Below are 54,394 nucleotides of genomic sequence, written 5' to 3'. Positions count from 1 at the left end.
AGTACTTGCCGAACGTGGACTACAACGAACAGACACCGTTCGATCCGACGGAAGTGTTCAGTTACGTGGTCGAAGACTTCGGCCCAACCCGCATCCCAGGTTCGGAAATCCCTGATCCTGACGCGGTCGGTTCGATTGATTACACGAACACCAACAACCGGTCCGCACCGAAGCAGATGACGTTGACGACCCGTGCGGTCAACGACGCCCCTCGATTTGATTTCAACGAAGGGGTGTTTGTTCTCGAGCGAGATGACCTTGGCCAGCGGAATATTACCGACTGGGCGAGCAATATCTTGCCGAGTGAGTCGACCGCGTTGGACGAATTGGCTACCCAAGGTGTGCGTTTTGAACTACAGGCCGCATTGTCATCGATCCCGGTCGGATTGTTCGCGGTTCCGCCAACTGTTACGGAAGATGGAACGATGCATTTGACGACATCCGTCGATGCAGTTGGTACCGCGGAATTGGTCTTCAACGTCGTTGACTACTCGCTTGCCAACGACCCCGGTTTCGTTTCGAAGTTTGTTCAGGTAACGACAACGGTTCATGTGCAACCGGTCAATGACGCACCTCGCTTGGATACGTCGGTTGTGCCGACTCCGGTGGACACGAACGCGAGTGTGGACGACCGCTATCAAATTGAGTCGGACGGTACCTTGGTGATCACCATGACCGAAGACAACCAAATCAACGGTGGTGGAACGTATCGGATCTACCTCGAAAGAGAAGACGCATCGGAACGTCCTGGTCTGTTGGATTTGTTTACGGCAGGCCCGCTCGACGAAATCAATGGTGGCCAGACCGTCGTGGGGCTTCCAACGACAACGTTGGATGCACAAACGTTGGCACTGACCGGGTTCCCGTCAACGACAACACAAGGTGGCACGCTCGTGCGTGGTACTGAGCCTGGAGTCGATGGTCGAGAATACCTGGACTACACGCCGCGGATGGATCAGAACTTGGACACGGTTGGGTCCGACGGATTCTTGTACACGGTGCAAGATGACGGGCAGACCTACAATCTCGGGCTGACTAGTTTTGAGTTGGGGATCCTTCGCAGTGATCCGATGACGTCGACTGGGCGTGTGAGGATTCTCCTCAATCCGGTCAATGATGCTCCGTTGTTTGAGGTGGATCCTGCTCGTGTGAGTGGCGGTGACGTTGTTGTGACGGTGACCGAGGGGGCTCCTGCTGGGGTGACGTTTAACCTGATCGCCGATCGGGCGGCTGGGCCTGTTGGGGCGACGGATGAGAACGATCCGGTAAACGGTCAGAGTTTGAGTTATGTGATCACTCCGGATCCTGCGGTCGCGTATCCCGGTGCCTTCACGACACCACCGGCGGTCGATTCGCTCGGACGTTTGACGTTCGCGGCCGGTACGGACATCTCCGGAGACTTCGTCTTCAATATCATGGCCGTCGACAGCGGTGCGAATGATCCGACCGGACGGGGAGATATCAATACCTCAGCATTGGTTCCGTTTACGATCTCGATCACGCCGGTGAACGATCCGCCTGAAGTGAAACAGGGTGAAGACGGTGTCGTTTCGGCGACGATCGCCGAGGAAGGTTCGACCACCATCACCGAAGCGGAGTTGTTAGCGGAATTCCAAGGTGGACCAACGGCACCGGCGGGTAGTGGTGCGATCGACGAGTCGACCCAAGGACTCATCATCTTCTCGGGATTACCTACCGATGGTGGACCTGCGGTGACGACGACCGGTGGCGGAACGATCACGCGAATCGGTTCGACGTTTACCTACACACCGGCGATGAACTTCGCCGGCCAGGATGCAGTGATCTATCAAATCAGCGATACCGCAACGCCGGATTCGCCGAACATCTTCGGGACTTGGTTGATCAACGTGACCCCGGTCAACGACGCACCGGACCTCGGTTCGTTGGATCTGATGCTCGGGTTGCCCGAAGACGTCGGCTCGGTGCGGGTCGATGATTGGTTCGCGGATGTCACAGTCGGACCGGCCGGGGATTCACTCGGTGGAGGTCGTGCGAGCGATGAGATCGATGGTCTCGGTGCGATCCCTGCTCAGTCGTTTGCCTCGATCACGATTCGACCTGTCGCGACCGATGATCGCTACGAAGATCTGTTCGAATTTACAGCCGGTGATCTCGATTCCGTCGTGCGACGGGATGGCGACGATCTCGTGTTTGATGTCACACCTGGTGCATCGGGAGCGGCAACCTTCGAGGTGATCGTGACCGATGATGGTGACGATAACGCACCGAATGTTGCGACCGCGTCGGCTGTTCTGACGATTACGATTGATTCCTCGAATGATCCGCCGTCGTTCGATGTCGTCGGAGACAATCCGATCAGCGTCACCGAGGGAGACCCGCTGTATGTCGAAAATTGGGCGGACAATGTTTCGGCGGGGGATACCGGACAATCGGCTCGCTTTATCGTGAACGTCCCGGCCGGTGATGAGGACCTGTTCGAGGTTTTGCCATCGATCGATGCGACCGGTGAGTTGACGTTCCAGTTCAAGGAAGAGGCCAACGGAAGCACCGTGATCGGTGTCTCGCTGACCGACGATGCGGACCCAGACGATGGGCAGTTGTTGACGAGCGATGGCTTACCGGCGCTGACCACCGCGGAAGTTCAGCTGACGATCAGCATCACTCCGGTGAACGACGCTCCGGTCGCCAATGACAATGACTTCATCACGACGGAAGACAACGTTCTGACGTTCACGATCAATGACCTGCTCGGCAACGATACGGACATTGATGTCGGTGATGAGTTGACATTGGTGCAGACGGGGACACTTTCGACAACACTCGGTGCGTTGATCACGATCAATCCGACAACGGAGACAATCACCTACAATCCGCTCGAGACGTCCGCGATTCAAGAGCTGCGTCCGGGCACGACGATTGTGGACTCGTTCCAGTATCAGGTCAGTGACATCGCGGGCGAACTGAGCAATTTCGCAACGGTTCGTTTGACGATTTCCGGAACCAACGATGCTCCAACGGTTATCGATGACGTGATCGGTTTCGATTACGAGGAAAACGCTTCGGGAGCACCTGTCGCGAAATCGTTGACGCTGGCCGGAAACTCGATCTTTGAAAACGACTTCGACATTGATACCGGTGATACGATCGATCCGTTGACGTTCACGGTAACGATTCAGCCGCTCTACGGTGAACTCCGTCAGGATGCGGTCACCGGTGAGGTTACCTATCTGCCGGGTGACGAATTCCTAACCGTGGGCGGAGGCAAGGACAGTTTTGAGTACACGCTCAGTGACATCGGTGGACCAATTTCAGGTCAACCGAGCCCTCCAGCGACCGTGCAGATTGTCACCGTGCCGACGCCGACGATGGATCCGATTCGAACGGGAACGTTCAACAATGGAACCACGCAAGGGACGGCTGTTGTCGATCTCGATGATCTGTTTGCTTCCGCCGATCCGCTCGATCTGACGAAGACGGTGATCAAGGTCAACGGTCAAAACGGTTTTGCCGAAATCAATGCGAGCGGGCAGTTGGTTTACACGCCGGACCCTGGGCATACCGGGGAAGACACCGTCACGATCGAGGTGGAAGATATCAACGGTGTGAAGAGCGGCGATGTCATCATCGAGTTCAACACGACAGTGAACGAGCGTACGAACCCGGCTGCACCGACGGACGTCAATCGCAACGGTTTCGTTACTGCTCTCGATGCCTTGATGATCATCAACCTGCTCAACGAAGGGCTCGGTGGGTCCGCCGGTGGTATTCCGATCGGTGCGATCCCTGCCGATGACGATAGTTACTATGACGTCAATGACGACGGCTTCGTAACGGAGGTCGATGCGTTGCAGGTTATCAACATGTTGAACGCGCAGGATACAGCTCAACTGTCGAGCGAGCCGATCGCCTCGGTGTCTTCATCAGATCACGCCTCGGTCGATGGCGATACGAGCGCATCGGTTTCGACGGTTTCCTCGGGAACCGCGAAAGTGGTCGGAGGTGCCGAAATCGAGGGCGAATTGGACGTGCTCGAATTGATTGCGATCGACAACGCGGCGGAGTCTGCTGGTTCGGACAATGATGATGATTCGCTCGCGGCTAACCTAGACGCGGCGATCAGTGATCTGTTCTGATCTGATCAACGGCGAAGAATGACCACGCGGCGGACAATGCACCCCAACGTCTGCCAGCAATCACCTATCAAAACACCCCCTCGGCTCATTCGAATCGAGGGGGTGTTTTTGATTTTGACAACGATGTTTTAACAGCGATGTTTTGACAATGATGTCATGCCGAGCGACAACCGGGCGCGAGGCAACTGGTCATTCGCAGACTCGCACTCGTGGTGCATCACGATCAAGAATGAGAGTTCAAGGCCGTAGCGAAAGTCGCCAGGACTTTCGGTGATACACGAGCCCATCCGAAACTCTTGGCGAGTTTCGCTACCCTAAGTCTAGGCTTTGACGCACCACTAGACGGCTTGGCAAACGGCGACCTCATGAACCGGGAGGTTCATCGGCACCGTTGCCGGAAAGTCCGTCCGCATGGTTTCGGCGAGACGTTTCCGTGCGGTGTGCAATCGTCGTTTGATCGTTCCGACGGGCGCGTCGAACCGGTCGCTCATTTCGATCAACGATTGGCCTTGCAGGTAGAACGCCCGCAGGGTTTGTTGATCCATGTCACCGAGCCGAGTCAGGCCGACCCGAACCGCTGCGTCTCGCTCTTGAGCTTCGGCGGCGGTTTGAGGCGATGCATCATCGGTGCAGGTTGCTTCCAGGGTTTCTGGATCGCAGGCCACCGAAAGACGACCGCGGGTGACGCGGTTGATCGCCATGCGGTGAACGATTTGCCGCAACCATCCGCCGAATGCTTCCGGGACTCGCAGTTGGTCGACTTTTTGCATCGCTTGGATGAAAACGTCTTGCGCGAGTTCTTCGGCTTCGTGGGCGTTGCGGACTCGCTGCATTGCCAAGGCGACAATCGCGGGCCGGTATCGTTCGAACAATTCTCCGAACGCGTCCCGGTCACCCGATTGGGCTTGGACGACGAGTTGTGCCACCGTCAACGGTGCTTGGTCGACGGCAGAGTTGATCGGCAAGATCGGAGTTTGTGTTTCAGTGTTGTACGTAATCGTCATGATGAGTTTCTCCCCCTGAGGCGAAGGGGCGTTCCAATTTTCAAACTGCCAGTGAAGTGATTCAAAGATTCGATGTAGGAAGTGCGATTGAGTCAGGCGATCTTCACTCGAACGGATGGGCTGATTCGGCCGTTTGGACCGATCTGCGATTGGGAGCCTCTTCTCTGCCTTCATGGTGAAACGACTGTCGGAACAGTCACATGGCCTGAAGGAACAGGTGTTGGGGCGCCGAATCGGATAGGGCCTATCCGTGGGTGCGAAGTTCGTTCGAAATTGACTGAAACGAGTCAGCGGTCAGGACCGACGGGAGAGGTCGCCTAGGGGCAACATCCATCGAGGCCAAGATTTATCGAGGCCAGCCCGATGAAATCGATCGAGTCAAAAAACGCGGTTTCCGTCGTTTGGGCGTTAGCCCGCTGCGTGGAATCCCGTGCCTGTCGAATTCGCCGGCATGCGTGTTCGGAGTACCGAACGGCCTTTGAATTCCATCGATTGGGGGTAACCCCAACATCGCGACTGTGACGGACACGTTAGGTCCGTCCCGCGTGAGAACGCTGAATGTTTCTCACGTCCTATGACGGCAGGGATGCTGCCGACACTGGCATGAAGAGGCTTCCAAAACATCTCGGGGCGTTCAGCATGATGAGCCGCATAGGCCCGCCAACTGGTATCCGCGAGTCTCTCGGTGAGGGTCGTAATGCGCGACACCATTCCGACGAAACCATTGCACAAGATGCCGCTGACGCGGGTCGCACGAATGACGTTCAGTTTGGAAATCAGAGTTCGCATCGGATCCTCCCGGCACCTATTGAGATGGTGCGGTTTTGGAGCACATATTGGAAATGAATCTCACGAGCCTCGGTATCAATGTCCGAGTCTCCCCCGAGGAGGTCGCTGCCCCGAATGGCAATACCCCAAAAGGGCCATCGGTGAGACGATGGTTTAGAAGACTATTTCAGCAGAAGGTTCGCGCGGCTAGCAGGAAAATTTGTAAAATTCTCAAATATGTTTTCGAGCGAGCGGATGACGTTTCGCGAAAACGAAGCAATTCACGGGGGGTTCGTCAATGTTTTCTGCTTCGATGAGGAGCCAAAACGTCGCATCGGCGGCTCGGGGGAAATTTTGGCATGGTGCGACTTTTCGAATACCGACGCCGCTGAATGTCGCCAATTCCTCGCGTAATGCCGACGAATTGACGCCCGTCGCTAGCGGGTTTCGTGCAACCAGCGGGTTTCGTGTACGGTGCCGACGGACGCAGGGGAGAGACTGCGTTTGAATCACCAAAGCTCCACTGTCGCACGTCTCGCTCATCGGTCGCGGCAATCGGTTCTGCAGGCGTGGGAGTCAGTTGCCCCGTTGGTGTTCCCACCGGTCTGCGTCCTCTGTGGAGCCGCGACCGATATGGTCGAGACAGGGGCAGAGCGTGGAACCGGGGCGGGGCGAGCTGTGCCGCCGAGGCAGTACCGAACGTTCTGCCGGGTTTGCGAAGCGTCATTGATTCAGTCGGCACCGATGATGCAGACGGCGTGCGGGAAATGCGGATGGCCCCGAGCGGCTCGAACGCCCCGCGTGCCCTCGGCCGACCGCATCGATCGCGACCTCGGTTTGCCAACCGAACTCGAGGATTCACCGGATCTCGAGGCGGCACCGGATGATGCTCCCTGCGCGCGATGCAAGAACGCCAAGCGGGCTCATCGGTTTCAACGAATCACCCCGCTGTATCGTTATCACGACGTGGCGCGGGATGCGGTGGTGGCAGCGAAATACCCTCACAACTCCGTCGTGGCTCGTGATTTGGCGAGTCGTTTGGCCGCGCGTTGTTTGTCGCGGTGGCCGGAATTGGAGGAGAAGCCGGAATCGCCGGGGAAGAATCCGGAACAAACCGAGAACCCCGCGCCGACCTCGGCTGGATCCATGGTGCGCTCGCTCGCCCGAGAGGCCGGGCGGATTGTCCTCAGTGGAAACCGTCTGCCGCCGCGAGGCGTTCCCGTGGTGACCAGTGTTCCGAGTCCGTGGCTGCGTCAGGTGCGTCGAGGCGGCAGCGGTACTCGGATTCTCGCGGAGTACACCGCGAGTTTCTGGGGGCTGCCGTATGCGGCGTTGTTGAGGGCGTGCCGATCCATTTCCAAACAAGCGTTGCTCGATGACGAGGAAAGGCGTGCGAATGTGCGCGGTGCGTTTCGAGTTCGGGCGAGGGCGAGGAAGCTGATTGCCGGCCGTGAGATCGTCCTCGTCGATGACGTGATGACCACGGGAGCGACCGCGGATGAGATCGCGGGGGTGCTGTTGGAGGCCGGTGCGGGCAAAGTTTCGCTCGCCGTCGTCGCGATGGCGTTGCGAGACGATTGACCGAGATGATTGGCGTTGCGTGGTAGAGAAAAAAGCGGATATTCGGTTCAACCCGACCGACTTTGTCGCCGTTATCGCTTTTACATCCGCGTTCACGTGCTACAGTTTTCCAAATGGGCAGATTGTGGGGTGAGCCGGATTTTGTAGTCTGGGGCTTTTCTTCACCCCGGTTTGACCGCAAACGCGTTTTAGTACCGCGTTCTTTTCGATAGCGAAACGTTTCGATACTGGACCAATCCGATCCGGCTGACTTCATGACAAACCCTCAGGACCCGCCTGCTCACGGCGAATCGCATTCGACCGCTGCTTCGGAAGAGGCTGTTTTGGTTGCTGCGCCGACCACAGCGATGGGTGGTGCCCGTCGTGCGGTGTTGCGAGGTCTGGGGGTCGTCCTGCCGCCGCTGTTAACCATCGTGGTGTTGATTTGGGCGTGGAACGCGATCGAGAACTATGTCCTCGCCCCGGTCGAAACGGGCATCCGTAAAACGCTGGTCTTGAGTCTCGCCGATATTCGCGAGAGCGTCCCCAAAGGGGCTTTGCGAGACCCTCAGTCAGCGATCGCCGAAGGCGGCAAGGGACGCGGATTCACCTATCAAGGACTGTACTACGTACCGGACCCAACCGGGCGTCGCTATCTGCCCGGTTACGTGGTTCAGGAAGTCGACAACGAGATCGATGAGTTCGGGTTGACCGCGGTCGCGCCGAATTCAGCCGCCGCCTACTGGGATCGTTACGTTCAACTGCGGTACATGCCACGATCGGTGGTTGTCCCTGTTTTCTTGATCGTGTTCCTGTCGCTGTTGTATTTCCTCGGGCGTCTTTTTGCCGGCGGTATCGGGCGATGGTTCTTGAGCACGTTCGACGCAACGATCTTGCGGATTCCGATCGTCAACAAGGTCTACGGTAGCGTCAAACAGATCACCGACTTTGCGTTTGATGATCGTCAGATCGAATTCAACCGAGTCGTGGCGATTCAGTATCCACGCGAAGGGATTTGGTCGTTGGGATTCGTCACGGGCAACAGCATGCGTGAGATATCCGAGGCGGCCGGCGAACCAATGTTGAGCGTCTTGATGCCGACCAGTCCGATGCCGATGACCGGGTTCACCGTTACGGTGCGACGCAGCGAAGCGATCGATTTGGATTTGACGATTGATGAAGCGATCCAGTTCGTTGTCAGTTGCGGTGTGGTCGTTCCGCCTCAACAACGTTTCGATTTGCCAGCGAAAGAAAACTCCGGCAAAGCGGTCATGAATGGGGCCAGTGTGAATACATCGGTTCCTGCGGGCCAGGCTCAGTAGTCGAGTCTCTGTCGACACTGGTTGCTCATCGTTTTTGAAACCGCCTTAGATTGCGGTGACTCGTTGGACGCGGTGGTTGTTGCTGTCGAGGACGTGGGCCCGACCGGAGGAGTCGATCACGACGCCCCAAGGTTGATACAACTGTCCGGGATCGTGTCCGGGCGAACCCCATACGCCGACGAGTTCACCTTCGGCGGTAAATCGTTGGATGCGTTGATTGCCGTATTCGCATATCAAAACCGTTCCGTCGCGGTCGATCGCGAGGTCGTACGGGTAATGCAGTTTGCCGGGGGATTTTCCTTCGTCGCCCCAGATCCCGATCATCTGTGGCGTTTCGTCGTTGAGGTCATACCGGACGATGCGATGATTGCATGCGTCGGCGATCCAAAGTGTCTCGCCGTCGATGACCAAACTTTGCGGCCGTAGGAAACGTCCTGGTTCTTCGCCGGTTCCGCCCCACGATGCAATGAATTCGCCGTCGGCGGAGAACTTTTGAATCCGGTCCGAGGCACCGTACTCGCCAATGTAGACGTTGCCCTGTTGGTCACTGACCGCATCGGTCACGAACGCGAACTCACCGTCGGCCGATCCACTGACGCCACCGATTTGTTGATCGTCCTGCAGTTCACCATCGGGGCTGAAAACTAACATGCGATAGTAGTGTGTGTCGGCGACGAGCAAGCGCGGTTCGGGGGGCCCGTTGGCTTCGCCGGAACCGCCTCGTTTGTCGAACGATAACCCGGTGGGGCGTCCGTTGGCGGTGTCGGGAACTTTCCAGGTTCGCAGGTGATTGCCGTCGACGTCGAACACTTGGATGCGACCGGTCGTGTCGACGATGTACAGGTTGTCATCGGGGTCGATGGTGATCGCGCGAGGTTTTAGAAAGCGACCGTCGCTGAGTCCCCGGCGGCCCCAGACGAGATCCACTGGGCTCGGCCCGCCCGTCGAAACGCAGCCGGTTGCGGGAAGGATCAGCGGAACGGAGAGAGCGGCAGCCCACGTCGCCAAACATTTTCGACGGTTGGGGCGTTCTTCGCGTACTGGATAGGCATTCGTCATCGACATAGGATAACCGACCGGCCCAGCAAACCCGAGCCTATGTGAATTCGAGCCGAACGGCGGAACAGAGCTTCTCTGCGGATCCGAACGTATCTGTAGTTTTGGGCGAACGGATCGAGTCGAATTGCAAATAGAATCCTTGGTGCTTCTCTTCCCCAAAATTCACCGCGAATGATTTACGACCTGCAGCAAACCGACGACCCGCGAGATATCGTCCACCGCAGCGTCCAAACACTCGTCGAAGGGGACATCATCGGGCTGCCCAGCGAGACGGTCTACGGAGTCGTCGCCAGTGCGCTCTGCCCGGAGGCCGTTGAACGGATCGCGGCGATGGTCAACGCGACCCGACGCGATGATTCCGATGAGGAAACCGGTTCGTCCGCGACGACGGCGGATCGACTCTCCCCCGGGATTGTGCCGGGACAACTCGCACTTTGTCTTCGCAGCAGCGATGCGGCGGGGGATTACCTCGTCCCGCGGACGAAACTGACCCGGCGGCTGAGCGAACGCTGTTTTCCGGGCCCGCTGACGCTGATTTCCGAGTGCGATCCGTCGGTTTCGGCGGCGGGCATGTTGCCCGAATCGGTATTGTCCGTCCTGCAGCGTTTTGCGGCACCGGCTGATTCCGATTCCGGGGAGTCCACGGGATCGTCGTTACCAATCGCGTTTCGGGTTTCCAACCACCGATTGCTCAGCCATATCCACCGGTATTTGTCGGCGCCGCTCGTCTGGGCTGAGTTTTCGCAGGAGGGCGGTCAAGCGATCTCGACGGCGGAGAGACTCGATGCTCATTTGTGCAGTGTTATGGGAGGCAATCCGCTGCCCGTCCTGCTCGATGACGGCGTGAGTCGTTATGGTGGTGTGGGTACGATTGTTCAAGTTACAGGAAATTCTTGGCATCTCCTCCGCGAAGGGGTGATCCAGCGAGCCGCTATGAATCAGTTTGCGAAACCAGTGATTGTCATCGTGTGCACCGGCAATACCTGCCGGAGCCCGATGGCGGAAACCCTGTTGAGAGACCTCCTGCACCGCCGATTCGGCCGTGAGGACGTCGCTCGGGTGCTTTCCGCTGGTGTGGCCGCTCAACGAGGCAGCGGGGCGAGCCCGCAGTCGGTGGAGGTCATGGGCCGCCGCGGATTGGATCTCACGGGCCACTGCAGCCAGCCGCTCGATGACCCCCTGATGTCGATGGCGGACCTGGTTTTGACGCTCACTCGGAGGCACCGGGATGCGATTCTGGCTGCGTGGCCGGATCGCAAGGACCGTGTCTTCACGCTCCGTCGTGACGGGGGGGACGTAAGTGACCCTGTCGGCATGCCGGTGGACGTTTACGAGCAGTGTGCGGATCAAATTCGGGACGAGCTGGAGAAGTGGCTCGACGCATTAGATGACGATTTTTTCCCAAAAACATCTGACACAGAATCTCTCGAGGGCCATAATGGGCCCGGTAGCAAGGACGAATCGAGCAATTCCTGAGGAGGGTTATTTTGAGAGTTGGGATAGCGAGTGATCATCGCGGGGTACATATCAAGGCGAGATTGCTGCAAACATTGACATCTGCGGGGTTCGACGTCTGCGATGAAGGCACCGATACCGCGGATCCGGTCGACTACCCGGATTTCGCGATGAAGGTTGCTGGACGCATCTCCGAAGGCGATCTGGACCGCGGGATTTTGATCTGCGGCACCGGGATCGGTATGTCAATTGTTGCCAACAAATTTCCAGGTGTCCGGGCCGCGCTGTGTTATGACGAGGTGATGGTCGAAATTTCACGGCGGCACAATGATGTCAATGTTCTCTGCCTTCCCGGCGACTTGATCGGCGAGCGTCCGATCGATGATCTCGTCCTGATGTGGTTGCGAACCGAATTCGAAGCCGGGCGGCACGGTACCCGCGTCGACAAAATCTGTGCGATCGAGTCCACGGTCAGCACCGCCGACGAACAGTCGGCGGATTGCCCGCCGGCGTCGGACGCATCGGTTTCGTCTCGCGCGTCTTGATCTGAGGCATCGACCGACTTTGGCTGCTAATCGCATTGAACCGCAACCGTTCCCTCGCTGCTGGGACGACCTGATCGGTCACCATCGCCTGCGGGAATCGATCGCCATCGCAATCCGAAAACGGAGGCTCGGCGGCAGTTTGCTGTTTGTCGGACCGCCCGGAGTCGGCAAGACTTCCGCGGCGCTGCTGCTCGCCCAAACGATTCTCTGTCGTCGCAATTCTTCGGCGGACATGAACCCCTGCGGTCAGTGTCCCGATTGTGCACAGGTCCGCGCGGCGACGCATCCTGATCTGATTCAAGTTGCCAAACCGGCCGATCGCAGCCTGATCCCGCTCGAGGCGTTGATCGGCCCGGTGGAGGCGCGGCTGCAAGAAGGGTTCTGCCACGACGTTCATATGCGTCCGATGCAAGGCGAGCGGAAGGTTGCCATTTTGCACGACGCCGATTTCCTCAACGAAGAAGGCGCGAACTGTCTTCTGAAGACGCTCGAAGAACCGCCCTCTGATGCGATCATTATCTTGATCGGAACGAGTGAGCAACGGCAGTTACCGACGATCCGTTCCCGTTGTCAAACGATGCGGTTTAGCAGTCCGGTCGGGGCCGAAGGACGCGAGTTGTTGCGTCGCCATTTGGAGGCGATCGCCGGCGAAGGGGAACCGCCACCGACGCTCAGTGATGAGCAACTCGACGAAGCGATCGAATTGGCGGCGGGCGACATGCAGGTGGCCGCGCGGTTGGCGAGCGGGCAGAGCGGTGAGATTCGTGGAAAGCTGCTCTCGCAGCTCGACACACCGGTTCCCGATCCGGTGATTGTTGCCCGGTGCATCAACGAGCACCTCAACGAGGTCAGCAAGAAAGATGCACCGCTGCGCCGCGCCGCGTTGCGGGATGTGTGTGCGATCGCGGTGCAGCATTATCGCAGCCGGCTTCGGGCTTCGGCTCGCCACGGTCAATTCGATCACGACTGTGCCCGGCGACTCGATCGGACGATCCGTGTGTTTCGCGAAATCGACCGAAGTGCCAATCTGAACACATTGATCGATTGTTATGCGGCCGATCTGACGCTGGCAACAACCGGTGATCGTGGCGCCATCGGATAGGCAGTTCCCGTTGATTGACTTCACGGGCGGAAACGCACGATGGAGCGATCCGAGGACTCATCTGCCGATCGGCGTTGGCCGCGACAGTTTTACGCGATCTCGTTTTCCATTTCTTCCGCGGCTCGTGTGAGCCAATCTTCCATCGCCGCGTGCAGGTTCTCCGAATGCCGGCGGAGGTCCGTGCGAATATCCTCAGGAACGAAAACACGTACGCGTTTGACATGGTTGTCGAATTGCCGATTCGCGAGCACAGAGGCGACCGGCGAAACGTCGCCTAGCGTCATCACGGCAGCGTTTGCCTTTGCCACGCTGCGTCCGACCACGTCGATGTTGATGTCGACTTCGAGTTTTACCGGCGGAGCATCGATCAGAACCATCGCCGGGTCGACGTCGCGATTGATCGCACGACTGATCCGCTGCGCCAGACGCCGAGAACAGGCAACGAGCCACCAATACGGTCGTCGCGCGAGCAGCGAATGCACTTCACCGCCGGATTCGACGTTGAATTCCGCGGCCCGTTTCCAAAGTCCTCTCGTCGGACCGAACAGCCCTTCGGCGAGGGCGGCACGGGCCTGTTGCGTCGGCGACGATTCGCTCTGTTTGCAAGGTTGCGCCGCCGCGGTCCGTAGACGGTGAATCCATTCGGGTTCTGACAAATGGGACCACGAAGCAATGTTTTGGAGTGAGTCGTCCGATGAAGAGTTCGTTTGCTGAGTTGCGGCGTTCTGTGATTCGTCTTCGTGCACTGGCGGGGACTTGTGCACCGGCGAGGATTCGTGCAGCAGTGAGAAAAGGACACGCTGCAGCATCGCGGTCGCCGCGCGAACGGTGTGATGCCAATACACTTCGCTGAACATCACGTACCGGCCGAAGACCATCATCTCGGCTGCCGTTCGACCCTTTTCGGTGATCGCGAGTTTGGGTTCGGTGGGATGGATGCACAACGATGCTATGATCCGCTCGGCGTCGAAGTTTCTGCCATAGGGAACGCCGGCGTGCAAACTGTCGCGTTGCAGGTAGTCCAGTTTGTCGATGTCGATCGGCCCGCTCAGGCAACTCGCGTAGAACGAAACGTCTGCAGCCGAGAGTTGGCATCCTGGTCGTTCGGGGAGCGACTTCGGTCGTAAAATCGCCATCACGTCATCGGCACAGCACGCCCAATCTTGTTCGAGACAGGAGGCGATTTCTGTTTGTCGCAGGATTTCGTCGACGCGATCTTCGTGTTTGATCGCTAGAATGTTTGACCCATCGGCACGACGCGACGACAGGTTTCCCATGTCTTCGATTGGGTGGCAGAAGGGCCAGTGTCCTGCATCGTGAACGAGCGCCGCGACGATAAACGCCTCCTGGGCAACGGATGCCTGAGAGACGATCTCGTTCGTCGGTGAATCGAACGACGCTAGGTGATCTAACAACCGAAGCGCGTTCGAGTAGACCCCGAGTGAATGTTCGAGACGTGTGTGTGTCGCGCCGGGATAAACCAACGAGACGAGACCGAGTTGGCTGATCGACGACAGATGGCGGATCGGCGCCGTGTCGACAATTCGCCGCACTCGCTGCGTCATCGGAACGTCGAGCGACTGCGGGATGCGAACACGGGATACTCCGCGTCGCAGTGCCGTAATTTCCGGTAGCATGTCCTTCACCGGTGAACGCTCGGCATGCCCGTCGAGGCTGTCGTGGGCGTTTGCGCGGAGAGACTCGCTAGCTCGGCAAACCGATCTGGTGGTTCTTCACCGGCCAAGGTCACCCCAGCAACCAAAGCTAAAATGATCACGACGGTGAAGTAGAAACCTGAATGGGTGAGGCCGTTGGGGAACTCCAATTCAAAACACGCCACCGAGGCAAACGCGCCGAGTAACACCATCACGCAAAACATGATCCCCGCGACCGTCCACGACATCTCTTTGGCGGAATCGAGCTCGAGCACATAGGCGGGAACAAACGCGTAGATGATCCACGTCGCGGCGAACAATGCCGAACAAATCAGGACGCGGTTGCGAAGTTCGACGCCCGTGTAAGGTGCCAATTCACGGTCCTGTACAAAGCTGTATCCGATCCGGGTCAGCGGCGGGGCCAGCAGGATCACACCGAGAATCTGTGCCCACAAAGGTGTCCCGCCGGTAAAGCGAAAGCCGAGTGCGATGGCGAACAAACCGGCAACACAACCCGCCGCAATGAACAGCAGGCGGTTGGTGAGTTCGGGGTCTTTGGCCTCGATTGGTTTGAGAACGCTGCGTCCGGTCGAGTCTTTCGGCGAATCATCCCGGGGGGCGTGGATGACGACCTGTTCACTGAGTTCGGGGACCTTAATCGGTTTTTTACATGCCGGACATGGACCCGATTTACCAGCGAACTTGTCACTGACTTGAAACCGTTTGTAGCAGTGCGTGCAGGTGACTTGAATCGACATTGCGACTCGCAGGGCGGAAGAGAAGTTCAGAAGGTCGGACGGAAAGCAAAATGCCGGACAGGAGGCCGCAATCGGCGGCCGTTTTCAATACCGTCGCCGCAGCAGTTTAACCCAACCACCGCGGTTCGTCGCCGGGCTTGCGTCATCACTGGTCATCATCCAATGATATCATCAGAGCCATCGTAGTTCGTGTTGCATGCCGATTCTCGTCGACCCCATGGTGCCCACAGGGTGACTGAACCTTCCCCGCCGAATCCCTCCCCCGGCCCCGAGCCGGATCGTACCGAAGATCAGGGTGCGGTCGGCCAGGCGGCGGCGCGGCGTTTGTCGATGCAGGCGACCATGCCACCGGCGGAGGTCCCCGGTGTGCGGGTCGAACGTTTTCTCGGTGCGGGGGCGTTTGGCCAGGTTTGGATCGGTCGCGACCTGAATACCGGACGTGGCGTCGCGGTCAAATTTTATTTGCACCGCAGCGGAGTGAATTGGTCGCTGCTCTCTCGGGAGGTCAAAAACCTCGTTCAGTTGTCGGCAAACCGGCACGTCGTTCAGGTGCTCGAGGTCGGTTGGGATGCCGATCCGCCTTACTACGTCATGGAACTCGTCGAAGGTGGCTCGCTCGAAGAGATGCTGCTGCAGCGTGGCCGATTGCCGGTCAGTGAAGCCGTCGAGATGTTTCAGAAAATCTGCGTCGGGCTGAACCATTGTCACGGCAAAGGGGTGCTGCACTGTGACGTCAAACCGGCCAATATTTTGCTCGCGGCAGACAACGAACCCAAGTTGGCTGATTTTGGGCAGAGTCGGATGTCGCACGACCAGACGCCCGCGATGGGAACGCTGTTCTACATGGCACCCGAACAGGCGGATTTGAATTCCACCCCCGACAGTCGCTGGGACGTTTACGCCGCCGGGGCACTTTTGTATCGGATGTTGGCCGGCAACGCGCCTCACCGCGACCAATCGTTACTCTCGCAGCTCGATACGGCAGGGTCCTTGCCGGGACGTTTGGCTCGATACCGCGAAGCGATCGCTGCGGCCCCTTCGGCGGTGGATGCGTTGTCACGTCGAGGGATCGATCGACCGCTGCGTCGTATCCTTGAAAAGACACTCGCGGTCGAGCCCAAGAAGCGCTACGCGAACATGCAGCAGGTGCTGGGCGATTTGAAACGCCGCGAAGACAAACAGCGTCGTCGCCCGCTGATGCTGTTAGGAATTGTTGGCCCTATTTTGCTGTTGTTGGCGACTTGCGTTTTCGCCATGCGGAGCATCAACCGCGCGACCGAGTCCGCCACGACGGCTCTGCGAACCGAAGCGTTCGGCAGTAACCAGCTCGCCGCTCGGTTTGCCGCACAGACGCTCGAGACCGAAATCGAACGGTACTTCCAACTCACCGAACGAGAGTCCAAACGGGACGCGTTCGAAGAACTGCTGCGCGAGACGCTCGACGACCCCGTGATGAAGTCGTCCTTGGAAGAGATTGCGTCTTCGGAAACGCCCGCGGCGGCGCTCGAAAAGGCAGACGTTCGCGATGCGATCTTGGATTCGCCGGTCCGTCACCGGCTCAATGATTATCTCGACAGCCGGCTGCAGATCTACACGTCCGAGCAAGGTCTCACCACGCACCGGCAACGACTCGCGTCATTGTTCGTGGTCGATTCATCCGGGACGATCTTTTCGATCGCGTACGGTCGGCATGTTGCGAGAGAACAAAACAGTGCGGGGCGTAACTATGCCTATCGTGCTTACTTCAACGGCGACCGTGATTTCTCGCCGGAGGAGTTGCCGATTTCGAGTGTTTCGCCGTTGCAAAGGACTCATCTCTCGTCCGCGTTCCGCAGCACCGCGACAGGCCTGTGGAAGATCGCGATCAGCACGCCGGTGCGTCTCGATCCGAAGACGCAACCGGGGAAAGTCGACGCGGTTTTTGTTGCCACGATCAATCTGGGTGATTTCGAATTGCTTCGTGAGAACGGTGCGGCGCCCAATGGGCGATCGGGCAGTCAAGTCGCAGTGCTCGTCGAGGCTCGGCAAGGAAAGTTGCGTGGGACGGTTCTGCAACATCCACTCATGGACGAACAACAACGTCAGGGTGCCACGCTGTCCGAGGAGCGTTATCAAGTCGCGTCGGAACTGGTCGATGCGTTGCTCGAAGGCGGCGATGTCGACTACCGCGATCCGATGGCGTCCGCTCCCGGAGGCGAGTCCTATGCCGGACAGTGGATCGCGGCCATGCAGCCGGTTACCTTGCCGGAAGCACCGAGCCAAATCGCGGCTCTCAATGACACCGAGGCATCGGCATCTTCATCGTCGACCGACAGCGACAACGATACTGAATCTAACGCCAAAGCAACCTTCACGCCGAAGCGGTCGACTGATTTGTTGGTGCTCGTCCAGTATCGATTGTCCGAAGTGCTCGGTCCGGTTGGTCAACTCCGCAGTTCGCTGTTTCGCGAGGGAATCGCGGCCATCGCGTCGATCCTACTGGTGATGTTTGGATTGTGGTGGGTCGTCAGGCGAATCGGCGATGACGACTCCTCCGGTGGACAGCTCGGTGGCGACGAGAGCGAGAAAACACCGAACGATGTCGAGACCATGACCGTCGCGTAGATCGGTTTTAACGTTCACTACGCGAGGGCTGATAGACTCGGTGTCGAGCGTGAGAATCAATAGCTGTGTGGGTCGAGTTTGACCTTCCCGCGGAAGATCCAGTAGATGATCACGGTGTAGCTCAACACGCACGGGAAACCGATTCCAGCAATGATCAGCATGATCTCGAGCGTGTCACGGCTGCTGCGTGCGTTTTCGAGCGTGATGCTGTAGGCAGGATCGATGGTCGACATCATGAAATTGGGAAAGATCTCCACGCTGAAGAGCGTCGCGAGAGCCAAGATCACCATCGACGAACTGAAGAACGCATAGCCCGGTTTTCCCCAATGCATCGCTCTCGGAATGTTGAGTACCGCCAAGGCGTTCAGAACGGGGACAACCCATAACCATGGGTGTGCGGAAAGGTTTTCGGTTGCGTGCGGGACGTGCCACCACGTTGCGAACGTCACGACGAGGTAGAGACCGGCGAAGACGAAGAACAACGGTGTGATTGCAGCACGCACCCGTGTTTGCAATTCGTTCTCGGTCTTCAGATACAGGTAGATCGCTCCGTGCAGCGAAAACAGCGAAACCGTCAACGCACCGACGAGCAGCGGGTACCAGTAGACTTGCCTGAGCAAGCTGCCTTCGTAGTGATATTTGGGGCCGAGTTCCATACCGGCCATCACATTGCCGCCGGCGACTCCGAGCAGAAGTGCCGCGGTAATCGACGACCCAAAGAACGCCCAGTCCCAAACTCGTCGCCACGTCGTGCTGACCACTTTGGAACGAAACTCCAAACTCACGGCTCGACCAATCAAGCATGTTAAGAGCAAGAAGAACGCCGTGTAGAAGCTGCTAAATACGGTCGCGTAGGCTACCGGAAACGCAGCGAACAAAGCCCCGCCAAACGTGACCAACCAAACCTCATTGCCATCCCAAAGCGGTCCGATCGAATTCATGACGAGGCGTCGTTCGGTGTCGTCTTTCGCGATGAACGGGTGAAGAATGCCCACGCCCAAATCAAAACCGTCCAGGATCGCGTACCCACAGAGCAGCACGCCTAACAGTCCAAACCAAATCAGTGTCAGTAGGTCGTAACTCATCGGGTGCCGTCCTCCATCATCCCGCCGGCTCGAGACGTGCCGTGGTGACCGAACGCTTCGCTCATCGACTCGGCATGCAGTTTTTGCTTGTATTCCGCGAGTTCTTCAGGCGACTCGGGGCCGTGCTGAATTTTATGGTTGAGCACAAAGATCCAAACGGCGAACAGCATCGAATAAATGACGCCGAACAAGATGATCGAGCTGAGAACTTGTTCGGCGGTCACCGACTCGCTGAGCCCATCGGCCGTCCGTAGTCCCATCATCTCCACGCCGTCTTGGACCGATGGGTAAACGATCCATGGTTGCCGCCCGACCTCCGCGGTGATCCAACCGGCTTGGTTGGCGGTCATCGCGACGACAGGCATCGCAACCATCGCCCACAGCACACCACGGCGAGTGCTGTACGATCCCCTGTACCAAAACCAACAGGACGATCCGGCAATGAGAATCATCAACGTCCCCAGTCCAACCATCAAGTGAAACGTTTGAAAGGGCAACCAAACCGGCGGACGTTCGTCTTCCGGGATTTGGTCCATGGCGGGGACGGGCTTGGTCGGGTCGTTGTAAACCATCAAACTCAGCAGGTACGGTATCTCGATTCCAAATCGCACGGTTTCGTTTTCGGTATCCGGCCATCCAAACAATGTCAGCCCGGTCGGTTCGTCGCTCGTGTGAAAGTGAGCTTCCATCGCGGCGAGTTTCGCCGGTTGAGTTTCAACCAATTTCTGCGCTGAATCGTGCCCGGTCGCCGCGGCGAGAAGCGTGAAGAGCAAAGCCGAAGGGAGTGCGATCGACAGGCATCGTTTCGAAATTTCGAGGTGTCGATTTCTCAGTAGATAGAACGAGCATACCGAGGCAACGAAAAACGCACCCAGGACAAACGCGCCGATCAACGTGTGCGTCAGGCGATCGACCGAAGACGGATTGAATACCATCGCCCAGAAATCCGTGACTTCCGCACGCGGCATCATTTCACCTTGAACATCGTGCCACACGATGTGGTAGCCCGAAGGGGTTTGTTGCCAACTATTGGCGACGACGATCCACACCGCGCTGAACATCGACCCGAGAAAAACCATCAGGGTGCTGAACAGGTGCATCTTGGGACCGACCCGATCCCAACCAAAAACAAGCACGGCCAGGAATCCACTCTCGAGGAAGAAGGCGAAGATTCCTTCGGCGGCCAGTGCGGATCCGAACACGTCACCAACGAACCGCGAGTAGGCGGCCCAGTTGGTCCCGAACTCGAATTCCATCACGATGCCTGTCGCCACGCCCATCGCAAAGTTGACCGCAAAGACGCGGGTCCAAAACCTCGCGGCGGCTTCCCAGGCGAGGTCCTTGGTTCGGAAGTACGCTAGCTCGCATAAAAAGAGTTGCAGGCCCAAACCGATTGATAACGGAGGGAACAAGTAGTGAAACATGATCGTGCCGGCGAACTGCAGCCGGCTGAGAATCTCGACGTCCATGGTTGTCCCTTTTGGAATCGTTGGGCGGTCAGAGTTGGCTACTGAGGTTTGCGGAAACGCAGCAGGTAGTTCTCTTCAAACGCAGGCACGTCGACTTCATCGACAAACTCTAATCCTGCGTTCTCGATCTCGCTCCGGAAGACTTCCTTACCTGCACGTACATGACCGAGAATGAACTCCCGCGATTCACCGGGGATTCTCTCAAAGTCAATCAGGACCAGTCGCCCGCCGGGTTTCAACGCTCGGTAGATTGACGCCAGCGATGCCGACGGAGTTTCGAAGTGGTGGTAGGTGTCGCAGATGAAGACTAGATCGACCGATTCGGTGGGCAGTCGAACCGAGACGTCCGTGCCGAGAACCGGGGTTAGGTTCACGATCCCATCGGCCGTTGCCCGGGCGGCAATGTGTTGTAGAAAGTTCGGTGAGATGTCGACGCTATACACCCAACCGTCCAGTCCCGTTCGCTTGGCAAACAGGCGACTGTAGAAGCCCGTTCCGGCACCGACATCGGCGATGGTATCGCCGGGCGTGATCTCACATGCCTGCAAAACTTCTTTGCGTGCGCCGTAAACCTCACGGCTTTCGACCTCAAATCGTTGCAACCATTCATCGACGTTCAGTTCAGGGTCTTTGAATTTATCGTTGATCCCCGCCGGAACAGCCGTCGCGGCACGGTCCTGTGCCATCCCAGTGGACGATGTGTGAAACGCCAAAATGGCGCACCCAATTGCGATCAGGCAGGAACGGCGAATCAGTGTCAGTTGGAGGTTCATATTCTCTCTTCAGACAGGGGGTGGATGGGGAGATTCGAATCGTCAGACGCATTGACTGCGATGCAAATCATTCGAGGGTGGGAGTGGGGCGAGGTCGATGTGTCATTGCCGTTTATTGGAAACGAGTTATCGCAATGCACAACCGCTGATAAAAGGGGACAGTGTCATAATTCGTTCTGCAGGCGATCGACTTCATCGAGTAGGTTCGAGAACCGTTTTCCGAATTCGGTGAGTTCGTATTCGACTCTTGGTGGGACCTCCGGATAACTGGTCTTCTGCAGAATGCCGAAGCGGATCAGTTTGGTAAGGCGTTCGTTGAGGACTTTGGTTGTCAGACCGTCGGCTGATCGGACCAATTCGCCGGGGCGATTCACGTTTTGACGGATCTGGGCAAGGATGTGAAGCGTCCATTTACAGCCCAACACGTTCTGAAGAATCGTGGCGACGTCGACGTCTTGAGAAGAATTACTCAAAAAGTTTGCTCCTCGTCTCCGAATTGTTACCAATTGGTAAGTAGGGCACCGAAAGGTGCACGGTAGAAAGCGTCACGCATGAGTCTAGAGTTCGCGTATTCCAGTTTCCGCCGATGATGGCGATTGACTCAATTGAAAAAGGACACCGATATGAAAACGCAAGCTCGATTCTATCACGCCGGATGCCCCGTCTGCATCAGCGCGGAACAAACTGTCGCAGGCGCTTTGGATCCGACTCGTTACGACGTCGAGGTGATTCACCTCGGAGAACAAAAAGATCGCGTCGCCGAGGCGGAGACGTTTGGCGTTCAATCCGTACCTGCATTGGTGTTTGATAAGGAGGTTTTTCATATCAACCACGGTGCTGATCTCTCCGCGCTAAAATAGTTCAGTTCGCGTTATCCGCTGATGAAGTTTGTTCGTGGTACAGCAGCCAATAGGCTGCTGGGATAACGACGAGAGTAAAACCGGTCGAAGTCAGGATGCCAAAGATGATTGCCCACGCCAGGCCCGAGAAAACCGGATCCAGGGTGATCACCCAGTTCGCGAGCAACGTCGTTCCCGCGGTCAATAGAATGGGCCGCGTCCGCACGGCAACGGATCGAATGATGCTTTCACGCAGGCCGTGCCCTTCGCTCTGTGCTAGGTGAATGAAGTCGATCAGCACGACCGAGTTGCGGACAACGATCCCTGCTAACGCGATCATCCCGATCATTGCAGTCGCGGTGAAGAATACGGGGTTGGGATGCCCACCAATGGGTTTGTCGGTGAAAACATTGAGCAGCCAAAAACCAGGCATGATCCCGATCATGGTCAATGGGATCGCCAACATGATCAACACCGGCAGCAACCGTGATCCGGTTTGAAACATCAAGATGACAAAGATTCCGAGTAGTGCCGCTCCGAACGCGATTCCAAGGTCACGGAAGACGTCGAGAGTGATGTCCCACTCGCCTTCGCCGGACCAAACGACGGAATATCCCTCCGGCACGCTCCAGGCAACGTTGCCCCCCATCGACAACCATGTTCGATCCTTGAGTGGACGTGGTGAGTTCGCGGTCTCGTCCGATGCATGCACGCTGTCATCGGCTCGAGCAGCAATGAGGCGATCGAATTCGATGTCCATGATCGCATCGGCCGGTGGGCGTCCGGAGACTTCCGCGTACACATAGACGACGCGTTGGAGATTCTTGTGATAAATCGTCTTGTCTTCGATGGCTTTGCGAAACGTTCCCAAGGAACCGAGCTGCACGATCTGGCCGTTTTCTCCCTGAACGTAGATTTCTTCCAATTCATCGAGTGCCGATCGTTCGTGTCGCGGCAACCGCAACTCCACCCAGAGCGGTTCGACTTCGTCGGGGAGATGCAGCACCGTTGTTCGATCCCCGCTCAGAGCGGCTGCAACGGTGTCGGCGATCGTTTGCGTGGAGATCCCCGAGAGCGCGGCTTTGGGTTTGTCGGTCTCGAAGATGTATCGTGTTTGATCGTCCTCGGCGCTGACGTCGAGGTCCACGAGTCCGGGTTCGAGAGCCATTCGTTGTTGGACTCGGCGGGCAACCCGTATCTGTTCGTCGTATTTTGCGTCGGGCGGTCCGTAAATTTCCGCCGTGATGGATGCGAGCACGGGAGGTCCGGGCGGTACCTCAACGAGTTTGACGTTCGCATCCATCGACTCGGCGAGACGGGCGATGTCATTTCGGATCCGTAGAATCAGTTCGTGCGATTGCTGCGTTCGGTGATCTTTGTCGACGAGATTGACACGAATGTCGGCTACGTTGGAGCCACTGCGAAGAAAGTAGTGGCGTACCAATCCATTGAAGTCAATGGGTGAGCCCATTCCGACAAAAATCTCGTAGTCCTTTACCTCCGAGAGCCCACCGAGATAAACACCAATTCTGCGCGCCACCGCGTCGGTTCGTTCCAAAGTGGCGTTTTCAGGCATGTCGATGACAACTTGAAATTCGTTCTTGTTGTCGTAAGGCAACATTTTGACAGGGACCATTCGCATCAACGGCAGCAGCATCGCCGCGGCGAGAAGAATGCCCACGCCGGCCAATACTCCCCACGCCATCAAACGACCACGCAGAATCGGCGTGAGAATCCATCGCGAGATACGGTACAACGGCATTTTCGTGATGTCGTATCCGTCGGCGTGGTCGCTTTCGGTCGATTGGGAGGTGTCGTCGCTGTTGTGCGAGTTGTTGATTTGTTTCAGCGAAACCATCGCCAACCAGGGCGTGATTACAAACGCCACCAACGTTGATATCGAAACCGTCAGCGGAACGTTCAACGCCATCGGCGCCATGTAGGGACCCATCATGCCGGTGATGAACGCCAGCGGTAGAAAACTCGCGATGATCGCGAGGGTGGACAACAGCAACGCGGGGCGGACTTCCTGGACGGCATTCAAAACAGACTGCCGCGGCGGCAGAATCTTCATCGCGAAGTAACGGGCGATGTTCTCAACGTCGGTGATCGGATCATCCACCAACAACCCGAGCGACAGGATCAGCGCGAACATCGTCACCCGGTTGATCGAATACCCGACCATCAAATTGACGAACAACGTCAGGCTGTAGCAGACCGGAATGGCCAACGCGATCACCAACGCCGGACGCCATCCCATGGTCAATCCGATCAGCCCGATGACGGTGAGCACCGCGACGACCAATCCTTCGACCAGTTCGTTGACTTTGTCGTTGGCCGTTTCGCCGTAGTCGCGGGTGATTCGGTACTCGACACCAGTAGGAAGGTGCGAGCGGGCGAGTTGCTGCATCCGCTCATCGACCGCGTGGGCAACGTTGACGGCGTTGGTGCCTTTACGTTTGGCGACGGAAATGTGAACGGCGGGAAAGGTTTCGGCGAGTGATCGTGGTGACGCCGATTCACTATCGTGATCGCGAACGTCGAGGCTTAGTTGGGCTGTCTCGTCGGCAGGGCCGAAGCCGATCCAACTGTAGTTTTCTGCTTCTGCAGGGCCGTCGATGACCTCGGCAACATTCTTGAGATACACCGGTCGACCACCGTTGACGCCGACGACAATGTTCTCCAGGTCGGTAACGTCGCGGAAGAAGGTTCCGGTTTCGACGTTGAAGGATTCGTTTTGTTGTTCAAAGTTGCCGTTGCGTCGCGTCACGTTGCCTTGTTGCAACGCACGTGCGATTTGCAACGGCGATGTTTGATGGGCCGCCATCCGCTGCGCGTCGAGGCGGACGTTGATCCGGCGTGGACGTCCTCCGAGAACTTCCACGCGGTTGGTGTTAGGGATCGCTTGGAGTTGATGCTGCAGTTCCTCAGCGATGCGGCGCAGTTCATGATCGCCATAACGATCCGTTTGTTTCGACCATAACGTCGCAATGACTATCGGGACGTCATCCACCTCGATCGGTTTGATTACCCATGAGTCAACCGCAGGCGGGATGAGATCGGTAGATGAATTGATTTTGTTGTAAAGTTTGACCAGTGAATCTTCACGGTCTTCGCCCACGTAAAAACGCACCGTCACGATGCTCGACCCGGGGCGTGACATCGAGTAGACGTATTCGACGCCATCGATCTGATAGAGCAGTTTTTCGATCCGGTCGGTTACCTGACGTTCGGTTTCGCCCGCCGACAATCCGGGCGCGTTGATCATCACGTCGGCCATCGGCACCACGATCTGTGGTTCTTCCTCGCGTGGTGTCAGCACCAAAGACGCTGCGCCGAGCATCAACGACAGGACGATCAACATGATCGCGACATCACCTCGGAGGAAAACCTCAACGATGCGTGTCAGAATCGGCGGGGAGTCGGAGTGATCCATCGGTGTCGCGGTTGACGGGGGCGGGGCCGTTGAGTGTGAGCCGACTGCTGTTGGTCGGATGTTGTTAGGTCGAGTATTGTTTGGGGCGTTTGATTCGATCGTTATTCTTGGAACAGGATGAAGATCGGCACTGTCTAGTAGGTTGTGTGACTTGGGTTTCCTTATGTCATGGTGAGGTTGTCGGGTGCAGGACGACGCGTTCGCCGACGTCGAGTCCGCTGAGAACTTCTTGGCGACCCGGCACACCGAGTTGTCCGCTCTTGATCAACCGGCGTTCGATGTTGTTATCCGGCAAGACGACATCGACGAACTCGAGTTGACCGATACGGACAATCGCGTCCGTTGGCAAACAAAGGTGTCGCCGTTCGCCGGCGGGGACTAACAGCCGACCGAACATGCCCTCGTACAAGTCGTCTGATTTGGGAAGGCTCGCTTTGACCAGAAACGAACGGCTCGGTGCGTCAGCCTGCGGGACAATTTCATCGACAATCGCGGGGAACGTTCGGTCCAGCGCGTCGACGCGAACGTTCAGTTGGTCACCGGCGTGAAGCTTGACGGCGAGGTGTTCCATCACGGGGGCTTCGAGCCGCAGAGACGTTGAGTCATAGAGTGTCAGAATGGGTTGGCCCGGTTGAGCGATGTCGCCTGGTTCGGCACTGCGGTCAACGATCCGTCCGCTTTTGGATGCTTTGATAACGGTGTAAGAAAGCATGACTTCGGCTTCTCGCATCGCCTGCTTCGCTTTGGCCTCATCGGCGATCGTTACCTGAAGATCGCGACTCGCGTTATCAAAGTCGGATCGCGACGCCGCGTTTTGTTTCATCAGCGTTTGCATGCGAGCGAATTGTTTTTCGGCTTGCTCGCGGTTTGCCGTGGCGGCTTCGAGGGCACGTTGGGCCTGTGCCAATCGGCTTTGGTATTCTTCGTCGTCGAGCCGTATGAGGAGCTGGCCTTTTTCAACCTCGTCACCCGCGGTGACGGTGATTTCGTCGATCATGGCGAGGAGCTTGGAACTGACGATGGTGCGGCTGGATGCTTTGAGCGTGCCGACGGCTTCCTCGGTGTAGGACTTTTCAACTTCATGAACCGTGTCGGTCGGTTGGTCGGTGAGCACAGTTCCCTGAGCAGGCGACCATCCGGGTTCGATTTTTTCGCCCATCATTCCCGATAGCCAAGCCACGGTACCGACCAAAACGACGATCGCACCGACGAATGCGACCAACCGAATGCTGTGTCGAAGCCACGTTTGGAGTGTGCTGATTTTCATCGCAGGGCCAGTGGTTAAACGATCGTTGTGTCGTTGTATCGCGGATATTCGAGGTGTTTGTGCGAAAAAACGACGAGGTTGATCATCGTGAAGTGTCCCGTCTGAGGGAAACGTCGCGCGGTCGACGAGAGGTTTCGTCGCATGACGCCGTTCATTGCAGGCGTCTGTGTGCTCGTTAACGACAGCGACGTGCTGATCACGGACGGCTAAACTGATTGTATCGTCATGTCACGATATGTCAATTTAATCGAAAGCGTGTCGACTGCGGTATCATGTCGCTGGTGCGCGTCTCGGTTACTCGCCGATGCCGCCTGCGGTAGCCCAGTAACCGCCTCGTGAATGGTCGAATCGAGGTTTGCCGCCGCGAGCGGATTCGTCGAAACCATTCTCCGCCGACCAGACCGTTTGTCCACCGACGATCGTTCGGACGGGCCATCCGGTCATCGTTTCGCCGTGCCACGGGCTCCAGCGATTTTTGGTGTGTTGTTTTTTGTCGAGGATTGTGCGGGATTCGTTCAGGTCGACGAGAACCAAGTCGGCGTCGTATCCTTCGGCGATTCGGCCCTTGCCGGTCATTCCCCAAACTCGTGCGGGTGCGTCGCTCATCCAGTGGGCCACCTGGACCAAATTCACTTTGCCCTCGTGGACTTGGTTGAGCATCAAGGCGAGTGAGTTTTCAACTGCGGGCAATCCGGAGGGACTGCTCGGATACGGTTGCGATTTCTCGTCGAGCGTGTGAGGTGCGTGGTCGGTGGCGATGACCTGAATCACATCGTCTTGGAGAGCCTTCCAGAGCCCTTCGTTGTCGGCACTGGTTTTGATCGACGGGTTCATCTGGATGCGGCTGCCCAGCCGAGGGTAGTCGTCCACATTGAAGAAAAGGTGGTGGGGACAAACTTCGGCTGTGAGATAAGGCGACGGGTCTTGCAGGTAAACCAGTTCCGCGGCCGTCGATACGTGAAGCACGTGGAACCGGTGGCGGTGACGTCGTGCCAAGTTGGTCGCACGTTGGGTTGCGATCATCGCGGCTTTCTCGTCGCGAATACGAGAGTGGTCGGCGATGTCGGTGGTGCCCCGGTACCGTTCGGTGTTCGCTCGGACGGTGGTTTCGTCTTCGCAGTGGGAGCAGATCGGGAGAGTGGTTTCGGCGAAGATCCGCTCGAGTGCTTCCTGTTCATCGACGAGCAGGTTTCCCGTGCTGCTGCCGATGAAGATCTTGATGCCGGGGACGTCGACCGCGTTCGCAAGTTCCGAGACGTTGTCGGGTGTGGCGCCGATGTAGAAGCCATAGTTGACGAGGGACTTCTCGGCGGCGAGTTGCTCTTTCGCTCGAACGCCTTCGAGCGTGATTGCGGGCGGTTTGGTATTGGGCATTTCCAGAAAACTGGTCACACCGCCGGCGGCGCAGGCATGGCTCGCCGATGCGAGATCTTCCTTATGAGTCAGGCCGGGTTCGCGAAAATGAACCTGGTCGTCGATCACACCAGGCAACAGGTGGCGTCCGGCGGCGTCGATGAGTTCATCGCAACCGGCAGTGTCCGAGGCATCGATGTCGAGGATCTTGCCGTCGCCGATCAGGATGTTCGCGGTGCGGACCTCGCCGGACGCCGAACGCAGTCCATCACCGGGGAAGACGACAGACGCGTTACGAATAAGAGTGCGGGGCATGATCGTTGGTTCCGGGTATCGAGAAAGCCGCCTAGCCTATCCGACGAACCCGCCGTCGATCAATCGAGCTAGCGACCCGATGCCCAAACCATTCCGCGGATGAGCATCGCGAGGTAGTTTTCGTCCTGAAACGTTTCGCGTGAGTGCCCATAGGTCGTTCCAAAAACTCGCGCGTCGCCGTACCGGTTGGTCCAAACGACAGGGTGCCACTGCTCGGTGACCTGGCTTTGCGATTTCGCCAGGACTTTCGTGTTGGGCCATGTTTTTTCGATGATGTACAGTTCGTCCATCGGCATCGAATAGGGTTCGGGGAACTCTCGCATCACGGGATGATCCGGGGCGACGACCTCGACCCCGTAGTGAGCTTGATGCTCATGACGGCGGCTGGTCACGCCAAGAAACTCACGCCAGTCATCGATTTTCGCGTCGCGGTAGGTGTGCATCGCACAGTGAATCACAACGGCGGGAACCCCAGCATGATGAGCCGATGTGATTTTGCGAATGTATTCGGGTGAGGTCGTCGACGCGAAACACTCGTTGTGTACAACCACATCGAATCCATCTGCCCAGTTGGGATTGTCGTAGTAGTCAATTTCAGCGTCTGTCCCCTTTCCTCCTTCGGACACCACCGTCCATACGACTTTCACCCCTGCCTTCTCAGCCGCGAGTTGCAACGACTTGGATTGAAAGTCGTAGTCATGGCAACAACCACTGGTGATCAGCAGAACATTCAGAGGGGCGCTGTCGGAAGCGGAACCCTCGATGCTTTCGTCAGCGAGAACGGGGCTACTCGCGGCCAGGACTGCGACTGAGGCGAACAGGACGAGGGAAAGTACGCGGTAGCGATGCATGAGATTTTCCTATCTTGTTTCTGGGATCGGTGTCAGCATTGTCGCCACTCGGACGGCCAAGTAACTCGTTGCCGGAGTAGGGCGGGCAATGAGTAGCGAAAAGGCAAAAGAAAACCGAAGCCCCGTGAAGGGCTTCGGTTCATTGTGGGGATGCACTGTTGTACGTCAGTTGCGACGTAAATTGTCGCCCGAGCAAAGATTGGTTGCTCTGTGGGAAAGTCTAGAAAGGGGTCAGTTGTTCTCTTGCAGTTCCACGGTGTCCATCACTTTCGTGTTTCGCTCGACGGCGAGCACGGTTGTGCGTTGACGCAGTCCGTCACGGGTTTCGGCGGTGATGGGCAGTACTTGGCGTTTGTCGGGGAAGTCCAGTCGAACCGTGAACGCGCCGTCTTTTTGCAGCTTGACGGGGTGGCCTGAGACCATGACCGAAGCGGTCGGGTCTGTTTTACCGAACACGATCAGTTCGGCTTCCACATCGAGTCGCAGTTTCGATTGGCGGAGCAGCGACGGGTCACCGGTCATGCTCCCCGAATCGGCCGGATGAGGCATGCGGCGTTGCAATCGGTCCTCGAACGCGTCGCGGAGCTCCCCGCTGCCCGATTCAAGCCCACCGCTGAGTGCGTAAATGCGCTCGTAATCTTCGGCGATGTCTTGCCAATGTTCGTCGAGTCGTTCGCAGTCGCCGGGGACGGGAGTTTCGACCACGTTGCTGCGGCAGATGCAGTGGAACTCACCATTGTCGGCGAGATAGCCGATCGCCACGCGGTAACGCGATGGCGGGTCTTGGACGTCGATGTACCAGGTACTGACGCCACCGTGAACGGAGATGTCGCGGCTAACCGTTTCGGCGCGGTTGCTCGACACGTCACCAACGCTGAGCAGTCGAACCGTTGGGACGGCGGTGTGCCAACGCTCGGCCAATGCCGATTGGGCACGTTGGACGCTGCTCTGCGTGATTTCCCAACTCGCCTGCAACCAGAACGAATCGCGAACCAAGAGAACGATGCGGTCGCGGTGTGGGGTGTTGGTGCGGTGTCGTTCGGCACCGTCGGTGACGGCTGACCCGGCGACAAGAGTGTTGGTGGAAAGATCTTTGCGTTTTTGGATCAGTTCGCGGCGTCGACGCATTTCGGCGCGAATGCGGAGCGTTTTGGCCGACACTTTGGGTTCACTTAATTCGGGAAGTGGGATGTCATTGCGAGAGTTGGTCTTGCGAGCCTTGGTGCGTTTAGCAGGCTTGGTCGATTTGGTTCGCGCCGCGGTGGTCGACGATGTCGAGGACGCAGATAGTGCACTGGTGCTGACAGTGGCTTTCTTCGACTTCTTAGAAATTTCGGTCTTGGAGGCCGATGCCGTCGAAACGCGTTTGGTCGTTGATTCGGACGTGCTGCGGCGGCTGATCACATCACCGCGACGTTTGGATTTCGAACCGCTCTTGCTCTCCGCGGCAGGCTCGTTTTTCTTTGCTGCGGCGGCTTGACGGCGGAGACGACGCTGGATTTTGGTAATCTCGTCGATGAGGTCGTCCTTCCGCATCGAATGCCAGCCCACAATTCCGTAGTTTTTCGCCATCTCGGCGAGTTCCCGGCGGGTTTGAGAACTGAGGTCTGCGTTGGTGATCATGAAGGATTCCTCGTCAGTTCGACCTGAAGCCGGGCTCCGGGTTGTGCAAAAGTTGTCATGCAGGGAACCCACCGGTTGAGGCTGATACCACAAAAACCGAGATCGCCCCGAAAGGTCGCGGTAAAGGGGGAATTCGCTGCCAAAGCATTATGGCAAGGGACCACCAATGGTTCTAGGGCTACCTGCCTAAAATGTACATTTCAGCCCAAAAAGTGTAGTCAACTACGCTCCAGAACCGATTTTTTCCGTAATCTCAACCTAGACACGCTAGTCGCGTTCGCCAGTCTTTTCTGCGAGGAACTTCCCGAATGACTACCCAGTCGGACGACGATCGGTTCGAACCTGAACAGAACCACCCTGGCGGGGGCACCCTGAAGGAAAAAAACTCTTCCAGCGAAGACACATCAACCCAGTGCGATGCCCAGGCGGTTTCAGCGACAGGCCGCGTCTCGGCCGCAGATCACAAAGGGGTCAGTGTCAACAAAGGTGGCCGAACCGGCAACGGGGGGGACACCGGGTTACCTAAGAAACCCGCCACCGGAACCTCGGGAGGCGATCTCGGCCGTGCGCCAACGGTTCGCGAACGCCAAGCGATGATGCATCTGGCGTCGGCAGGTTTTGAGTTGGCGAGTTTCTCGTTAATACTTGGCGGAGCCGGCTACGCGGTCGATCATTGGTTGGGTAACGCGACTCCCTACTTCGCGATCGCCGGCTTGTTGATCGGGTTTTCGCTCGGTTTCTACCGGTTGATCGTCTTGGCCAGCAAAATGGGGTGATTGGCGGCAAGTAGGGAGACTGGCGTTTGCCGGAGGCTGTCTTTCGAGCCGGGGCGTTACGTGCCAAACCGTCTCCATCGCAAAATCAGATGCGAGGGAGTCGGGCGCGAGAGAGCATCTCGTCTGAGGGAGGGAGTGTCTCGTCCGAGGAAGTGAGCGTTGCGACCGAGGAACAGCCTGCCCTGTTCGATCGCAGTGCGTCCCGGGGCATGTTGTGGCTGGGCGTCGTGATTTCTGGCTGGCGGTGATTGCTCGTTGGGGTGTACCGATTTTGCGAACGGTGCCGGCGGCATCGTTCGGATAACCGTTCGTTCCGGAGCGATTCCACGACGCTCGACGCCTACTTTCCCCTCGCAGTCCTCCTACAATCAACTAAGCTAGCACGTCCTCTCTTCTGTTCTTTTTCAACGGGTTCACCAACCGAACATGTCACACGCCAAACCTGCCAAAGCGGCCCCTGCCGGCCCGGTTCGCGATATGTCTGCCGAGGCCGTTGCCTCACGTTTGAAGAGCTCATTGCTCCAGGATAAGAAGGAGCTCGAGGTCGACAAGATTTTCCGAGCTCTCGTCAAGCTCGAGGGATCTGACTTGCACATGAAAGTCGGCCAGCCTCCGATGGTTCGTGTCGGCGGTGAGTTGAAACCGCTCAACCGTGGCCCGATCGATGCGGAGGAAATGGTTCGTCTTCTGTTGCCGATGATGGACGAACGGAACCTAATCATTTTCGAAGAAGAAGGCGGCGCCGACTTCTCGTATCAATGCGAAGTGGACGGGGTACGCTGGCGATTCCGGATCAACATGCTCAAGTCGCTCGGGAACATCGGATTGGTGGCCCGGCGGATTAGTAACTTCATCCCCGACTTTCGCGGCCTGTTTTTGCCGGACACGATCGAGAGTTTGTGCCACTACGAACAGGGCATGGTGTTGCTCGCCGGTGTGACGGGATCGGGAAAAAGTACGACGATCGGTTCGATGCTGAACTACATCAACAGCATCTATCGCAAACACATTCTGACGCTCGAAGATCCGATCGAGTTTATCTTTACCGAAGACAAATCGCTGATTAACCAACGGGAGATCGGCCAGGACGTGGTCGATTTCTCGGTTGGGATGAAGCATGCGGTGCGGGAAGACCCCGACATTATTCTCGTCGGTGAGCTGCGTGACGAAGAGACGTTCATGACGGCGATTCACGCCGCCGAGACCGGTCACCTTGTGTTCGGGACGATTCACGCGGCGAGTGCATCGACGTGCATCGGCCGGATTCTCGATTTGTTCCCCGAGGAAATGCACCGTGCGATTCGAGGGGCGATCGCGATGAATATGAAAGGCATCGTCGCTCAAAAACTGCTCAGGAGTATTCGCCCCGGCGTCTCCCGTGTGCCGACCTGCGAGGTGATGACGTTCACCCCGATGATTCGAAAACTCGTTCTCGAAGGCCACGACAGCAAACTGCCCGACGCGATTCGCATCGGTGCCGAAGACGGGATGCAAGATTTTACGATGAGTTTGAAACAATTGATTGACGATGACCTGATCGATCGTCCGACCGCGTTTGCGGTCGCTCCGAACAAGGACGCGCTGAAGATGACGCTGAAAGGCATCGACGTTAAAGCTCCAGGGATTATCTAAGTGGCACAAACACCTGACGAAATTCAGTTATGGCAAACCGCGGCTCCGGTGGAGTTCGTTCCTCACGTGGAGGAGCGCACCGACGCGCAGGCGTTGTTGATCTCGACCCGGCAAGGCCCCGGTTATCTCATCGCGGCCGGCCAATTGGGCCACGCGATTGAGTCCCGTGCCACGCACATGTTGTTGGACTATTCGCAAAACGCGACCGCGATCCGGTATCAAATCGACGGGAACTGGGAACAACTCCCGCCGCTTGATCGCGAAACCGGCGACGCGATGTTGTACGCGTTGAAGCAACTCTGCCTGATGAACCCGGCCGATCGCCGAGGCGCTCAAAAGGGCGCGATGGGGTTGAAGGTCAACAAGGACAAATTTGAGTTAACGGTCCAGTCGCAAGGTGTGCCTACGGGCGAACGTGTGATTTGCCGGATCGATGCCGAGAAGGTTCCCTTCAGCACGCTCTCCGACATGGGGATGCGAGACAAGATGGTCGAGCAGTTCAAGGAACAGCTCAACGGACACGGCAACGTCGTGTTGATCTCGGCAAAGAAAAGTGAAGGCGTCACGACGCTGTGGAACGTTGCGATCAATTCGGCCGACCGATTGATCCGCGACTTCCAATCGTTTGAACCAGCCGAATCACCGGAGCCGGAGATTATTAACGTCACGTCGAACTTCTTCGGCGGCGACACCGGCAAGACGGAGTTGGAGGTCGTTCAGCGGATGGTGTTGCGAGAGCCTGATGTTCTCATGTTCCCCAACCCTCCCGAGCCCGAGTCGCTGCATTTGTGCATGGAGAAGGTTTTCGAGGAAGACCGCCAAGTGATGCACCGAGCCGCCGGCAACAGCGCGATCGAAGTGTTGCTCGCGTTTCTCAGTCGCTATCCCGAATCACGCAAACTGGTCGCGGAAAAGCTCGGCGCGGTCTTGCACCAACGGCTCATCCGACGGTTGTGTGAGAACTGCAAAGTCGGTTTCGAGCCGCCGCCACAGTTGCTCGCGCAGCTCGGTATCCCCGCCGGGCGAGTTCCCGTGATGTATCAACCGTTCATCCCGCCACCGATCGAAGAACAAGTTGACGAAAACGGCCGGCCGGCGCCGATCACGCCATGTCACGTGTGTGGCGGTCGGGGGTACTTCGGACGGATCGGTGTGTTCGAGTTGCTGCGTCCTGGGCCGCAGTTCCGGCAGGCTCTCGTGAAAACGAGCGACGCCGGTCAGTTGTTCTCGATCGCGAGATCCGAAGGACACCGTGGCATTCAAGCGGAGGCGGTTCTATCGATCGCCCGAGGTCTCACTGGCATCGACGAACTCAAACGCGTGTTTGCCCGGCGGTAGGTCGATTCAAAAATGCGAGAGCCGATCCGTGAGCAACGCGGGTCGGCGAAAGAGTTGTTTGGGATAGAGCGTTTTTGAAGACGATGTTGCTGATGTCGCCTGGCAGGGGTGCTCTGATATCCTGCCGAATCCAGCTATGGGGATTGCGCACGTCAAATATCAATGCGCTCTAGGTTGTCAGTTTTGCGAGCCCGTCGGTCATCGTGACGGTCGGACGGTAGCCCAGCCGTTCTTTGGCGGCGGTGATGTCGAAGTAATGATCTTTGGCGAGCTGAGCGGCGACGAATCGCGTCATCGGCGGTTCGTCACTGCGTCGCAGCGAACGGTAGATCGATTCCAGTCCCGCGCCGATCGCGTAGGCGGCTTGGTAAGAAATCTTCTTGGTTGGAGCCGGTGCGTCGAATTTCTCGCAAAGCTGCGAGATCCATTGCCAGCATTTCACCGGTTCGTCTTGCGCGATGAAGTACGACCGACCCGCGGCGTTGTCGGGGTTGCTCGCGAGTGCATCGATCGCGCTGACGTGAGCCGCCGCAGCGTTGGTCACGTGCACGGTGTCGATTCGGTTTTCACCGTCGCCGATGATACGCAGGCGCCCCGATCGGGCTCGGTCGAGAAGCCTCGGCAGGAGGTGTGGGTCGCCGGGGCCCCAAATCAAATGTGGACGCAGGGATACTGTTCGTAGGCCACCGGGAGTGTCGGCGGCGATGATTTCGCGTTCGGCGATTGCTTTGGTGCGTGGGTAGTGACAGAGCCACTTTTCCGGATAGCCGACCGACTCATCGATGCCACTTTGATGTCCGCCGGCGAACGTCACGCTCGGGCTGCTCGTGTAGATACACTGCGTTGCACCGGAGGATTGGCAGGCCGCGAGGATGTTTCGTGTCGCCACGACGTTGTTGACGTAGAAATGTTTCCACGGCCCCCAGACTCCCGCGACCGCCGCGGTGTGAATCACCACGTCGACGTCGCTGACCGTGCGGTGAACGTATTCGACGTCTGAAAGGTCACCGCGGTGATGTTGCATGCCGAGCCGAACGAGGTCGGGGGTCTCCCGGCGAGAGAGTCCAACCACGTCGTTGCCGCGTTCAATCAATTGGCGAACGATCTCGCTGCCGAGGAAACCGCTGCAGCCGGTAACAAGGATTCGCATGGCTCGGTTGGCTCGCTCAGTTGTCGGTTGAGTTGGCTGATTAGGTTTCTCGTTCAGTTGGCCACTTCTTGCGTGGCCGCAACTGCCGGTGTCTCAGTCGCGACCTTGGCGGGAAAACGCTTCAAGACACGAAAGAGGATACCTAGGGCGATCAGCAACAACAACGAGCCGAACACGAACGGTGCCCCGGCAAACGGTTGTCCGTTGTATCGAAAAGGCGTGCTCTCGTCGGTGAAGTAGCGGAACAGTCCGGCGGTGAAAATCAACGGCGCGAGAATGTTGGTCAGGCTCAACAGGGAAGTCAACGCGCCTTGCACGCGGCCCTGTTCGGCCGGGTCGACGGTGTTGGTGATCAGGCTTTGGATCGCAGGACCTGCTAGTCCAGCGAGCGAGCCGAAGATGATGATGCAAGGAATCATCCAACCTTGGGTCGCTAAACCGTAGCCGAGAAATGCCAAACAGGAGACCGTTGTGGCAAACATCACGGTGCGGCGCTCACCAAGGCGTCGAATTGTCGGGCGAACCAAACCGCCCTGCACAATAACCGCCATCAGTCCGACCAACGCGAGCATCCATCCGTTGGTTTGTTCTTCCCATCCGAATCGGAAGCCCATCGAGAGGACCCACACGTTTTCCAGGCCGCGTTGGGCCAGGGAACTGAACACAAATGCGGCGGCGAGGCCTAGCACCATCGGGTAAGCACGCAGGCGGGTGATCGTGCCGAACGGGTTCATGCTGCGGAGCGTGATTGTTGAACTGCGTTTCTCCGGCGGCAGAGACTCAGGCAGTACAAAGAACCCATAGAGCCAGTTGACCAGTGACAACCCGGCGGCGGCGAAGAACGGCAGTCGCAGTGAAATCCCGCCGAGCAGTCCGCCGAGTGCCGGTCCGATAATGAAACCGAGTCCGAACATCATGCCGACCAAGCCAAAGTTCCTCGCTCGGTTTTCGCTGGTGGAGATGTCGGCGATGTACGCGTTGCTGGTCGAGAAACTCGCGCCCATCACACCTGCGATGAACCGTCCCACAAACAGCCATCCAACTGATGTCGCCAATCCGGTGATGATGAAGTCGACACCGAGTCCGAAGAGCGAGCCGAGGATGACCGGTCGCCGGCCAAAGCGATCCGACAGAGCACCGAGTACCGGGGCAAAGAAAAACTGCATCAGTGAAAACGTCGCCGCGATGATCCCGACATACCAACCGGCCTTCGATTCGTTCCCGCCGACGAATTCTTTGACAAGTTCGGGCAGCACCGGAATGATGATGCCGATCGCCAAGATGTCGATGAACAACGTCAACAGAATGAACGCCATCGCAGCAGTGCGTTTCTGATGCGGAGGCGTGATCAAAACAGGGGACTCGTTCGGGGGTGGGGATGAGCGGGTTTGGGCGACGATGGCGTACTTGGCGTTTGTGTTCGCACTCTTTTCGCATCGTGGGTCTTGTGGAAGATCCTGCTGCATGAGGATCTTTCACGAGATCCACTACGGCCTATGCAAAAACCAAGCTACGTCGGCGTACTGGTGGTGCGTCCAAGCCTCGTTTTCGGGTCGCGAAACTCACCAAGAGTTTCGGGAGGGCTCGTGAATCACCGAAAGTCTTGGCGACATTCGCTATGGCCTTGAACCCTCATTCTTGATCGTGACGCACCACTAGGTTAGCTCAGACGCCCTTTTTTGACAGGGTAGGGTCGCGGTTACTTTTTGTCCGCCCGCAGCACCGAGACGAATGCCTTTTGCGGAATATTGACGCTGCCGAACTGCTTCATCTTGGCTTTCCCCTTCTTCTGCTTTTCGAGCAGTTTTTTCTTTCGGGAAATGTCGCCACCGTAGCATTTGGCCGTGACGTCTTTGCGGACCGCTTGGATCGTCGAACGGGCGATGACGGTGCCGCCGATTGCTCCCTGGATCGGGATCTTGAACTGGTGACGCGGAATCTCTTCGGCGAGTTGTTCACAGTAATGCAACGCGCGGGCGCGAGACTTTTCGCGGTGCACGAGGTACGCCAACGCATCGACTGGTTCTTTGTTAACCAGGATGTCGACTTTGACGATGTCCGTTTTGCGGTATTCGATCGGCACGTAATCGAACGACCCGTAGCCGCGGGTGATCATTTTCAGTTTGCCGTAGAAGTCGAACAGGACTTCGCCGAGCGGCATTTCGCTGACCACTTCAACCCGGCCGGCGGCCAGGTAGTTCATCGTTTGGCTTTCGCTGCGATGTTCGCGGCACAATTCCATCACCGGGCCGACGTATTCTTCCGGTGTGAGGATTTGAGCCCGGATGTACGGTTCGCTGGCGGAGTCGATGTTGGTCGGATCGGGCCAGTAGCTCGGGTTGTCGACGTCGATCGTTGAGCCGTCTTTGAGCGTCAGTTTGTAGCTGACCGACGGGGCCGAGATGACCAGTCCGATGTCAAACTCGCGTTGCAGTCGCTCCTGGATCACGTCGAGGTGCAGCAGGCCGAGGAATCCGCATCGAAAGCCGAATCCGAGTGCCGCCGAGGAGTCCTTTTCGAACGTCAACGCGGCGTCGTTGATCGACAGCTTCTCGAGGGCCTTGGTGAGATCCTGGTATTCGTCCGTGCTCATCGGATAGATCGATGAGAAGACGACTTGCCGGGCGGGCAGGTAGCCCGGGATCGGTTCGTCGGCGGGGCGATCGGCCAGGGTGATCGTGTCCCCGATTTCGATATCCTGCACACTCTTGACGCCGGCGACGATGTAGCCGACTTCGCCCGCGGCGAGCTGCTTCTTGGGGACGAGTTTGAATTGGTTGTACCCGAGTTCGTCGACCAGGAAATCGCGATCGGTGTGCATGAAGTGGATCGTGTCTTTGGGTTTGAGCGTCCCTTCGATCACGCGGCACTGCAAAATCACGCCGCGGTATTTGTCGAAGAACGCGTCGAAGATCAGTGCCTTCAGCGGTGCCTTGGGGTCGCCTTCGGGCGGCGGCAACTGCGTCGCGATCCCCTCGAGCACGTCTTCGATGCCCTGTCCGGTTTTGGCCGAGACCGGGATCGCCGCGAACGGATCGAGGCCGAGGTCGGAGTCGATTTCTTCGCGTACCCGTTCGACGTCGGCCGCTGGCAAGGTCGATCTTGTTGATCACCGGGAGCAGTTCGAGGTCGTATTCGAGAGCCAGATAGAGGTTCGCGACCGTTTGAGCCTCCACGCCCTGCGAGGCATCGACCACCATCAGGGCACCCTCGCACGCCATCAGCGACCGGCGAACTTCATGGGAGAAGTCCACGTGGCCGGGGGTGTCGATCAGGTTGAACTGATATTCCTGGCCATCTTTCGCGGTGTAGCTCAGGGTGACGGTGTTGCTCTTGATCGTAATCCCGCGTTCCCGCTCAATATCCATCGAATCGAGCATCTGATCGTGGAACTCGCGCTGGGTGACTCCGCCGCAGGCTTGGATTAAACGATCCGCCAGCGTCGACTTTCCATGATCGATGTGGGCGATAATGCAAAAGTTCCGAATGTGTTTCATACGATGGAAGGTTGTGGGATAGGGGGATCACCGAGCGAAATTCGATCCAAACGAGAATCCTATCCAATCCCGTTTCCGGTGGCCATTGCCAAAACGGGACGAACGCTCGTCTGGTTTGCTCGACCGGGGATCTGGTTTGCTTGACCGGGTAGGTGACCAGTTGGGGGGATCGCGGTGTGTGGCCTCTTCCCTACGATCGGCCCCTTGTCGGCGTTTGATACTGGCTTTACTGCTGATCTGAACGCGGCAGCCCTTGAACTCAATGGCGTTTGTCGCGTACTATCTGCGATTCGAATTCTCGAACAATCCGCGTTCTCAGCCGAGCAACGCGCCCCAATCCGCCCATTTTTTTGTGTATACAGTCATGAAAGACGGCATCCATCCGAATTACCAAGAGACCACCGTTACGTGTGGTTGCGGCGCCAGCTTCACGACGCGAAGCGTCCGCCCCGAGCTGAAGATTGACATCTGCAGCGAATGTCACCCGTTCTACACCGGTAAACTGAAGTACGTCGACACCGCCGGACGTATCGATAAGTTCCAGAAGAAGTTCGCTGCCGGTACTTATGGCAGCCTTCAAAAGCCAAAGAAGGCTAAGAAAGCTGGCAAATGAGCGGATCGATCCGCGACAACCTTGAGGAAAAGCTAGCGCGTTTCGTTCAGCTCGAAACTGACATGTCCGACCCGGATGTGCTCGGCGATGGTGCTCGTATGAGTGCCACCGCCCGTGAGCATGGTGGGTTGGCGAAAGTCGTCGGGAAATATCGCGAGTTCAAACGGCTCAGCGAGGAAATCCAGGACTGCCAGGAAATGGCAGAGGCGACTGACGATTTCGAAGAACGCGAAATGGCCGAAACCGAGATGAAATCGTTGCGTTCGCAGCGAGAGACTCTCTGGGAAGACCTGCTCACTTACACCGTCGGTGGTGATGATTCTCACCGCACACGGTGCGTGATGGAAATCCGCGCCGGTACCGGAGGCGATGAGGCGGCTTTGTTCGCCCGCGACCTCTATGAAATGTACCGGCGGCATGCCGAACAGGTTGGGTGGAAAACCGAGGTGATGGAAGCCAGCCCTACCGAAATGGGCGGGTTCAAGGAAATCACGTTGACGCTCGAAGGCGAAAACGTCTTCCGCGATTTGCAATACGAATCCGGTGGTCACCGCGTCCAACGCGTGCCCGAAACCGAAACCCAAGGACGTGTTCACACCTCCGCGGCAACCGTTGCAGTGATGCCCGAACCGGAAGATGTTGAAGTCGACATTAAGTCGGATGACTACCGCGTCGACAAGTTCTGCGCGTCCGGGCCTGGTGGTCAGCACGTCAACAAGACTGAGTCGGCGATCCGTTTGACGCACTATGAAACCGGCATCGTGGTTCAGTGTCAGGACGAGAAGAGCCAACACAAAAACTTGGCCAAGGCCCTGCGTGTTCTCAAGGCCCGCGTCTACGAAAAGAAGCGAGAAGAAGAGAACGCCAAGCAAGCCGAGGCTCGCAAAGGTCTGATCGGATCGGGAGACCGGAGCCAGCGGATCCGTACGTACAACTACCCACAGAACCGCCTCACCGACCACCGTATCAACCTGACTCTCTACAAGCTCGATCAGATTATCGGTGGCGATCTCACCCCCGTTACTGAAGCCCTTATCGAATACGACCGCGATCAACTCCGTGGCGATATGATCGACTAAGGCGGATCGAGGGATTTCTCTTCTTTCGGCAACGGATGTGCTCCCATGACTAACCCCAGCACCGAACCATGGACCGTGCTGCGGTTGTTGCAGTGGACGGCAGACTTTTTCAAAACACGTGGCAGTGAATCGCCGCGATTGGATGCCGAGATCCTGCTCGCCCACGCACGTGGTTGCGAACGGATCGAACTGTACACCGCCTTCGCCGAAGTCCCCTCCGAGGAAGAACGAATCGCGTTTCGCGAACTCGTCCGCCGTCGCGGCGAGGGAGCCCCGGTCGCGCAGCTCGTCGGTTTCCGCGAGTTCTACTCGATTCCCATCCGCGTTGATGAGAACGTCCTCGTTCCGCGACCGGAAACGGAGCATCTCGTCGTCGAAGCGATCGATCGGGCCAAACTGCTCGCCCCCACGATCCAAGATCGGCCGTTGCGGATTCTCGATATCGGCACCGGTAGCGGCGCGATCGCGATCGCCATCGCCAAGAACCTGCCTGACGCCGAGGTGACGGCGGTAGATGTCTCACTCGCGGCGCTCGAAATCGCTCGATGGAACGTCGAGAAGTTGGGCCTCGCCGATCGGGTGACGTTATTGCAGAGCGATCTGTTTGATGCACTCGAAGAAGGTGCAAAGTTTGATGTGATTTGCAGCAACCCGCCGTACATCAGTCAAAGTGAGTACGACGAATTGCCCGCAACCGTGCGTGAACACGAACCACGCGGTGCGTTGTTGTCGGGCGATAAGGGGACAGAAATCATTGAGCGTATCTTTGAACAGGCTCCGGCCTGGATGTATCCCGGCGGACGACTGATCATTGAATACAGCCCAATGATTGCCGACGAGTGCAAACAGATCGCCGAAACCACCGGGCATTACACCGACATCAAACGCATCCGTGACCTCGCCGGTCTGCAGCGAACGATCTCACTCGGTTTGTCGGAATCTTGAGAGCGTCACCCGCCGGCATCCGCCCACGCGATAGCGTTTTGAAGTCTGACGGGCTGATCCTGTAACTATATTCGCCTGAATTCAGTCCACCGAAATCTGTCGACATCGGCTACATCCTTATCAGAAACGCTCTACGGGCTGTTGATTTTATAAAGAGTCAACCTGTTTTCGTTTAACCGGCAGCCGTAGGCGACGCTTGACGGAACACAACCTACCCTTCGGGCACGGGTTAAACGAAAATTGAACGGTATTGCTGTTAGATGAATGAATCAACAGCCCGGCTAGCGTGGGATCACTCACAATCACTCGCTTGCGCGTCGGGCGAGTACCTTGTCGTTGGCCTCCGGGTTTCCCATGCGATCAACCGCCTGTCTAAGCTTGTCTGTTCTGCAATTTGGATTGTCCGAAGGCACTCTTCGTAGTTGGACTCGCCAGAGTTCAGGCAGCGACACAACGGACGTTCTTGCTAGGGTTTTTGGAGGTCTTCCGGACCGGAGTCTTGACGACTCCGGCTACGGCTGGACTCCGCTCTCATACCGCGACCATCGCGGGCGACTGCGACGTTTCCCGCGGACTCACTGCCGAGAGCAGGTGACGCACGACCTGAGGGGCTGAGTACTCGGTCGCCTCCGGTGTGGCGAGGAACTGCAAAATCGATTGCACATCGTCTCCACAGGTCACGATCGCTGGTTCAGTCGTTCCGTCTCGACGCGTCTGTCCCAAACCGATGTTCGCGACCAATCCGTTGCAAATGCATTTACGTCCTTCGCAGGCGGACTCCTCGCCACCTTTGGCGACGAAACTCTGCACCGGCTCACCGGGGCAACGCCAACCGGTCGATCCGTCTTCTTTTCGGTACGCCTGTCGCAGGAAACCGAGGTCGCAAACACGACGGCGTTGTTGGTAGACCGATTCTTCCGAAACGGTGCCGCGCTTCTGCAAGACCTTGAACGGGAACCCGGTCGGCGAGGCGAGTGGATCGGTGTGAACTTCAATCGATCCGTTGCGGCATCGTTCGATTACGTCGCGTTTGATTTCCGGCAGCAAGCCTGACTCGTTGCTGAAGGCGAACGCAGTACCAACTTGAACACCGGAGGCGCCCGTCGTGAGTGCTTGCTGGACCGCTTCCGGCGTGCCATATGATCCTGCTAGCCAAAACGGCAAACCGATCGCCGCGATCGCATCGAGGTCGACTGCATCGCGTTTGCCGTAGATCGGTTCACCTTGCTCGTTCAGTTTCATTTTGCCACGTGGCGGCGCGTTGTGTCCGCCTGCTGAGGCGCCTTCGACAATGAACCCGTCGACTCGGCCGTTGGACTTTTTGGCGAGCATGCTTGCCAGGGTCGCTGAGCTAACGATGGCTAAGAACTTCGGCCGGTTGATCCAGGGGATGTCGCCTTCGCCAAATTCCATCGGGTCAAACGTGGTGACCACCGGTTCGTCCGCTGGGGCGTCGAGCACGTACAGCGGGTATTCGACTTTTTCGCCCTCGGCGAGACGGTCCAAAACGCCGGGGATGTGTCTCGGGATGCCTGCCCCCATCAACACGTAATCCACCCCCGCGAGCATCGCACCGAACAGCGACGCGAGTGTGGGAGTTTGGATTTTCTCGAGGAAGTTCACTCCAACGAGCCCGTCGTGATCTTCCTTGGCTAGGAATACCTCCACAAAGTTCGCCGCAACTACGAGTTCGAGTTGGTCTTGCTTGGGTGCCTGGGAAACAACCGGTGTGGCTTTGTAGGGAGCGTCCGCGGATTTGCCTCCTTCGATGTAGTATCGGTCGATGATCTTCTGGGCCATCTTCGGATACGGGAACTCCGCGAGCGCGTGCCGCATCTTTCCGTCCAGGTCACCGTTTTGCAGTCGACGTGCGAGAACCGTGTCCATCGCGGTGCCCGACACGACGCCCATTTGTCCGGTGAGTGCAACCGATCGGGCCAACCGCCAGTCTGAAACGGCAACCCCCATGCCGCCTTGGATGATGGTCGGTTTTCTTTGTGCTGTGTCGTGGTCTGCGTGTTCCGTCGAGGCGGTGGGGGCAATTTCCTTGGGTGCCATGGTGCAATGTTCCTTGCGTTTGGGCCGTGCGAGATGGAAGAACGAGCGAACGTCCGACAGCGATTGGGAAGCGTTCTAACGTCAGTCTATGCCTGTCTTCCAAAGTGGCGTCTTCGCGCCAGGTCACTGGAATGTAAATGTTCTGTCACGACGAATCGCGGGTGTCGAAAACCCCGCGTTTTCCGCTGTTTTCGCAGGGTTTTCGGGGGCGGATGAGACATTACGCCGCGGCCATCAGACACGAAATGAATCGTCGACAGAGTGAAGTTTTCTGTTCGCCTGCGACATTATTTCGTTAGAATCAGATCGTTCTTTGATATCGGTCGAGCACGGGCCGGTGCACTGCAAAGCACGGGGGAATTGGTGATGGGAAAGTGGAAGGTCTGCGCAGTTTTTTTGGTCGCGTTCGCAGCGATGTCGTTGCAACCCGCCGTGGGAGAAACTGCCGCGCAGCGACGAATGTCACGCGTCTTGAGCGGGCGTAGTGAACCGGCGCGGTTGAAAACAGTCGCGATGCTTCGCATGAACCCGAACCTGTTGTACGAAAACATGGACGTCGTTACTTCCGCGACGCGGCTGTTGCTCGATTCCTTCGAAAGCGACCGGGAAGACGGTGGCGACAACGCGACCGCAAAGCCAGCGGCGAAACCATCGTCTGTTCCTGATAGCGTGAATCAGTTGTTGGCGATATTCGCGGCGAGTCCGAATGAAGACGCGAGGTCAACCGTCATCGACGCGATCGAGCATACCGATGGACGGATTTCAATGATCGCAATGGATCTCGTCGGCCGCCATGAAATCCAGGCTGCGGTGGAGTCGCTCCAGGATCAAATCATGCGGTCTGAATTTGAGGACCAGTACGCATACCGGTTCACGTTGGTGAGGGCACTGGCGCAACTGCATTGTCCACGCAGTATCGAAATCATGCACCAATTGCACTCACAGTTGCGGGGCCAGTTGCGTCATGAGATCGCCAATCGCCTCGCGGATGTCGATGTGCGTGACTTTGACGGGGATCGCAAGGCCTATGCTCAGTATCTCGAGCAGCACCCTGCGGATTCGCTGGTCCGACCGGTGAGTTTTGTTGACGGTAACGTCGCCGGCAATATTGCGATGAACGGCGACGCGGCGATGTCTGGAAAGTTGACTTTGCACGACGTTTCGTCGGAGTCCACCGGTGGGCTGAAGCTGAGCAAGAGTCACTACTACGGGATCAATCTCAACGCAGGGCGGATGCTGTTCGTGATCGATCGTTCCGGCAGCATGAAGCATCCGACGCGGTACGATACGCGTTTGCAAAACGCAAAACGTGAGTTGGTACGCGTGATTGATGATTTGCCACCGGAGGCGGAGTTTTCGATCATGTTGTTTGACACACGGGTGCAGGCGTGGAAGGAAGAGTTGTTGCCCGCGTACCCACAGAACAAACGCGAGGCGATCGCATTTGTCGAGCGGATCGCTCTGGGGGACAAGACAAACACGCACGGTGTCTTGTCGGATGCCCTCGAGTTTGACGATCAACTGGAGGTGGTGTTTGTGCTGACTGACGGACAGCCAACGTTTGGGAAGTTGACTCATCCCGATGCAATTCTTCGCGACATCGTGGGACGCAACCGAATGCGGCACCTGAAGTTTCACACGATCGGAGTCGGCGTGAATCCGCTAACCGAAGAGTTCTTGAAAAGACTCTCAGAGCAAACTGGCGGCGAGTTCCGCGAGGTGAACTGACGCAGAGCTCGCGAAACACCATCGAGGAACACGGTCACCGCAAACAGCGTTGTGCGGGCCGAGTTGCAATGCCAGGCCAGTTCACATTGGACCGATTTCACGAGCGCGTAATGTCGATCGCCGCGTTCCCGCGAAGCGGACCGCACGTCCAATCATGAGAGGCCGGAGGCCGACACCAAATCGCGATATTCGCCCACGGTCTCTGCTCTGACCTCTGGCTACAACAGCCCTCGTGGTGCGTCAAAGCCTCGTTTTCGGGTTGCGAAACTCGCCAAGCGTTTCGGGAGAGCTCGTGAATCACCGAAAGTCTTGGCGACTTTTGCTACGGCCTTGAACCCTCGTTCTTGGTCGTGACGCACCACTAGCCGATCCGGCGGAAAATCGATGTTGGCGACTCCAACTGTAGGGATCAAGCGCCTCAAATCTCGAGATGCTTTAGGATCACCGGTTTACTCCAGGAAAGCGTCGGTCGGTGCACCCCCCAGTATCTTGTATGAGGGTACGACAGCTCGCTTCTCACCTGTGCTTGTTTTGTGCGCTTCTGTTCGTGATTTATGCATAGGGTTTGAGCAAGTCCAGCGATTTCACGCTGGTTTGAAATCTACACGCGGATGCGATTAATTAGCGTTCGCCCATTTTAACGCGGTTCTGATTGTTGCTGGTTTTGTCTAAGGGGGCGAACTTTCTCTTCGTGTGTTTCATGCGCGGCGGGTTTCACTGATTGGTCCGATGGATGCGTTAGTCCGCACACGTTCTCGATTGCCTCGCTGCCTGCAATGTGTTTGGGCAAGCGTCGAGAGTTAGGCGTTGTTGAAAGGTATTTTTATTGTGTTGAGAAACAGTGTTGGGTTTCGTTTTTTTCTAGGGAGCGGCTGGCTGCTGTTGTTGACGCTCTCGCTAGTTTGTGTGGGATGCTCATCAGGGGACATCACTCTCGAGGATTTGGAGGCTGCTGCAGCCAAGGTCGATGTATCGGACCTCGAGATTGACGAGTCAGATGCTGCTCCCGCGGCAATGTTGGATCTCGAGAAATCGGATCTGAAATTTGGATTTATAAAATTGACTGACTGTGCCCCGCTCGTGATTGCGAAAGAAAAGGGGTATTTCGAAGACGAAGGTTTGAATGTCACGTTGGAGTCGCAGTCCAACTGGAAGATTCTTCTCGACAATGTGATCAATGGGCAGCTCGACGGGGCGCACATGCTCGCCGGTCAGCCGATCGGTGCAACGATTGGTATCGGGACGAAGTCGCCGATCGTGACCGCGTACAGTCTTGATTACAACGGCAATGGGATCACGGTCAGTAATGCAGTCTGGGAGCAGATGCAAGAGAATGATCCTAAGCTGAAGAGTCCGGCGCCGGAGCATCCGATTTCGGCCGAGAGTCTCAAGCCGATCGTGAAAGACTATTTGGCCGACCAGGGCAAGCCGTTTCCGATGGGGATGGTGTTCCCGGTCAGCACGCACAACTACGAGATCCGTTATTGGCTCGCGGCCGCTGGTATCCACCCGGGGATGTATACCGAAAGCGATCTGAACGGTTTTCAGGATGCCGAGGTGCAGTTGTCGACGGTTCCGCCGCCGCAAATGCCGCAAAACCTCGAAGCAGACATTGTGAAGGGGTACTGTGTCGGCGAACCATGGAACCAGAAGGCTGTGATTGCTGGAATTGGGGTCCCGGTCACGACTAACTACGACATTTGGAAAAATAACCCCGAGAAAGTTTTTGGTGTCACCAAGGCTTGGGCGGAGGAGAATTCCAGTACTCACTTGGCTGTGATCAAGGCGTTGATTCGTGCCGGTAGGTGGTTGGATGAGACAGACGATTCGGGTGCCCTTGTTAACCGACAAGAGGCCGCGAAGATCCTCAGTAGCAAAGACTATGTCGGTGCCGAAGAGGACGTGATCGACAACTCGATGACGGGCACGTTTGTGTTCCAGAAGACGGACGTTCGTGAGATGCCCGATTTCAACGTGTTCTTTAAGTACTACGCGAGCTACCCGCACTACAGCGATTGCATTTGGTTCCTGACGCAGATGCGTCGGTGGGGGCAGATTACCGAGCCGAAGTCTGCGGATTGGTATGAGGAAATTGCGAAAGAAGTCTACAAGCCAGAGATCTATCGCCAGGCTGCTGAGTTGTTGATCAGCGAGGGCAAGATGGATGCGAGTGAGATGCCTGCGCCTGACTACGACGGTTATCGTGAGCCGACCTCGGAATTCATCGACGGCAACACCTACGACGGGCGTGATCCGATCGGATACATCAACAGTTTCGCGATCGGCAATAAGGAGGAGCTATGAACTGGCGAGGTGGTCTACTGAAGTTTTGTGAGGTCGCTGGTCTTCCGATCTTTGAGCCTTTTGTTCGCTTGGCTGCGGGCGAGGATAAGAAAGAACAGTTCGTCGGGATTGCCAAGTACGTCCTGTTGCCGATCGTTGCGATTGCGTTGTTCCTTGGGTTCTGGGCAATGGCCGCCAATACGGTGGTCACTGACAGTGCTAAGTTGCCGAGTCCAAAGGCGACGTGGGACGCAGGCGCTCAATTGATCGCGATGCACTACGAGCAAAAGCAAGCTGATCGTTTGGCAAAACAGGAGAAGGTTGGCGAGGCGGTTCGCTACATGGCCGAAGCAAAGGCCTATGGGGAAGCCGCCGAGAAGGCCACCGGTGCGAAAAAAGAGGCGCTCGAAGCGAAGTCGTTGTCGTTGAAGAAACGCGCGGTGTCGGCGGTGAATTACGAGCCGTCGAGTGCACCAACCTTCATCGATCAGATCTGGACGAGTGTTGGAACGGTCTTCTTCGGTTTCCTGTTGGCGACGCTGGTCGCGGTGCCCCTCGGCGTGTTGTGTGGGATGAGCCCGTGGTTCAATGCCGCGTTGACTCCGTTCATTCAAGTATTCAAGCCGGTTAGTCCGTTGGCGTGGTTGCCTTTGGCGTTCATCGTCATCATGTGGTACTACGCCGGATACTCCGCGGGTGAAACATTCTTCAATAAGGCGTTCCTGATTTCGGCAACGACAGTGTGTCTGTGCTCGTTGTGGCCGACTTTGGTGAATACGACTCTCGGTGTCGCGAGTGTCGACAAGGACTTTATCAATGTCGCTGATGTGCTCCGTCTTTCGTGGGCGCAGCGTCTGTTCAAAATCATCTTGCCCGCCAGTTTGCCGCTGATGTTCGCAGGGATGCGTATCAGCCTCGGCGTGGGGTGGATGGTGTTGATCGCCGCTGACATGCTTGCTCAGAACCCTGGGCTCGGCAAGTTCGTTTGGGACGAGTTTCAGAACGGCAGTGAACTGACATATGCACGAATCGCGTTCAGTGTGTTTGTGATCGGGATGATCGGGCTGGTGCTCGATCGGATCATGATCTTTTTCCGCAACTTGGTTAGCTTCGGCAATCCTGCCCCGGCCTAACCATAACGATTCGTTTTCGTTCCGCAGTCGGTCGTGTGTGGGGACACGGGCTGGCTGCGGAACGTTTTTCTTCCATTTTGCTCCGCCAGCTTAAGGCAGCACTATGAGTGTCCTTCTGCGTCCTGAACCGGTCGCGATTCGAAAGCCCGACACGCCGGCGCCATCGCCAATCTTGCAAATGAAAGGTGTTTGCAAAGGCTATGGCAGTGGTGTGACGCATTCGGAGGTCCTTCAGAATATCAACCTGAATATTCGCGAAGGAGAATTCCTAGCCGTTGTTGGTTTCAGCGGCAGTGGCAAAACAACGTTCACCCAGTTGGTTGCTGGGTTGATCAAGCCTGACAAAGGCACCATCACGATGGAGGGCGAACCGGTGACGGGCCCCTCGCCTGATCGTGGGTTGGTGTTCCAGAACTATTCGTTGCTGCCATGGTTGACCGTTCGCGGGAACATCGCGTTGTCGGTCAATTCGGTTTTCAAGGATTGGTCTTCGGAAGCCCGCCGTGAGCACGTTGAAAAGTTTATCGACATGGTCGGTTTGAGCCATGCGGCTCATCGTCGGCCGCACGAGTTGTCCGGCGGTATGCGTCAGCGTACATCGCTTGCTCGGACTCTCGCGATGAAGCCGAAAATGCTGCTGCTCGATGAACCGCTCTCGGCGCTCGACGCCCTGACGCGTTCCCAACTCGGTGATGAGATTCTGAAGATTTGGGAAGAGGAACGTCAAACTTGTTTGATGATCACCAATGACGTCGACGAAGCGATCTTGCTCGCCGATCGGATTGTTCCGCTCAATCCCGGCCCGTCGGCCTCTCTCGGGCCCGCGTTCACCGTGGGTATCGATCGGCCACGTAACAAGACAGAACTGAATGACTGCGAACACTTCAAAGCGTTGCGAAACGCGGTGACGAACTACCTCGTCGCCGTTCGCCAGAAGGCGCGCACTGCCGAGCAGGCCGCGACCAAGCATTTGAAGTTCCGGTTGCCCGATATCCAACCGGAAGACTTGAACCGGAAGGGTCGCGCGATCCACAACCAACCGCCTCGCTAAAGGCGAGCGTCCCCACACATTTACCAAGAGGTATGCCACGATGCGTGGATACGTTGAACTTTTTCGTCTCGGCAAAACCTACGACACCCACAAGGGGCCGGTCGTTATCGTCGAGGATTTCGATCTGAATCTCGAACGTGGCGAGTACGTCGCCTTGCTCGGACACTCCGGGTGTGGAAAGAGCACGGTTTTGACGATGGTCGCGGGCTTGAACCCGATCACGACCGGCGGTGTTGCGATCGACGGACGCGAGATCGACGGTCCCGGACCCGACCGCGGTGTTGTCTTTCAGTCGCCGTGTTTGATGCCATGGATGACCGCACTCGACAACGTGATGCTCGGTGTCAATCAGGTCTATCGCAACGCGTCGAAAAACGACCGAATCGACTTGGCGAGCTACTACCTGAACCTGGTCGGTTTGGGAGGCAGTTTGCACAAAAGGGCCAAGGATCTTAGTCAGGGGATGCAGCAGCGTGTCGGTATCGCGCGTGCTTTCGCACTGAAGCCCAAGATGCTGCTGCTCGATGAACCGTTCGGAATGCTCGATTCGCTGACGCGTATGGAGCTTCAGGAAATCCTTCTTGAGATCCTGGTTCGTGACAAAGTGACCACGGTGATGGTGACGCACGATGTGGATGAAGCGCTGTTTATGAGCGATCGCGTCGTGATGATGACCAACGGGCCGCGAGCACGTGTGGGGGCAATCTTCAGCCTGCCGTTTGAACGTCCACGAGTGCGAGCCGATGTGCTCGACCATCCCGAGTATTACGAGTATCGACGCAAGATGATTCAGTTCCTTGAGGAGCAGGATCACCGAAAACTCAAAGCCGATGCCGAGGCACGCGAGCAGGCGAAAAAGCAAGACGAAGCGGAAGAGCAACAGGTGGCCGAGGCCGTTTGAGAGGTCCTTTCCATCAACCGCTTTACCCATGTGAACCAAAATGTCTACTTCTTTTCATACCATCGACCACTGGTCGTCCAAATTGAGTATCTCCTCTCTTCCGTCAGCGTGTTTCCTGAGCGATGTCGCGGTATTCGACATCGATGAATCCGGTAATCCGTTGCCCAACCATCGTCCCGAATTGCTGCCGCTCGCCGAGTCCGCGGTCCAGTCGGGATCGTCGGAGGTCGCCTCGAATGACCTGCCCGGCAGAGCATCGGCTGGAATTTCGATTCCCGTTTATTACGACGGCAAAGTCGTGTCGGTGGTCGTGCTGTTGGCACGCGGTGCCGAAGGGGAAGTCGAAACGAGCGAATCACCAATTGGTGTTTTTGAGGTATGGGAGCCGATCGGGATTTATGACGAAGTCGCTCTGAAGGACGGCTACTACGGCAAGATGGAACGGTTTCACAACGTCAGTTCATTCGTCCGTTTTGAACGAGGCAGTGGGCTGCCGGGGCAGGTTTGGGATGGCCGATGCTCGATGATTCATGACGACCTGGGGAATCACCCTGGGTTCCTGCGGGCAGCGGGCGCGTCAGCGGATCTGTTGAGGACGGCGGTGGGGATCCCGGTCGCCGCGGAACAATTCCGTTCAACGGCGGTGTTGATCAGTTCTTCTCAAACTCCGATCGCTCGGGGGATGGAAGTTTGGAAGGTGTGTGAAGACCGAGATGAGTTCGAACTCGTTTCGGCTGCGTATTACAACCTCGGCGATGATTACGCACTCCCAATCGGTACGTGCCGGTCGGGGGAGTTGTCTCCGTTTTCACGTTTGAAACAGGAGATGCGGGCGCTCGTTACGGATGACCCGAGCGAATTGTTGGCAGGACGCGACGAAGACGTTGCCGCACCCGGCCCTACGTCCGGATTGGCAATTCCTTTTTTCGAAGGTGCCACGCTCACGAGCATCACGTTGTTCTTGTTTTAGATCCAACAGTCTTCAGCCCAATCACTGCAGTCTCATCAGACCTCGGTGCCGATGAGTGCGGCACCGGTCAGTGCATCGGTTGGCCTCAGTCAACTGAACTGATTGACGCGTTTTGTCGCTTTTAAGTTAAGTATGTCCAGCACGCTACCCGCCGAAACGAAAGACAAGCCTAGGTCGCAGTCATCGCGATCTTCGTTGCCGTTCTCGCAGAGCGACTCTGGATTTGACCTCGTCGGCATGTTGCTCGAAGAGCAGCAATCGTTGACCGCGGTGGAGCAATTTTCAGAGGCTCATTCACGGGGCGAGATCGAACCGGCTCAGTCTGTCTACTACCGACAGTTGTTGCCTGTCACTCCACCCGAACCGGGGCAACAACTCGCGTTCGAAGTCAACCTCGACACGTGCAGCGGTTGCAAGGCGTGCGTGGTCGCCTGCCACACGATGAACGGGCTCGAGGAAGCCGAGAGCTGGCGAAAGGTAGGCACGTTGACGATCGGATCGTTGGCGGATGAGTCTGCCGATGAGCCCAGTGATCTCGCCATCCCTACCGCCATTGATCTCGAGCAATCCCCGGTAACGATCGCGAGTTCGGGAATTCAGCATGTCACAACGGCCTGTCACCACTGCGAAGACCCAGGGTGTCTGAACGGATGTCCTGTCAAAGCCTATGTCAAGGAACCGGTAACCGGGATCGTCAGGCACCTCGATGATCAGTGTATCGGTTGCAAATACTGCACGATGATGTGCCCGTATGAAGTGCCGAAATACAGCAAGCGTTTGGGAATCGTTCGCAAATGCGACATGTGCCACCAACGGCTCAAGACGGGGGAAGCCCCCGCGTGTGTTCAGTCGTGTCCCAATGAAGCAATCTCGATCCGAACGGTTGATAGCACTCGCCCGCTGACATCATTGGACGAGCGTTTGGTGCCGGAGGCTCCGTTGTCCGATTGGACACGTCCGACCACTCGCTATGTTTCGAACCGATCCGACTTAATTGCCGAGGCGGTGCCGCAGGACTCTCAAATCGATGTAGTCGCCGAGAGTCATTGGCCGTTGGCGTTGCTGTTGATCGCAACTCAGGTATCGGTGGGCATGATCCTGTTTGAACGCTTGATTGCGTTGGGGCTGTGGGCTCGTGGAGGTACGATGCCTGTGGAGACGTCACGGATGACCGCCTTGGGCGCGTTGGTCGTCGCCATGATCGGCATGAACATCGCTCCGCTGCACCTGGGGCAACCGCTGCGTGCGTGGCGGGTGTTCCTCGGATTGAGAACATCATGGCTGAGCCGCGAGGCCGTCGTGCTCGGAAAATTCGTAGGAGCGTTATTGCTCGCCACGGTGCTGCTTTGGTTACCCGTGATTGCCGCGTGGACGCCAGACGCGGTAACCGAGCGTATTCCGGAATGGGTTGTGGTGCCTGAGTGGGTCGCGGGGGCTACGTTGGTCGCATCAGTCGTTCTCGGAATCGCGGGGCTCTACTGCAGTGCAATGATCTACATCGCGACTCGGCGTGAGTTATGGCGTTGGAGCCGCACGATCCCTCGGTTTTTGATCACGGGCGTGATCGTGGGGGCTCCGATGACGGCGTTGGCTGTAATCCTGACCAGCGAGATGAACACGATTGCCAATGCGTTGTTGCTGATGGCGGCGATGACAGGGGCAGGCAAACTTTTCTGGGAGTGGGACTTGTATCTCGCCAATCAAGGCGATCGAGGATCGGGTTCTTCCGTCAAAACATTCGATGAACGCAGTCGACGACTGGTTCGAACCCACCTGAGTCCGTTGGCACGCATTCGGCTGACCGGTGGTTGGGTGGGCATCGTGGCATGCATGTTTTCAATGGCTGCGATCGCTGTCGGTTGGAACGTCGGCGCGGTGTTGTCCGTGTCGCTTGCTGCTGCGGCGTTGCTCGTCGGTGAATCGTCAGAGCGTTTGTTGTATTTCATGAGTGTTGTTTACGACCGCATGCCGGGGACACTGAAATGAGCATGGATACCACGCCGGCCACACCCGTTGATTTGACTTCGTCACCTGTTGCAAAAGCTCCTTTTGAGTTGCCGCAGGTATTGGTTCGCCGGGAAGGAACCATGACCCGGGAGCTGTTGCTGCATCCCGGTGAGCATGGGCTCGGGATGACGCACTCGTCGATGGCGGCGGATACCACAACGACAGCGACGTGTGGATTCTGTGCGACCGGTTGCGGGTTGAGACTGCATTTGAAAGAAGGCGTCGCGGTCGGTTTGACACCGGAAACGAAATACCCCGTCAACTTAGGAATGGCC

At 57.3% G+C, this 54,394-nt stretch carries 39 protein-coding genes and 2 pseudogenes; 22 read left to right on the top strand and 19 right to left on the bottom strand.

Features of this window, described 5'->3' with window-relative positions:
- On the top strand, positions 1–4,115 hold a 4,115-nt coding region (locus RSSM_RS27635), incomplete at its 5' end, for a tandem-95 repeat protein (RefSeq protein ID WP_044303836.1).
- Positions 4,116–4,453: 338 nt separating this feature from the next.
- Here the strand turns inward: RSSM_RS27635 and RSSM_RS27630 are convergent.
- Positions 4,454–5,119, bottom strand: coding sequence for an RNA polymerase sigma factor (locus RSSM_RS27630; protein ID WP_085980028.1), 666 nt, complete (start codon positions 5,117–5,119; stop codon positions 4,454–4,456).
- Between the two features lie 408 nt (positions 5,120–5,527).
- Positions 5,528–5,908, bottom strand: coding sequence for a hypothetical protein (locus RSSM_RS27625; RefSeq protein WP_008687567.1), 381 nt, complete (start codon positions 5,906–5,908; stop codon positions 5,528–5,530).
- 483 nt (positions 5,909–6,391) lie between these two features.
- On the opposite strand from RSSM_RS27625, the gene RSSM_RS27620 reads away from it, so the two are divergent.
- On the top strand, positions 6,392–7,468 hold the full coding sequence (locus tag RSSM_RS27620; protein ID WP_144060168.1) for a ComF family protein: 1,077 nt from the start codon (positions 6,392–6,394) through the stop codon (positions 7,466–7,468).
- A gap of 254 nt (positions 7,469–7,722) precedes the next feature.
- Positions 7,723–8,769: a DUF502 domain-containing protein gene (locus tag RSSM_RS27615; protein ID WP_008687563.1), complete on the top strand. Its 1,047-nt coding sequence runs from the start codon at positions 7,723–7,725 to the stop codon at positions 8,767–8,769.
- A gap of 45 nt (positions 8,770–8,814) precedes the next feature.
- Here RSSM_RS27615 and RSSM_RS27610 read toward each other — a convergent pair whose 3' ends face one another.
- Positions 8,815–9,834 (bottom strand): NHL repeat-containing protein, encoded by a 1,020-nt coding sequence (locus RSSM_RS27610; RefSeq protein WP_008687562.1) that lies wholly within the window; start codon positions 9,832–9,834, stop codon positions 8,815–8,817.
- Between the two features lie 165 nt (positions 9,835–9,999).
- Between RSSM_RS27610 and RSSM_RS27605 the strand changes: the two genes are divergently transcribed.
- From RSSM_RS27605 to RSSM_RS27595, 3 genes are read left to right on the top strand one after another with little or no spacing between them, the layout of a single operon-like run.
- On the top strand, positions 10,000–11,304 hold the full coding sequence (locus RSSM_RS27605) for an arsenate reductase/protein-tyrosine-phosphatase family protein (protein WP_008687558.1): 1,305 nt from the start codon (positions 10,000–10,002) through the stop codon (positions 11,302–11,304).
- An 8-nt stretch (positions 11,305–11,312) separates the two neighbouring features.
- Entirely contained in the window at positions 11,313–11,828 is a 516-nt protein-coding gene (rpiB, locus tag RSSM_RS27600) for a ribose 5-phosphate isomerase B (protein ID WP_173403193.1), read from the top strand.
- A gap of 19 nt (positions 11,829–11,847) precedes the next feature.
- Positions 11,848–12,930, top strand: a complete 1,083-nt coding sequence (locus RSSM_RS27595) for a DNA polymerase III subunit (protein WP_008687555.1) — start codon at positions 11,848–11,850, stop codon at positions 12,928–12,930.
- A gap of 89 nt (positions 12,931–13,019) precedes the next feature.
- Here RSSM_RS27595 and RSSM_RS27590 read toward each other — a convergent pair whose 3' ends face one another.
- On the bottom strand, positions 13,020–14,567 hold the full coding sequence (locus RSSM_RS27590; RefSeq protein ID WP_008687554.1) for an HD domain-containing protein: 1,548 nt from the start codon (positions 14,565–14,567) through the stop codon (positions 13,020–13,022).
- Positions 14,568–14,572: 5 nt separating this feature from the next.
- Positions 14,573–15,343, bottom strand: a complete 771-nt coding sequence (locus RSSM_RS27585; RefSeq protein WP_008687553.1) for a hypothetical protein — start codon at positions 15,341–15,343, stop codon at positions 14,573–14,575.
- 231 nt (positions 15,344–15,574) lie between these two features.
- Between RSSM_RS27585 and RSSM_RS27580 the strand changes: the two genes are divergently transcribed.
- Entirely contained in the window at positions 15,575–17,947 is a 2,373-nt protein-coding gene (locus tag RSSM_RS27580) for a protein kinase domain-containing protein (protein WP_008687551.1), read from the top strand.
- Between the two features lie 56 nt (positions 17,948–18,003).
- Here RSSM_RS27580 and cydB read toward each other — a convergent pair whose 3' ends face one another.
- The 4 genes from cydB to RSSM_RS27560 all read right to left on the bottom strand — a co-directional run bounded on the left by cydB (position 18,004) and on the right by RSSM_RS27560 (position 21,747).
- Entirely contained in the window at positions 18,004–19,032 is a 1,029-nt protein-coding gene (cydB, locus tag RSSM_RS27575; RefSeq protein ID WP_008687549.1) for a cytochrome d ubiquinol oxidase subunit II, read from the bottom strand.
- Positions 19,029–20,501 carry a cytochrome ubiquinol oxidase subunit I gene (locus RSSM_RS27570; RefSeq protein WP_008687547.1) on the bottom strand — a complete coding sequence of 491 codons (1,473 nt, stop codon included), beginning with the start codon at positions 20,499–20,501 and terminating at the stop codon, positions 19,029–19,031. The genes cydB and RSSM_RS27570 overlap by 4 nt, the downstream gene beginning before the upstream one ends.
- A gap of 38 nt (positions 20,502–20,539) precedes the next feature.
- Positions 20,540–21,187: a class I SAM-dependent methyltransferase gene (locus tag RSSM_RS27565; RefSeq protein ID WP_144060171.1), complete on the bottom strand. Its 648-nt coding sequence runs from the start codon at positions 21,185–21,187 to the stop codon at positions 20,540–20,542.
- A 251-nt stretch (positions 21,188–21,438) separates the two neighbouring features.
- A complete protein-coding gene (locus RSSM_RS27560; protein ID WP_008687542.1) occupies positions 21,439–21,747 on the bottom strand; it encodes a winged helix-turn-helix transcriptional regulator in 309 nt (102 codons plus the stop codon).
- Between the two features lie 150 nt (positions 21,748–21,897).
- On the opposite strand from RSSM_RS27560, the gene RSSM_RS27555 reads away from it, so the two are divergent.
- Positions 21,898–22,134: a thioredoxin domain-containing protein gene (locus RSSM_RS27555; protein WP_044303833.1), complete on the top strand. Its 237-nt coding sequence runs from the start codon at positions 21,898–21,900 to the stop codon at positions 22,132–22,134.
- Between the two features lies 1 nt (position 22,135).
- Here RSSM_RS27555 and RSSM_RS27550 read toward each other — a convergent pair whose 3' ends face one another.
- From RSSM_RS27550 to RSSM_RS27525, 6 genes are all read right to left on the bottom strand, one after another.
- A complete protein-coding gene (locus RSSM_RS27550; protein WP_008687537.1) occupies positions 22,136–25,549 on the bottom strand; it encodes an efflux RND transporter permease subunit in 3,414 nt (1,137 codons plus the stop codon).
- Positions 25,550–25,715: 166 nt separating this feature from the next.
- Positions 25,716–26,816, bottom strand: coding sequence for an efflux RND transporter periplasmic adaptor subunit (locus tag RSSM_RS27545; protein WP_008687535.1), 1,101 nt, complete (start codon positions 26,814–26,816; stop codon positions 25,716–25,718).
- A 14-nt stretch (positions 26,817–26,830) separates the two neighbouring features.
- Positions 26,831–26,959, bottom strand: a complete 129-nt coding sequence (locus RSSM_RS35275; RefSeq protein ID WP_261340270.1) for a hypothetical protein — start codon at positions 26,957–26,959, stop codon at positions 26,831–26,833.
- Positions 26,960–27,110: 151 nt separating this feature from the next.
- Positions 27,111–28,484 carry a dihydroorotase gene (locus RSSM_RS27535; RefSeq protein WP_008687531.1) on the bottom strand — a complete coding sequence of 458 codons (1,374 nt, stop codon included), beginning with the start codon at positions 28,482–28,484 and terminating at the stop codon, positions 27,111–27,113.
- Positions 28,485–28,552: 68 nt separating this feature from the next.
- The gene (locus RSSM_RS27530; RefSeq protein ID WP_008687529.1) at positions 28,553–29,335 is read right to left on the bottom strand and encodes a ThuA domain-containing protein; all 783 of its coding nucleotides are present in this window, start codon (positions 29,333–29,335) and stop codon (positions 28,553–28,555) included.
- A 231-nt stretch (positions 29,336–29,566) separates the two neighbouring features.
- Positions 29,567–30,958 carry a DUF4912 domain-containing protein gene (locus tag RSSM_RS27525; RefSeq protein WP_008687526.1) on the bottom strand — a complete coding sequence of 464 codons (1,392 nt, stop codon included), beginning with the start codon at positions 30,956–30,958 and terminating at the stop codon, positions 29,567–29,569.
- A gap of 308 nt (positions 30,959–31,266) precedes the next feature.
- On the opposite strand from RSSM_RS27525, the gene RSSM_RS32760 reads away from it, so the two are divergent.
- From RSSM_RS32760 to RSSM_RS27510, 3 genes are all read left to right on the top strand, one after another.
- The gene (locus tag RSSM_RS32760) at positions 31,267–31,734 is read left to right on the top strand and encodes an AtpZ/AtpI family protein (RefSeq protein ID WP_008687525.1); all 468 of its coding nucleotides are present in this window, start codon (positions 31,267–31,269) and stop codon (positions 31,732–31,734) included.
- A gap of 426 nt (positions 31,735–32,160) precedes the next feature.
- Positions 32,161–33,366 (top strand): type IV pilus twitching motility protein PilT, encoded by a 1,206-nt coding sequence (locus RSSM_RS27515; protein WP_008687523.1) that lies wholly within the window; start codon positions 32,161–32,163, stop codon positions 33,364–33,366.
- The gene (locus RSSM_RS27510) at positions 33,367–34,704 is read left to right on the top strand and encodes an ATPase, T2SS/T4P/T4SS family (RefSeq protein ID WP_008687521.1); all 1,338 of its coding nucleotides are present in this window, start codon (positions 33,367–33,369) and stop codon (positions 34,702–34,704) included.
- Between the two features lie 169 nt (positions 34,705–34,873).
- Here the strand turns inward: RSSM_RS27510 and RSSM_RS27505 are convergent, their stop codons facing one another.
- The 3 genes and pseudogenes from RSSM_RS27505 to lepA all read right to left on the bottom strand — a co-directional run bounded on the left by RSSM_RS27505 (position 34,874) and on the right by lepA (position 39,351).
- Positions 34,874–35,854, bottom strand: a complete 981-nt coding sequence (locus RSSM_RS27505) for an NAD-dependent epimerase/dehydratase family protein (RefSeq protein WP_008687516.1) — start codon at positions 35,852–35,854, stop codon at positions 34,874–34,876.
- Between the two features lie 53 nt (positions 35,855–35,907).
- A complete protein-coding gene (locus tag RSSM_RS27500) occupies positions 35,908–37,320 on the bottom strand; it encodes a TCR/Tet family MFS transporter (protein ID WP_008687514.1) in 1,413 nt (470 codons plus the stop codon).
- 233 nt (positions 37,321–37,553) lie between these two features.
- A pseudogene (gene lepA, locus RSSM_RS27495) lies at positions 37,554–39,351 on the bottom strand (translation elongation factor 4).
- A gap of 364 nt (positions 39,352–39,715) precedes the next feature.
- Between lepA and rpmE the strand changes: the two are divergent.
- Genes rpmE through prmC form a run of 3 tightly spaced genes read left to right on the top strand, consistent with a single transcriptional unit; the run spans position 39,716 to position 41,988 of the window.
- On the top strand, positions 39,716–39,964 hold the full coding sequence (rpmE, locus tag RSSM_RS27490; protein WP_044303830.1) for a 50S ribosomal protein L31: 249 nt from the start codon (positions 39,716–39,718) through the stop codon (positions 39,962–39,964).
- The gene (gene prfA, locus RSSM_RS27485) at positions 39,961–41,043 is read left to right on the top strand and encodes a peptide chain release factor 1 (protein WP_008687505.1); all 1,083 of its coding nucleotides are present in this window, start codon (positions 39,961–39,963) and stop codon (positions 41,041–41,043) included. The genes rpmE and prfA overlap by 4 nt, the downstream gene beginning before the upstream one ends.
- Positions 41,044–41,088: 45 nt before the next feature.
- Positions 41,089–41,988, top strand: a complete 900-nt coding sequence (gene prmC, locus RSSM_RS27480; RefSeq protein ID WP_008687502.1) for a peptide chain release factor N(5)-glutamine methyltransferase — start codon at positions 41,089–41,091, stop codon at positions 41,986–41,988.
- Positions 41,989–42,519: 531 nt separating this feature from the next.
- On the opposite strand, the gene RSSM_RS27475 is transcribed toward prmC, so the two are convergent.
- Positions 42,520–44,046, bottom strand: coding sequence for a nitronate monooxygenase (locus RSSM_RS27475; RefSeq protein ID WP_008687501.1), 1,527 nt, complete (start codon positions 44,044–44,046; stop codon positions 42,520–42,522).
- 366 nt (positions 44,047–44,412) lie between these two features.
- On the opposite strand from RSSM_RS27475, the gene RSSM_RS27470 reads away from it, so the two are divergent.
- The 8 genes and pseudogenes from RSSM_RS27470 to RSSM_RS27430 form a co-directional block, all read left to right on the top strand.
- Entirely contained in the window at positions 44,413–45,774 is a 1,362-nt protein-coding gene (locus RSSM_RS27470) for a VWA domain-containing protein (protein WP_144060167.1), read from the top strand.
- Between the two features lie 876 nt (positions 45,775–46,650).
- Complete coding sequence (locus RSSM_RS27460) at positions 46,651–48,078, top strand: CmpA/NrtA family ABC transporter substrate-binding protein (RefSeq protein ID WP_390174074.1); 1,428 nt, start codon at positions 46,651–46,653, stop codon at positions 48,076–48,078.
- A complete protein-coding gene (locus RSSM_RS27455) occupies positions 48,075–49,190 on the top strand; it encodes an ABC transporter permease subunit (RefSeq protein WP_008687495.1) in 1,116 nt (371 codons plus the stop codon). Before RSSM_RS27460 ends, RSSM_RS27455 begins: the two co-directional genes overlap by 4 nt.
- A 103-nt stretch (positions 49,191–49,293) precedes the next feature.
- Positions 49,294–50,241 (top strand): ABC transporter ATP-binding protein, encoded by a 948-nt coding sequence (locus RSSM_RS27450; protein WP_008687493.1) that lies wholly within the window; start codon positions 49,294–49,296, stop codon positions 50,239–50,241.
- Between the two features lie 40 nt (positions 50,242–50,281).
- Positions 50,282–51,142, top strand: coding sequence for an ABC transporter ATP-binding protein (locus RSSM_RS27445; protein WP_008687491.1), 861 nt, complete (start codon positions 50,282–50,284; stop codon positions 51,140–51,142).
- A 40-nt stretch (positions 51,143–51,182) separates the two neighbouring features.
- Complete coding sequence (locus RSSM_RS27440; RefSeq protein WP_008687489.1) at positions 51,183–52,112, top strand: hypothetical protein; 930 nt, start codon at positions 51,183–51,185, stop codon at positions 52,110–52,112.
- Positions 52,113–52,244: 132 nt separating this feature from the next.
- Positions 52,245–54,098, top strand: coding sequence for a DmsC/YnfH family molybdoenzyme membrane anchor subunit (locus tag RSSM_RS27435; protein WP_008687488.1), 1,854 nt, complete (start codon positions 52,245–52,247; stop codon positions 54,096–54,098).
- A gap of 2 nt (positions 54,099–54,100) precedes the next feature.
- Positions 54,101–54,394, top strand: a pseudogene (locus tag RSSM_RS27430) (nitrate reductase); the annotation flags it as partial.

The organism is Aporhodopirellula sallentina SM41 (assembly GCF_000346505.1).
Lineage (GTDB): Bacteria > Planctomycetota > Planctomycetia > Pirellulales > Pirellulaceae > Rhodopirellula > Rhodopirellula sallentina.
This window is presented reverse-complemented; position numbering and strand designations above follow the sequence as displayed.

Coding starts and splice junctions, on each gene's coding strand:
- RSSM_RS32760 (WP_008687525.1), top strand. CDS start 31,267: ATGACTACCCAGTCGGACGACGATCGGTTCGAACCTGAACAGAACCAC.
- RSSM_RS27555 (WP_044303833.1), top strand. CDS start 21,898: ATGAAAACGCAAGCTCGATTCTATCACGCCGGATGCCCCGTCTGCATC.
- RSSM_RS27445 (WP_008687491.1), top strand. CDS start 50,282: ATGCGTGGATACGTTGAACTTTTTCGTCTCGGCAAAACCTACGACACC.
- RSSM_RS27565 (WP_144060171.1), bottom strand. CDS start 21,187: ATGGCACAGGACCGTGCCGCGACGGCTGTTCCGGCGGGGATCAACGAT.
- prmC (WP_008687502.1), top strand. CDS start 41,089: ATGACTAACCCCAGCACCGAACCATGGACCGTGCTGCGGTTGTTGCAG.
- RSSM_RS27530 (WP_008687529.1), bottom strand. CDS start 29,335: ATGCATCGCTACCGCGTACTTTCCCTCGTCCTGTTCGCCTCAGTCGCA.
- RSSM_RS27505 (WP_008687516.1), bottom strand. CDS start 35,854: ATGCGAATCCTTGTTACCGGCTGCAGCGGTTTCCTCGGCAGCGAGATC.
- RSSM_RS27500 (WP_008687514.1), bottom strand. CDS start 37,320: ATGCAGCAGGATCTTCCACAAGACCCACGATGCGAAAAGAGTGCGAAC.
- RSSM_RS27605 (WP_008687558.1), top strand. CDS start 10,000: ATGATTTACGACCTGCAGCAAACCGACGACCCGCGAGATATCGTCCAC.
- RSSM_RS27470 (WP_144060167.1), top strand. CDS start 44,413: ATGGGAAAGTGGAAGGTCTGCGCAGTTTTTTTGGTCGCGTTCGCAGCG.
- prfA (WP_008687505.1), top strand. CDS start 39,961: ATGAGCGGATCGATCCGCGACAACCTTGAGGAAAAGCTAGCGCGTTTC.
- RSSM_RS27450 (WP_008687493.1), top strand. CDS start 49,294: ATGAGTGTCCTTCTGCGTCCTGAACCGGTCGCGATTCGAAAGCCCGAC.
- RSSM_RS27440 (WP_008687489.1), top strand. CDS start 51,183: ATGTCTACTTCTTTTCATACCATCGACCACTGGTCGTCCAAATTGAGT.
- RSSM_RS27590 (WP_008687554.1), bottom strand. CDS start 14,567: ATGCTACCGGAAATTACGGCACTGCGACGCGGAGTATCCCGTGTTCGC.
- RSSM_RS27535 (WP_008687531.1), bottom strand. CDS start 28,484: ATGCCCCGCACTCTTATTCGTAACGCGTCTGTCGTCTTCCCCGGTGAT.
- RSSM_RS27615 (WP_008687563.1), top strand. CDS start 7,723: ATGACAAACCCTCAGGACCCGCCTGCTCACGGCGAATCGCATTCGACC.
- RSSM_RS27630 (WP_085980028.1), bottom strand. CDS start 5,119: ATGACGATTACGTACAACACTGAAACACAAACTCCGATCTTGCCGATC.
- RSSM_RS27525 (WP_008687526.1), bottom strand. CDS start 30,958: ATGATCACCAACGCAGACCTCAGTTCTCAAACCCGCCGGGAACTCGCC.
- RSSM_RS35275 (WP_261340270.1), bottom strand. CDS start 26,959: ATGCGACGAAACCTCTCGTCGACCGCGCGACGTTTCCCTCAGACGGGA.
- RSSM_RS27570 (WP_008687547.1), bottom strand. CDS start 20,501: ATGGACGTCGAGATTCTCAGCCGGCTGCAGTTCGCCGGCACGATCATG.
- cydB (WP_008687549.1), bottom strand. CDS start 19,032: ATGAGTTACGACCTACTGACACTGATTTGGTTTGGACTGTTAGGCGTG.
- RSSM_RS27625 (WP_008687567.1), bottom strand. CDS start 5,908: ATGCGAACTCTGATTTCCAAACTGAACGTCATTCGTGCGACCCGCGTC.
- RSSM_RS27545 (WP_008687535.1), bottom strand. CDS start 26,816: ATGAAAATCAGCACACTCCAAACGTGGCTTCGACACAGCATTCGGTTG.
- RSSM_RS27435 (WP_008687488.1), top strand. CDS start 52,245: ATGTCCAGCACGCTACCCGCCGAAACGAAAGACAAGCCTAGGTCGCAG.
- RSSM_RS27610 (WP_008687562.1), bottom strand. CDS start 9,834: ATGTCGATGACGAATGCCTATCCAGTACGCGAAGAACGCCCCAACCGT.
- RSSM_RS27475 (WP_008687501.1), bottom strand. CDS start 44,046: ATGGCACCCAAGGAAATTGCCCCCACCGCCTCGACGGAACACGCAGAC.
- RSSM_RS27550 (WP_008687537.1), bottom strand. CDS start 25,549: ATGGATCACTCCGACTCCCCGCCGATTCTGACACGCATCGTTGAGGTT.
- RSSM_RS27585 (WP_008687553.1), bottom strand. CDS start 15,343: ATGTCGATTCAAGTCACCTGCACGCACTGCTACAAACGGTTTCAAGTC.
- RSSM_RS27515 (WP_008687523.1), top strand. CDS start 32,161: ATGTCACACGCCAAACCTGCCAAAGCGGCCCCTGCCGGCCCGGTTCGC.
- RSSM_RS27455 (WP_008687495.1), top strand. CDS start 48,075: ATGAACTGGCGAGGTGGTCTACTGAAGTTTTGTGAGGTCGCTGGTCTT.
- rpmE (WP_044303830.1), top strand. CDS start 39,716: ATGAAAGACGGCATCCATCCGAATTACCAAGAGACCACCGTTACGTGT.